Below are 57671 nucleotides of genomic sequence, written 5' to 3'. Positions count from 1 at the left end.
GCCGGTTCGTTCACTCGGACCACCCGTGCCCGGTCGTCAAGGACGAAAATCGCCTCGTCGGTCTCTGTCAGTGCCGCCCGCTCACCCAGTCTCCGGGTCGCGGGGACGCGAGTCACGACATCATAGCGAAAGATCCCCAGCGTGAGGCTGGCGGCGACCACGAGAAACGTACTCCCGATCAGCACGTCGTTCAACAGCGGCGTCGTAGGACGGGTCGTCTGAACGGTAAAGATGAATCCGGCGATCGGTATTACGACGAGGAGACTCTGTACCGTCGACAGTCGGTCGTGTCGATACGTCGCGACGACAACTCCCCCGATCAGTGCGAACACGAGGGTCAGGAGTACCAGTGTGGCCACCGACTGTGCCGTTTCGAGCGTCTGGAGCGCCTCAGTACCCACCAGCGAGGTCGTGATCCACCCCTCCTGTATCAGTCGTCCCAAAAGGTTCACACCGACGAGGATAGCCACGGCCAGCGTCACCGCGAGTACTCGTCTAGGTGTGATGTACCGCCCGATCCCGATGTATCGTGCTGCAAACGTCATCCATGGAACCGCCAGAAGTAGGACTGCGGACCCCAGTGGCAGGTTCTCGAGTGGCGTCACTGCGTGTAGCCCGGCGTATCCGACCCCGAGGAGCGACACCACCCCGGCGAGGACGACGAACGGCCTAGCGAGCCCGGTGCGGGCATCCCCCTGCCGGAGTCGTCGGTACGCCGTCACCCCCACTGCCCCGGCGACACCGCCACTCACCGCTGGAATACCGACCCTGAACAGCCCCAGCGGATCGAGTTGAATCACCGTACTGTGTTGGGTGGCTTCAGTATCAAAGCGGTTGTGGACCGACCGTCTCCGGACGAAGCTCAGCAACGCACAGATTATTCGACGACGCAATCTTTCTGGTCGACGGCGCGCTGTGGTTACACGCGCCCTGTCATCGTCACAGGCTTCGACTCCAGCACGTTACACATGGGAATCGCAATGCCGTTGAACGTATGTTTAGTGAGGTAAAATAGGGTGACAGAAGATTTGCCACAACATTTATTTTGTGAATTCAGATCTGAATCACCCGGAGAAATGTGCCTGCGCATTGAACACCGGGAGTTCTACTAATTCAGGGAGACATTCGGATCGTCGTGCGAGATACAGCGCGCGAATCTCGCAATATTTACCTCTCGGTTCCTGCGGTGGAATCGCGTAGCACAGAACACGTTCCACTGGGATCATACTAAGTCATTATTTTGTATCTTTAGCAGGTACGCATCAACTATGGTCCCCTACATCAGCAACGTTCTGTTTAACGAGCCACAAGGTCGCCCCAATTCACTCATCCAGTTTGGCGCGTCGCTCGCCTTCTTGTGTATATTCGTGTATGGTTGGAGTGTCGGCGAGGCTGGAGGAGTCCCGTGGATGCTATTTTTTATCGTCGGAGCTGCGCTGTCCGGAACTGCTGAATCTCTTCCAAAAACTCGACGACGGGCGGCTGGTCTATTGCGTCTCACAGCCATTCTCGTATTTGTCTGTCTTCTCGCCATTATCTTCCTCGCTCCGGAGTACATCATTGGGTAATGGAAGGTCGACTTTTGAATTCACAGTAGTGAGGCTGATTGTTAGATTACTGCCGATACGCTAAGCCACGTGGGGTTATCCTACTGAATTCACCCTCTGTATCTCGCAAGACGTTCTTGACAGCATTAGGAGAGGTATAGTCCGAATCTGGTCTGTAAGTACCCTTTACTGAGCGATTCTGAAGGATTCTACACAAACTAGGACCCAGTACAATATACTACCTTCTGAAAGTTCAAATAAAGCCGCGGTCGGCTAAGGCTCCAGCATCAATACGCCTGTCACCGATTATGGCTGCCGTCTGAGTCTTGCGGCATCGACTCTCTGTTCCGATAAAAACGAACGACTACGGTAGTGCCTGTGGTACCAGTAGACTGGAACTCAAGTTCAGCGCCCAGTTGGCTTACGGCCCAATTGACGAACCAGAGTCCGACACCCAGTCCGTGCTCAAGTTGTGTTTCGCTCGATTCGGTCAACAAGTCTCGCTCTCGGTCCGGGATCCCAGGACCATTGTCTGCGATGCGGAGCTGTGGGATATCATCAGCTGTCGTTTCGACCTCGATATCGACTCGTGCGGGGTCGTCTGAGTGAACAATAGCGTTCTCGACGAGTTCTGTCATAAGCCGTCGCACAACAGTTCGATAGGAGGTCAATTGTAGCCGCTCCGGAGCAGTGACTGAGATGCTGCTATCCGGGTAATCATCACGGGCCGTTGCGGCGACTTCGTGGGCGACCGCAGCAATATCGACCGTTGACGGGGCGCTAACGCTATCGGTCATAACTGCTTCAGCCTCTCGTGCTTTCCGGCTGACCGAGGCAAGCTCGCTGGCACTATTTTGAATCGCTGTCCGGTGCGTGTCGTCTTCTACGTGATCCGCATGCGCTAAGATCACGTCGAGTTTGTTCCGGGCGTTGTGTCGAAGCACGCGATTGAGTACTGAGAGCCGCTGTTCACGGGTTCGCTGATCGGTCACGTCCCGGAAGACAATTGTCCGCGCCACGGGTTCCCCGTCGCTGTCACTCGTGTCGCGTTCGACGTCGGAGACCGTGTACTGAAACTGACGTCGGCCCTTTGTCGTTTGGAGCGAGACAACCTCAGTTGTACCAGCTGATAGATTTGTCACATCGAATCCGTCTACGGCCGCGCTGACTGGTGTCCCGATCACGTCTCGTGTCGCCCACCCAAACAAGCCTTCAGCTGTCACGTTGGCATCGAGGATATTTGCTTCCCAGTCGACAACGACAACCGCCTCCTGGAGCGATTCGACGACGCGTGACCGCGCGACATAATCTGCTTTCGGGAACCCCGTCAATACCGGATAGCGTTGAATCGCAACGGTAAGTAACACTCCCGAAACTAACAACCCGCCAGTGACTCCGTCGATGATCAAACTCCCGTCAAGCCAGCCCCCGATAATGTATGGTGCTGAGATTGCTCCTAGCTGGATCCCAACCTGTGTTCTTGAAACACGGCCGTGGTTCCAGCCGTACCTGAGGAAGAGAAACGCCGCGTAGGCGTAAATTATGAACAATAATAACAGTTCAGTACCGACGAGTGACGCGAGTGAGCGACGGATCTCCTCCCGCGTTGGGTCACCCTCGAACGTGGCTGCTGCCCCAATCAGCGGGAGCGCAAGGAGAACAAACAAGCCCCCTCGGAGGGAAGTAAAGCCTGTCTCTCGGCCGATATACCCAAGGACATAGACCAGCCATATCGCGGGGAGAAACACGACCGGGACAACCTGCGCGATAGCAGCCAAATTCGATCCGACCCCCCATGCGTTCGGAAATTCAGAGATCAGCGAGAGCAGTGCCCATAGTAACAGACTGCCGCTCATGAGCGCAAAGGGGACCGCATTTGGGGGGGACCGATCCTTCGCAGTTTGCCACGTTACCCACGCCAGGAGGCCTACGGCAACGAGATCAACGGCAAGTGAGGGTCCTAATGAGAGCAGCATTGGTGGAGGGGATTCGCTTTCGGATTTTTAGATGGAACAGCGTTGAACCGCTGGGCAGTTACTGATGTCATTGCGCTCACTCACGCTGGTTGTTCAAGCGATTCATCCATAATTTCATCATACCCGTTACTGGCCCGGAAACACAGATATGTCGAGTGGTATAGCCGGCTGTGAACTACCCTACCCAACTCGCTCACGGCGCTGCCGTTCGCTTCGTTGAGCGTAGGGCTTTCGCGTGGACTCCCGTTCTGGCCATCGCTGGCAGGCTCGTAATCCCCGTTCACGTTCAATCTCCCGCGATTCAAGCGCACGTTTACGGGTGCGCCTCCGCCCGACGACGTTTGCCCCGAGCGGAGATGCTTCAGGCCGATGTTCTTTGCCGCGTTGTAGTCGGCGTGGGGTGAGTATCCGCACTTGAGACACTCAAACACGTCCGGTTCGTTCGAGGCGGGGCGGTTATCCTCGTGAGTGAACCCGCACTTGGAACACCGCTGGCTCGTGTACGCGGGACTCACCTGTTCGACCGAGATACCGACCATTTCGGCTTTGTACTCCACATACGCGCACAGCCGGCGGGAGGCCCATACGTGGAATGTCTTGGCATTCGGCATTCGGTCACGAATCCCAGTCAGGTTCTCGAACGCGATCACGTCACAGTCGTGTTCGACGGCTTCCGCGACGAGTTCTTTCGAGACGGTGTGTAAGAAGTGGTCATAGCGCCCCGTCTCGGTACGTCCAACCGACTGGATGGGTTCGTGGGCGGCCCGGGTTCCACATCGTTGGAACGACCCGCGCCGCTTTTCAAACTCGCGGTGCCAGTGGTTCAGCTCTGCCCCGTTCCAGAACGTGCCCGTGGAGGTGACGGCGACGTTTTCGATGCCGAGGTCAACGCCGAGGACTGTGTTGTGCCCGTCGTTACCGTCATCGGCAGTCTCGAACTCCGCGTCCGCCTTTGTGCGGGCGTGAAGGTGGAACTCGTCGTCGCGGTAGTGTAGTTCTGCGCCCGTCACGTCGTAGTCGTCGTTGAACAGAAACTCTGAATGAGGCGTCTCGCGATCCCCGTCGGGGAGAACATATCTGGCGGTGATACGTCCCGCAACGGTCGAGAGCGTCGCGTGGTCGTCGTTGAACGTCGCACATCGCTTGTCGTAGACGAGCGTCGGGGCGGAGAAGTGCGGCTTTCCCGCGTAGTCACCCTGTTTCCAGCGTGCGACAACGCTCTGGACGGCGGCGGCGGCCTTGTTGCGAGCGTTCTGGACGAGATTCGCTTGGAGCCTCGTTTTGGCCCGCACGTCGTCGTAGGTTTCACGCTGGAGTTGGGCTTTGCTCGTCGTCTTGTACTCACCTTGCCAGGCGTGGTCAACGACGTAGTTGGCGGCCCACAGGAACTCGGAGATGGTTTCGTGGAGGAGGGCGGCGTCGCTGTCGGCCACGTCGAGTTTGACGGGGACCGTACGACGTACCTCCATCCGTAATTCAGATGTTACGCTAAGTCTTTATGACAATACTGTTTTTGGAGGAGAGTTAGCCACGTGTAGAACGTGGTAATGACGGAATCATGTCGGTTCCCTTCCCGACCTACTCACTCTCTTCGGTCGCTCCTTGAGGTCGGGGGCTCCATCTTGAATTACGCTGACTGCTGTTGCTGCTGTTGAAACACTCCGTTCAGGCTTATTGGTTCCAATAAAAACAATCAGGTGAAATGCAGTTTACTCTCCGTGGGGTGGCTGTCACGGTTACGCCGCTGATCCTTCTCGCGCTCATTCTCGGACTCGGCATCGCTGGGTATGGAGGATATGACTACGTCCAGCAGTCGGACGCTGTTGACGATGCTGTCGCTGTCGAAACAACTGTTGTTGGCACCGATATCAGCAGATCTGATGGGCGTCGCTTCTACTACCGCATCTCAGTTGAGCACACCTACGAATATCAGGGGCGTGAATATACGAGCAAACAGGTGTTCCCAGGCTCAACGCGGCCGATATACACCGTCCGGAGTGACGCTCAACGTAGTATTGAGCCATATGAGCCGAATGAGACAGCGACAGCCTACGTTACCCCCGACAACCCTAGTGGAGCGTTTCTCAAGCGACAAACGGTATTTGCTCCATTCAGATTCATTGGTTTTGGGAGTCTTCTGGCGCTCTTGACAGCACTTCATGCGATTGGGGCGCGTAATCCTGGCCAAAATGTAGGGATCAGTCAAACAACTGGGCGCGAGCCAACTCGATATGACACGGTGTTCGGGTTTAATCGAGACACACTGTCTCGAGTTACTCAGCTTTGAACGTTGTCGTGTTGACACTATTTGGCCCGAAATCGGAGGGAAAGACGTTCTACGAGGAGTTTACGGTATCGGCCGAACTGGAGAGTGATTCACAGAGGATAATGAAGGCAGCGTTCACGGCGTTTGAACCTCTAGTGGAGAGTGGAGCGTCTGCGGCTGAACTCCCTTTTCCATGCTCACACCGTCTCAGCCGCCATTTTCGGTCGATTAAGTGTTAGATACTCAACGTTCAAAGCTGAGGAGTTAGTAAGCGTCTCATGTTGTTTACACCAGCTGTGTTTTTCGTTTCTCTCGTGACTATAGTGGTACTTCTGTTGAACTCAGAGGGGTCATCAATACAGGTCAGTGTGGCTGATCCAGTCGGATTCGCGTTCCTTGCGGCGCTTCTATCTGGTTTAGGATTTGTCTTTGGGCTTACACTATATGGCATTTGGTCATTTACCGAATACAGACGACTGCGTGAACGTATTCCAGACCCACGGCCACCGAGTCCGTTCCGACATCCGTCTCGCCTCGTTACAATCATGTACTCCCGAGACGAACTCAACGCCTATGGCCGTCGAGTGAAACTGACCGGCTTCGTGTTCACACTCATCGTGTTCCTCATCGGTGTCGTCGGGTTCGTGCTCGTGACGGCGTCGTAATAAAAAAAAGAATTAGCTCGATCGGTACAACGAGAGGAGAGAGGATATAAATAGGAATGTACCGACGGCGATTAATGCGGCCCCTATTCGTATTGACTCTGTAATGTTTGTCGCTCCGACAACCGTCATCGCGATCCCGACCACACTCAGCAGAACCTTCCATACCGCGTTTGGGACCAACTCCAGCAATAGTTCAAAAATGAACTCTAAGATATCATCTATCATGTCTATTAATCACCACGACGGTGCCTAGTCCGTCAGTTGGCAATAGTGCTAGGTGGTAGATCCAGTTGCTTGTTTTTAATTCTGTGTTCACCATTTCAACCTCTCGGCTCTGTTGAAATTCTTAGCAGTTGGTACAAACGGGCTGTTAAATACAGGGCGCGAGTCTGTCACCCATCTACAGACTGGGTGGTATGACGGTTGTACAACCACCATGGAATATGGAGTACCATTGCTAAGAGAACTGCCACGCCAAGCTCCAAGAGAACTCCATCAGTAACTTGGGACGCAAGAAAGACTGTAGTGCCAGCTATGACGGCAGTTATGATCCGACTCGGATTCCAATTGAGGAGGGCAGACTGAAGCGCGGACATTACTTCCTCAGTCGAAAGCTACGAACATATGTGTTCTGGAAGTTTGGGTTCGGTATGATAACTATTCCAATGGTCGTAATTCAGAGTGTGAAACGGTGACTTGGATTTTTATTAATATGGAAGAATTCATTGACTGATGCGATCAGCGTTGAGTTCATCAGTTTCGATACAAGGAGCCAGTAGTACCAATATTGAATTGTTCGTTACACTAGGACTCATTATTTTGATTTTTGCCGGATTGTGGAAAGTATTTGAGAAAGCTGGGAAACCGGGCTGGGCTGCGATTATTCCGATATACAACCTCTACGTCTTAGTCAAGGTGAGCGGAAACGCATGGTATTGGTTTGCTCTGTTCTTCGTCCCAGTGATCAATTTCTTCGCCACGCTGAAAGTTAGTATCGATGTCGCTGGCAAATTCAATAAGGGGATTCTGTTCGGCCTCGGACTCACGTTTATTTCATTCGTCTTCTACCCGCTTCTCGGATTCGGTGGCTACCAGTATAACGATGCCACTAGCTCAACGGAGAGCATGGCCTAACACTCAAAATCTCATTTAGGCCCAACTGCGCCGTGTTTCTCCCGATGAAACGCTGCTACGGGCTTGATACTATTCCCAGTATTAGATACAGGTAGCCGCCGGCCGGAGGCGGTCTTGAACAAATATCCGGTCGCTGGGCCTCTCCCATCGCTCACCTCCCCCCCAACGGATGGAAGGCTCACCTACTCCCCCCGCGACGCTTCATTGATCACCCTCCGCTGGAAGGACGGCCCTCCACCCCGTCCACCAGTACTATCATTCGTCAAGTAGATGTATCTAGTACCGACACACCACCAATAGAGGTTAGTGTCCCAAATTGGTGGAACCGCAGCCTAACACTGGAAGGCCAACAGCATTAGTTATTGCTGATCTGGTAGATTATAAGTCCGACGAGCGGAATCACAGTGAACAGAAATACGAAGACACCCGCTGCTGCGCCGCCTTCAAACTGAGCAGCTATCACCAACGCAATCAGTGAGACGACTCCGAACAGAGTCATCGACACAAGCGACATACGGGGTGCTGTACTGTCTAACCGCAGCAGTTCGATACTAACTTCCACCATGGTGTCTGGCTCGTCTGTATTCGCATTCCAATTGACACCAGCGTCACTGTCAGCGGTACTCACGTCGACAAGAGAGTCCGTGATTGGGGTCGTATCTTCGAGTCGTGGTAGCTTGGTCGGTCTGTCACCGCGGTCAACAAGTACCGTCGAGGTGTCTAACCACCTGTCGACGGCGTCACGTTCGATTCGGACCTCATGATCAGCTAGCGATTCGTACCGCCAAAGAGGGGTTTGAAACAGGGTATCAGTCGCAACAATGGTGTCCGAATCTAGCCGGTATTCAACACCAGCGTACCGGATCCAGTAGTCAAGATGGATGAGACTAAGCGGGACGCCGGTCCCGAGAAGCATGATGCCACCCGCTATTTGGGTAGCACCATCAAATACAGCAAGTGATGCGGCGAGAAAGGCGAGTGGTGTCAGCAACCATAGTCCAGGGTGTGTCCGGAAATGTGAGGCCGTAGGCAGTAGCCGTCCCGACAGCGACGGCCGCAAAACTGTGGAATTTCCTGATAGCGTTGTCTCAATTGTCTCACGCTCCGGGGGACTGTATGCGTCTCCACGACCGACAAGTGACCACAATCCCGCACCGAGACGGCCATCGTAGTAGTATTCTGCGAGATCGGTGAGGAGCCTAATTGAGACTACCACTGCGACGAGTGGTCCCGTCGCAACCCGTTCAACCGCACGAGAGGTCTCTCCACCCCCGCCGTTAGAGACAACCAGAGCTGCGGTGAGCAGCGCGATGATGCTCGCGAGGAGTACTGTTGCGCCTTCCGTGACGACACTCTGAAGAGCGGTTGCGACGTTGTGATCTTGGTAATCACCATCTCGAAAGTACGTAGTGGCTGTTCGCCATCCTGCTGCGATGAAAATTCCAAACGCACCAGCGATAAGCCACGACGAGATGTTGGCATCCGGATTCACATTTGCTACGGGGCCGACAACTAATGCCCCGACGAATAGCCACAGTCCGATGAGGATCGGTACCACGAACAAAAGTGTCGGAATCGTCAGTAGTCGGACGTTAGCACCGATCAGCGGGACTGAAATAGAGGTCTTTTTTGTGGCAATCGCCCCCAACAGGATTGGATCCCCATTCCGTTCCATTGGCCGCCCGGCAAACGTCGCTCGAACAACCGCCCAAAAACAGACAACACCGAACTCAAGCCAATATAAGGTCAGCAGTTCTAAAACCGATAGGTTGAACACAACAATCCCGACAACCGGAACCAGATTCGCCACAAGGAGGGCCGATAGTTCGGGATCCGGGAGGCGACTATCCCCCGTATTGTGAGTTGTGGCTGCTGAGCTCATCTACGGATGTGGTGACAAAGCGACCCGCTGCGCGTACCCTGGGCGTGGAACACAGACCCCTCAGGATCAATCACAGTTCTGTCTCGTGACTTTTGAACAGATGCTGTGGAGGGCATTCATGTACCTAACCGGTAGCGGATATAATAGTAGTAAGCCATTGTTGCTCGAGTCAGTGTTGATCACTGAGTACGGATTTATATCGACTGAGAGTACTCCCAATTGAAGTGAGGATGACAAAGGCCCCAACCACGACGAGCAGCCCTCCGAGGATCGGCTCAGATGAATAATAAAGCAGCCAGCCTATCGCAATGTTGGTACTGGCCAGTCCGATCGGATAGAGTGTCTGTTGTAAGTACATGGCTCTCAACGCTATTGTTACTGAGTTGCCACAGGTAGCACTGAAATATCTGTACCGAGGGGGCGACAAGCAGCGTGATTTCCGGAACTAGCTCCTAAATGACCTCTCAATCGTCGAATTGAGTGTTCTGTTCCCGACAACAGCCTGTCGAGGGCTCTTTCGCGCCAGTGCTCACAGATGCTGAGTTCGGGTTGCTCGTAGAACCCGTGCCTCACTGGGATTGAATACTGAAATACGCGCACCATCGTCTTCTGTAGTATCTGTGCGCTGGTTCTCCCTGTAACCAAGAGCTGATAATACAGACCCGACGAGAAGTACCGGTCTAAGCATACAGAGTGACGTGTTCCCTCTGCTGATATCATGGGATCCCCCTGATCACTATGTTACTCCCGTTGATTCGGGTGGTTGAGGATCTAAGCTTTGTGGACTGTCGATCTCTGGCTCTGCCACGAAGCCGTTACTCGTGCCCAAAGGGGATATTAGAATACGAATACATTTTTCAAAATAGAACGACAAAATTCTTGGCCATAATTAGTTTTACCAATGTCGCGTTAAAGACAGGTCGAAATTGGCCGGGGGGCTTCGCTGTCTCCTATATCTCACACCGAGCTTAATCCGACCGGCTAGTGACCGCCTAGCGCGACGGTCCGTGGCGCAATACCTCTACTTTCCGGGTACAAACTCTCCTTTGTGCCCGGAAAGTCCGCCTCTGTGAACGCAAGATTCTCGGCGCTGCTTTACCGGTTGCTACGCTAGGCGGGTGTGTGGACATGACGCCACAACTACGCGAAATCGTACGCACGGAACTGTTACGAAGTATCGTCTGGTTCGGAGCCGGACTCGTCGGCTGGCCGCTAGTGACGATGGAAGTCAGTTGGCTCAACCCGACACCCCTGACGGTCTTCGGACTTCCCGTGATCACCTGGGCCGTGTTGACGGCAAGTGCTATCGGAGTCCGGAGCGTGACCGAATCGGATCTTTGTGTCCAGACGACAGGCGGAATATCCGTGAGCCTCGCCCTCGGGATCATGCTCGGGGGTGTCGCCGCGGTGTATCTCGTCACAAGAGGTGGTTACTCCGCTCAGTGGATCACGCTCAGTTACGTCGCGGTCGCGGCCGTGACTTCCCTCTGGTACTGGTACGTTCACCCGACGGACAGGGGCTCGACAGCGACTACCTGACGCTTCGGGCCAGTCTCAGGGTCTCCGAAGCAGTTTCAATTGCTGAAACAGCACCGCACCGCCCTGTGGCCCCAACAGAGCAAAACATACAATTTGACTCGATAAGATGTTGTGCGTGACTGACTGATAACACATGGCCCTCCCACCTTGGATAACAGAAAAGCTGCCTCAGGACAAGCGGGTAAACACCAAACTCACCCGCCGCCACGTCGTCGAAACGATGTATCGAGCAGATCGGCCGTTCTTTTCGCTCCAGCAAATCCAACAGCAGATCAAGCCAGACGTCTCTAAGGTGACGCTCCGGAACCGGTTAACAGAACTCGAGGAAAACGGAGTCGTCACGACGGAGTCGTTCGCTGATTCACTAACCTTGTATTATCTCAACCACCCTGAGTCGGAGTGGCCGCTATCGCCGGAAGGAAAACAAGCGCTGACAGCCGACAAGACTACTTCGACGCATCCCCTCCACGAATTCCTTAACCACCCACGCGTCCGTTCAATCTTCCGCGAAGAGCTCTTTCGGAGCATTGGCTGGGTGGCACTCGGGATAGTCGGGTGGCCAATACTGCTCAGTGAGTCTCCACAGTTACCGGTCAATATATGGACCGTGTTCGGGCTCCCAGTCTTGACCTGGGCGACACTTACTGTGGCGATGGTCAGCGTCCGGCTGCTGACAGGGAGCGACATTCAAGTTCAGTCACAGGAGGGATTACATGTCGTCTCACTATGTGGGATTCTATTAGCCGGATTCTGGGTAGCGTTCGCGATTTTTATTTTGAACTGGCCGCCACTGCCGACAGTCGGTGTGTATCTGCTTGCGACAGTTTCCTACTTGATCATTTATAAACGGGTTGTCCTACCGGAAACTAATCTTCCGGTCACCACGTGATCTCTCGCCGACGCTGCTCGCGCTGGCGACGTACAGTAACTGACTGCCTTCAATATTGGCGACAGACCGTTTGAGACCCAATGTGAACTCTCTTATTCTCCGGTCACAGGCTCACTATCATCTCTGGTGGGCGCCACCGTGGCGCGGATTTCACGGACAAGGCTGAGGACAGATTCCCACTGCTCTCGAGACCCGGGGATTGCGTACTCTTCATTACCCATGTACTCCGCGAGCGTCGTCTGGACGTTCTTCGGGTTATCAACCCGCCGAAACTCTAGGTCGCGTCCTCCGGCGACCTCAACGGACACTTTTCCATAACCGAAAAACGAGCCTGTGACGGACTGAGAAAACGAAGTGTTCTGGATTTTATCGACATGGACACGACGAACGGTTCGTCCGAGGACGCCCCGCTTTGCCCATACTGCTCGGGTTGTCAAGAGATACTGCGTCCGTCGTACCCTGAGTAGCCCCCAACTGAGAACCGCAACGCCGATGGGCACCCCCGCTAACAACCAGAGGTCGACGCTAACAGCGCCGACAAGGGCAAACACAGAGATGGCGGTTCCGACGATTATGTCTGGAAGAGCCGCTGAGAGACGCGGGCGACCCTTCCAGACAACGCGTTCATCGTCGTGTTGATACCACCAGCTGTCACTCATCTGTGTTACTTGTGTCAGTATGGATTGCCTCGTCAGTAGACGGGGCAGTCGAATCGGCCTGGGACCCGCTCTGGTCGTCGGCGACCGCCTGCCGAATGACGCGCAGTTCCGCAAGAATCGAATCAAGAACATCCTCTTTCGTCGAGTCAGACTCGGTCTGCTGTCGGCTGTCAATTTCCCTAGCGATCAGTTCCTGAACTGCTGCTGGGGCAGGGATACTTCGAAACTGAAGTTCGATCCCGGACCCGCCCGCTGTACTAACGTCAACGGAGCCGTATCCAAAGTACGAGCCGAGCGCCGACTGTGAGTACGAGATGTTTTGGACTTTGTCGAACCCAATCTGTTGGACGTCACGTGAGAGTACCCCACGTTTGCTGTAGAGGCCACGATTGGTGACCACGTAGTTCGTATTGGTGTACTGAAGATAGGACGCAGCAACGATCGGGATGCCAATAAGGACGAGTGACAGCGGAATTCCGATGATAAACGCAGGAAGGACGCTGTACTTGTGCGGGGTACTCGACCACTGGATAGACTCGCCGTCTTCAAGCGTGAGCCAGTCGAGATCCAGGTCTGAGGAATCCGTTGAACCGTCTCCCGATATGTCTTGGAGGGCCGTATCAGACATACATTATCCCAGATCACCGACCCTCAAAATAGTGGGGAAATCCACGGTTCGGAACGCAGTGTCGCAAGAGGTAGCTGAACGGGTATCGAGGAGACGGAACACGACGCCAAATGCCTGGCCCCATCGCTGGCGCCGATCGGTCAAAAACCGTCCCAGAAGCCAGTGGAGAGCGCGAGAAGTGATGGGCGATCCCACCAGACTATGCCACGGCGATGGGATATGCTCATCAGTCGGATACTTATCTGAATACCGCCTCCGACCGGCGGCACCCTCAACGGTGTACCCTTTCGAATGGTGAACTACCCTACCCTACTCACTCACGGCTGACGCCGTTCGCTCCTTGAGGGTAGGGCTTCCTGTTTCCATGACGCGCTTTGCAGACACAACGGTGTCCACAGGGAGCGCAGTCTCCACAGGCGTTGATTCGGAGTGAACCACTCCTACGTCTTCGAGGCCGCGAGAAAGGACGTTCCACGCCGCATTCGCATCTCTGTCCGCCTCAAACCCACACGCCGGACAGGAGTGTTCACGGACCCACACCGGTTTGTCCGTCTTGACACCACAGGACGCACACTCTTTCGTCGTATCTTTCGGGTCAACCGAGACGAAGTGCGTTCCTTCACGCTCGCACTTGTATTCGAGCATCCGTAGAAACGTCCCCCACGCCGCACCTGCTCGGTTCCGTGAATTACCGGGGAGTTCGACCAGCCCCTTCGCATCCAAGTCCTCAACAGCCACCAAGTCGTACTCGGTGGCGTAGTAGTTCGACAACTTGTGAAGGAAGTCTCGTCGCTTTCGCTTGAGATCGGCGTGTCGCTCGGCTACGATCTGCCGTTGTTTCTCCCAATTCGCAGAGCCGTGTTCCTTCTGCGAAAGGTCACGCTGTCCGCGTTCGAGTCGTTCGCGCTCATTGCTGAAGTTGGGGCTTTCAATAGCGTACCCATCGGTGTCGTGGGCGTACTTGAGAATCCCCACGTCGATACCAACGACCTTCTCGGGCGTCTCTGGTTTTTCAGGTGTGCTTTCCCCCACATCGATACCGAACGTGGCGTACCACTCGCCCGTGGGTTCTCGTTTGACCGTGACCTGTTTGATGGTCGCATTCTCGGGGATGTCGCGGTGGAGATGGATCGGAATCTCACCGATCTTGCTCAACCACAGGACAGACCGACCACTCGTATTCTTGAGTTTGGAGCCGGACTGGTTGTAGGTGAGCGACTGATACTCCCGAGGAGATTTCCACTTGAGCATCCCCACGGCGCGTCCGTTCTCCTTCTGCGCTTTGAGCATGGAGAGGTTGTCGTAGACGCGCTTGACGACCATCTGGAGAACTTTCGAGTGAACGTCCCCGAGGTCGTCCCACCACTCTTTGAGGGCGGGGAGCTGTCCTTGTATCTTGTATCGGGTGGGGATGTCGTCTGCCTCGTTGAGCAGGTAGAGGACGTGGTTGTAGAGTTGCCTACAAGTATCAACGTGGTACAGAAGCGTCTCGGCAACGGCTTCCGGCGGGTCGAGTCGATACTTGTAGTTGTATTGCATGGCCTATTCGTCTGGGTCAGGGTTGGAGACGCGGACGACTTTCACGTCGGCCCCGCGCCAGCGTTTGGGCACAATGACGTGGGCGCTATTTCCTGACGGTTTTGCGGTTCCGTCGAGGACTTCTTCGCCTTCAATTTCAAATCTATCCATCGCTAATGTATAGACTTTGGATAAACATAAGAGTAGCGGTGGGCCTGTGGGCCGAGTGTCGGGGATGTATGAGAACTGTGCGGCGTTGACGAGACGCCCAGCGTCTCGTTCGCACACCAGAAATCTCCGATTTCTGGGGACGCTGTATCCCCTCCCTACTGCGCTACTCGGTCGCTTCGCTCCCTGCGTTGCTCCTTGAGGAAGGGGAATTAGCGCCTAAATCCAGGTAATTGGAGCTTCAGTAGGGGGGCCAGCGGTAGGTTCGCTCATCGCTGGCGATCATAGCATCCCGATACTGCTCATGGCGATCGGTGGGGCTGGAATGCTTGCCACTGCCGGCTACGAATTGCTCCGAACCGACCCAGAGGAGTTTAGTGCCTCTGCCATCGTCCTTCTCGTGTTGGCTGGTTCCGCCTGTCTGTCCTTTCTCGGAACAATACTCTCTGCGATAGGCAGTTTCTGAGTGGTCTGCACTAACCGCGGCTGGTCAGAAAATATCACTTTGTAAGGATTTTAACAGAGTCTCCTCACCGTGTTTCTCCGCCCGAGACACGGACTAGGAAGTATACGGGAGACGACCGATATGCCGGTATGACAGACGACGCCTCAACGGGTGGGCCTAGCTCCGAGGTTGACCGAGCCACGTCACACTCCGATACTTACTCGGATCGGGCGTACACGTGGCTTTCACGGAACGGGATCTACGTCTGGGCCGGGATTTCCGTAGTGGCAATAGCGCTCGCAGCACTTGCCGTCCCGATTTTGGCCTTCGGGTCATTAGCAGCGATCGGCGGAGAAGGGTCGATCCTCGCTGGCGGAACCGCCATCGTTCTCTTCTGTACTGTCTTGCTACTCGGTTTGGCAGTCGTACTACTCAGCTACGCATACTTAGAGGTAGATCGTCGGGGGATCCCGTTCGTCGGAGACCGCAGTACGCGGACGCTAGCATATGATAGCATCCGAACGATAGAGACGGTTGCGGCGGGAACGTTCATTGGCGGACTCCTCACAATGGTCGGACTAGCGGTTTCAGTGGGTAACGTTCCGACAATACTCTCAGTTACCGTGCTAGCTGCCGCAATCGGGCTTCCAGTAACAGTGTTAGTACACGCAGCCGGGCGCTTTGTGTTGTTTGTAGTTGACGCGAGCTAGGAACCCGTTATCAAATGAACCTTCGCGAAACTCCTTTGCCTCGGTTAACCGGTCTCGTTCATCTGCCCGAGATCCGAGAACGACTCTCCGACTCGAAGCGCGATTGGTTCACTTTCATCGCTCGAGCCAATTGAAATAGCGACAATTTCTTCTTCAGTACTAGTAATCGAAAATCGCTGATTCAGCTCTGAAGTACCTGCGATCACGGTATCGGCGAGCTCCAAGTCAACTTGGTACTCGCCGGTGGTGGTCCATACGTCGGCGTAGGCGACGATATTACTATTACCGTCTGACTCGGTCGAGGGAACGTCGAACGAAGTATCGAGGACCGTCTCGCCCTCGGGATCTACGACTTCGATCGACCCGCTGACCTCCTGATTCAGCTGGTTGAGGAGGTTGACCTCTTCGAAGATTCGGTTGCCGATCGCATTAAGGACTGTCGAGCAGCCGGCGGTGGACGCTACAGCGGCACTGGCACCGACTGCGAGGGCTCGACGTCGCGTGACGGAGTCGAATGACGAACGCGTGTGTTGATTCATCGTTGAAGGGCGTATCATCGTTGGCATTGTTGTAAATTAAAGCTGTCCGGAGTGTTTCTAGCGGTGAATCGGTCGATGAAGTGCTTTTGGGACACCGCTGTGATTGCGTCCGAAAACAGGATCTCACGGTTCTGCTGCGTGTAGATACCGGTGACCGTCAACGCAGTACGTTTGGCAAAGAAAGGTGAACGACAGTTCCGCCATCGGCGGGGCGCTCGAACTCGATACCGCCACCGAGTTGCCGAACACCCCAGTTGACAAGCCAGAGGCCAATTCCGTGATTGTGCTGGAACGGCGACTCACCGTCGGCTCGGAACGGAGTAAGTACACGGTCGGGGATGCCGGGTCCGTCGTCACGCACCGTGATTTGCGTCTCGTCATTGGCCGTAGACGGCGTCGTCTCAATTTCGACTTCCGGGGAGTCCCCACCGTGTTCGACGGCGTTCTCGACGAGCTCGCTCAAAACTAGCCGAAAAACAGCTGTATCAGCCGGTGCGGGAGCCTCCGCGGAAGACAGTTGAATCGCCGCTTCGTCGTGAGACTCACGGAGGTCGGCGACGATAGACTCCAGTACCGTTCCGACCCTGCGATCTTCGGGGTTGTCGTTGTCCTGAAGCATCTGACTGGCAGCACGCGCCTTACCGCTCAGTTCCAAGAGGCTGTTCGCAATGTCGTGAACGCTTTCGGCGTATTCTCGGACGACCTCGTCTTCCGCCGTCTCCTCAATTGTAGCCGTGTATCCCAAGACCGCGTCCATGTCGTTCCGGACGTTGTGTCTCAGTACACGGTTCAATACTTGAACCCGCTCTTCGCGGTCGCGCCGTCCGGTGACGTCCCGAGCGATAGTGACCACACGCTGCTCGCCGCCAATCTCTGTCAAGGTCGCGTTGACCTCAAGCCATACGACATCGCCGCTGGCGGTCCGCAACGCCCACTCGATGTCCCTCACCGGGTCACCGGATTTGGCCACGTCGCGGACAACCTCCCCGATTGTGTCCGCGTCGAAACCGAGTGCCGTCGCCGTCACCTCTTCTGGGTCCATATCGATGATCGTGTCGTGGTCATATCCCAGGAGCTCACACATGGTGTCGTTGACGTCAACCAGCTCCGCAGTCTGCGGGTCGTAGACTCCGATTACGTCCGTCACACCGTTGAAGATCTGTTCGAACTCTCGTTCGCGGCGCTTCCGCTCCGTGATATCACGCTGGATCGACAGAACTCGCTGTTCACCACCGATCTCGGCCGTCGCCAACGTGACCTCGATCCATGACTGCTCTTCGTCCGGCGGGGCGAGTTTCCACTCGATGGTCTTCGGTTCACCCGAACGGGCCACAGTCTGAATCAGTTCTTTACCGCGTTCCGCTGTGTACCCGTCCTCAGTTTCGCTGAGACCCTCGATACCGAGGTCGCGAATACGCTCGAGATCGTCGCACCCCACGAGCTCGTGATACGAGTCGTTCACACTGTCGAAGGAGAGCGTCTCTGGGTCGAAGATGGCGATAGCGTCGTTGACTCCGTTGAATATCTGCTCGTACTCCCGCTCGCGGCGTTTCTGTTCTGTAATATCACGCATCAGCGAGAGGACACGTCGCTGACCACCTACGGTCGCGACTGTGAGGTTCGCTTCGACGAGACGGTTGTCGCCCTCAGCGGTCTCAATTCGCCACTCGACTGTTTCATCTTCCTCGGTTTCGCCGACGTCGGTGATAAGCCGTCTCGCGCGCTCATCGGTGTACCCCTCCTCGGGAACACTGAGGTCATTGATTCCTTGTTGAAGAATCGTGTCGTAGTCGTATCCGAACAGTTCGACGTAACTGTCGTTCACGTCGACCATTTCACCCGTGTCAGGGTCGTGAACTGCGATCGCAGTGGTCACGCCGTTAAATATCTGCTCATACTCGCGCTCGCGGCGTCGCGTATCGGTAACGTCCCGAATGACTCCGACGATCCGATCGACGGCACCGCCTGGACCGCGGCTCGGATAGCCGCGTACCTCAACCCAACGTGTCTCACCGCCAACGCGGAGTCTGTGACTGAATGTGTACGGACCCGACTCCTCCTCGCGGATGTGTTCGCTCATAGCGATAAGATCCGAGCGGTACGCCTCGCGGTCCTCCGGATGAACGGCGTCGAGAACGGCCATCGGGTCGTCATACAGGCGTTCGACCGGTTGGTCGAACAAATCCGCGTAGGCCTCGTTGATAAAGAGAACCTCCGAGAGGTCCGCACGTGCCAGATAGACGACCTCATCGATATGAGTCGATATCTCGCGGAACTGACGACGCTGGCGTCGACGGTCGGTCACGTCCGTGGCGGTCGCCAACACCAGTTCCTGATCGTCTATCGTGACTGTCGTCAGCGTCGCTTCGACCCAGACGTGTTCGCCGTCAGCCGTCTCAAGCGGCCATTCGATTGGACCGACCGTTCCGCTCTCCGTCGCGGAGGTGATAACCTCCATGGCAGCGGCCTGATCGTACCCGTCGATACTCGCAGTGTAATCGCCGACCTGCATAGAAATGAGTTCCGCTCGATCATACTTCAGCAACTCACAGAGCCGCTGATTCGCATGAATCAACTCTCCCGTCTCGGGGTCATGAAGTGTGAGTGGCTCAGAGACGTTGTCGTAGATGGTCCGATAGTCGGGAGTCGGCTGTACCTCTGTCGCGGTAACCGCTCGCTTGAGCACGGTCGTCGGAGATTGTGCGAGCAGTTCCCACGGGAGATACTCCGTTACACCGGCCTCAAGCGCCTCAGCGATTGATGCCTCTGTAGGGGCGACGTACACCACCGGTGGGGCGGAGTCACGGGTGGCGTTCTGGACCACCCAGTTGCTGACCCCGGTCAGTGACGCGGCTGTGTCAGCGTCTGTCCGGTCGGCGCTGCCCGACTCAGGTGTTACCGCGGCAACCACACAATCGAACTCCTCAACTGAGCCGGGAGCGTCACGTCCGGCAGGCACTATTGAAACAGCCACGTCAAGCGAATCCTGCGCGTCTTGGAGGGTCGTTTCGACCGACGCTGGCCCCACCACGCCAATTGTCGGGTGTCGTTGCGTGAAGCCCTCGGCCATTTTCTCTGTGAGTTGAAGTTTATAGAACAATAACGCTATGGTCGTGCTACCGGTTGGTTGGGCCGGTAGACGGCTAATTTATTGAACCCCTTGGCCGCTGATAGTTTGTCGAGGCTGTGCTACATACAGAGCGCGTATCTACCCCGAGACGCCCTTTCGATAGCCTTTCCGAAGAAGTTGCCCCGTACCTACGACAGTAAGTACTACTGCGCCGGTTACAACCGCTGAGTGGACGATTTTATACGATGGAAACGGCGTGTATCGGCCGAGAATGAGCAGCGTTGTCGCTATTATCCACAGAATATACAATCCGATACTAGTTTGATGAAGCGTCTTGCGGATCATTGGTCTTTGGAAAGCAGTACACCTCTTTTTACAAGTGTCGTGGACAGTTGTCGCCAAGATAGAAGTAAGACAATCGCCCAGAACACGGTCCAGATGTTCACAAAGAGCGGTGAGCCGAGTAGCCCCTCACTAGCCAAGAACCCAGATGCGAGCAGTGGGTTTGCGATTCGCAGTACGACAATTAAGAATAGAACAAACGGAAGGAGAAGCATCCCGGTAAAAATGATCCACCGCCGTTGCTGTGAGAGCACACTAGCGGCTCGGTATAGTGGGGGACCGATAAGCAGCAGAACGATGCTGAGGCCGATAGCGAGGCGCACAGTTGGATCAACAGTCGGGAAGGCTCCACGCAGGATGACCATTTCGTCACCCCCGGACTGCGCCACAGTATACAGCCGACCGAAGGGCATTGTCGCGAAAAGAAGGCAAAATCCTGCGGACCGTTTGGCCGGTGACTCTGCCGGATTCAGTAACCGATACCCGATCCACATCAACCCGTAGCTCCAGAGGAGTCCTGCGAGCGGTGCTAAAACAATCTCGGGCGTTTTCGAACAAGCGAGCTGCCAACTGTTGAAATTTCGTGGGCCCCACGCACCACAGATGAGACGACCGACCCCCGTGTGCGCGATCTCGTGGATCTCGTTGTGTACGAAGAGCAACGCCACGAACGCGACTGCCCAGCGGCTATCTCCGTTGAAAACTAGTGGTTGCTCAGAGTTCATCGACGGTAGCCGACCCACGGCACTGTTCCTCCGTTAGAAACGGTCTGTCCATACCGAGCTCATATGATCTTCGGGTGACAGCGGCACAGTAGTTAGCTCGATTGGAATCACAGCGACCCGCGTAACTTATCAAGTAAAACACTTTTTTGCGGAGAGGCGATCGCTGATGATGTTCCAGCGCCATGTGTTTCTATACGATGGTTGGGTTAATAATGGCTAATAGGGTGTTTCAGGAGCAGAAACGTACGATTCGGTAGGTGAATCTGACCTGATAAGAAGCGGGGTGAGCGAACTGTAAACCTGAAGTTCCTACCGGTCGGGATTCCTCCGCGTTCACGCGGAGGAGGATGTCAATAACAACGCCAGGAGCAAACCAGGCGAACAACGCAAATCAGTTGATCACGATGGTTGGTCGACTCCGAAACCACCGACACTGCTTGCTGCCCAGCCACCAATCCGACCGAAAATCAGACCGAACACCGGCGAGAGACACAGAAGCATCACGACGGCGATAAGGAAGAACACTGTCGTGTTGAGTGACCATGCTACGCTCGTGGCTTCTGTAAGCATAAATCCAGATACCGCAACTATACCGCCTAGAAAGCCAGCACGGAGCCCAACAGCGTCCGGTTCTACCGACCGCTTAGCTGCGATCGCGCCAGCGATCATTGGCCCAACTATTATCGCCCCGCCACCGGCGGTCGCTTCAGAGTTCGGAAGCCAATTTATTACAGCAGTTGCGGGTAGTGAAGCTATGGTTCCGAGAATCACAACGTGCCAGACCTGAGGAATTCGACGGCCCCGGGTGTTCGAGGGCATACGCTGTATTCTACAACTGTACGTATAATCCACTTCGTGAGTTGCTGACTCTGAAACGGCGACAGAACAACACCGATATTAGTGACCGGGATATAAGCTTGTAAACTGCGGTTCAACCGGACGACACGTATATACTGGCTGACGGGAAAACATCGATAGAACGAGGAGGCCCCTACGTGAATGGAGTTGGAACATCGTCTCGCAGAAGCACCGATAGGAGTTATCACCGTCCGAGACGGGATGGTGCGCGCGTGGAATGATCAGGCGGCCGATATCCTCACAACCGACACGCCTGACGGTGAGCCGATTGCTGAGGTGTTTCCCCAGTCGGTCGAAGGGTCGCTCACAAAGGCGTTTGAACGGACATCGGTATCTGATGTAGCATTCGAAGAGTACTATCCAGAAGTCGACCGCTGGCTGTCAGTGTCAGTTGTTCCTGATGACGATGCGGCAACTGTCTACATTACCGACATCACTGAAAAACGCACCAACAAGCAAACGATCGAACGGCTTCGTTCGGAGTCTGAGCGGGCCGAGATGGTCGATACTCTGATCGCCGACGTGCTTGAGGGGTTGGTCGGAGCTACGTCTCAAGACGCGATCATGGAGACAATCCGGGACCAACTGGGGACATCGGACCAGTATCGGTTCGTATGGACTGGTGAGTGCGCTGTCGACAGTGACGAGCTGGTCATCACCGGTGTTGGGGGTGAGCAAGGAGAGCTGTTCCCGGCTCTCCGTGAGGCGGTGAAGCAGGGACAGGCTACCCCCGAACGGCGAGCAGTCGAACAACAGCGCCCCGAGTTGGTAGAGTCGTTAAGCGAGAATCCGTCAGTCCCGGACGCGGTTCGTGCCGCTGGGTTCGCGGACGGAGTCCAATCGGTGTTCGCGCTGCCGTTGGTCTACGGCTCCAGCGTGTACGGCGTCGTCGGTGTCTACGCGGGAACCGAAACCGCATTCAGCGATCACGTACAGGCCAGCTTTGAGACGCTCGGCGAACTGGCCGGGTACGCGATCAACGCGACACAGAATCGGAAGCTGTTGTTTTCCGACACCCTCACCGAAGTTACGTTCGGACTCACGGAGAACTCCCCGCTGGTACGTGTGAGCGACACCTGCGACGCGGAACTCGCGCTTGAGGGGACCGTAATGCCGAGTGATACTGGTCTCACGTGTTTCTTATCAGTCACGGGTGCCGATCCGGACACCGTCGTTGAGACCGTCGAAGCGGTTCCGAGTGCTCAGGCCGGTCGTGTGGTCCGTCAGTCGGACACTGAGCGCGGCCGGATTCAGGTGACGCTGGGTGAGGAAGTCCCGCTCGTTGCGGCAATCAACCGTGGTGCGACGATACAGACGGCGGTGTTTAACGGCGATGACAGCCAGCTGATCGTCGAACTGTCTCCCGACGCGAACGTGCGTCGGCTGGCAAACGTGCTCGGTGATGACGGACCGACACCCGTTCTCGCACGACAGGACAAAACCCGCTCACCGACGACCACGCGAGAATTTCGAAACGAACTCAATGAACGGCTTACTGACCGACAGGCGACCGTCTTGCGAACGGCCTATCTCGCGGACTACTTCACGTCCCCGCGTGGAAGTACGGCCGAGGAGGTTGCGACGTCGCTCGGCATTACCGGATCGACGCTGCTCCACCATCTCCGGGCGAGCCAGCGCAAGCTGTTGGACGCATTCTACAACGAACACGAGGATAGTAGCGGATAGCGGTCGCAATTCGCCGTGTCACGCCCGATCGACATGCGCCCGATTGCTCTCACACGAAGGCGAGTCTGGATAGTTAGATATCCTCGCTGCGGAGACTCTGAATACTGAGCATATTCCACCAAGTGTGTTCCGTTACATCGTCATCACATGGCAGTGCGACACAAGTCGCGCGGCGAGCAGACTGAGGAACCGACCGACGAGCTATCGACGGAAGAGCTACTCAACCTCTTCGGCGACGAATACACCCGGCGAGTGTTCGAGGCGGTTTCCGAACAGCCTCGCGGCGGGCGCGCCGTCGCGCAGGCCGCTGATGTTTCTCGGCCGACGGCTTACCGGCGTCTCAACGAGCTTCAGGACGCCGGATTGGTCACGAGCGAGTGTTACGTCGCATCCGACGGCCATCACCGAGAGCAGTTCAGCGCCTCCGCACAGCACCTCTCCGTGTCGCTCGACGGTGGCGACATCGAGGCGTCGATCAGTCTGAGCTGCTAGGACCGAAGGAAACGCTTGGTCTGCCCAGATGAGTACACGCTTGCGGCCAGTCAGTCGTATCGGGTCTGAGGTCTCGATCAGCGGGGCGGCGGTGCGCGTAGTTGTGACAGCGGTAACGTTCATCGCTACACTTGCTGCTGTGGGGCTGGTACTCGCGCAATTCTCAACGCCGGACGTGTTGACCAACCTCCCAAATCAACTTCCCACGCTCTGTGGGGTAGCAGCGGTGATACTCGTCTTATACTATCTGTTCGGAACCAGTCCCGCCGCGTACGGACTCTCTCTGGGTCGACGGTGGCTCGGTGACTTCGCCGGCGGTGCCGTAATCGGCGTGCTGTTTCAGGCCGTTTCGACGGCCGCGATTCTCGCTACCGGGAGCGGGAGGATCGTTGGTTCGTGGTCAATGGGAGTCTTCAACGACCCCGTGACCGTCGGACTCGCGATCGGAGCGACGGCCGCTGCGTTCGTTATCGTCGGGTTGTGGGAGGACTTTCTCTTCCGAGGCGTACTGATCCGTGAGCTCGTTGTCGGGTTTACGTCTCGCAGGGTCTCAAGGCCGGCTGCCACGGGGAGCGCGGTCGTCGTATCGGCTCTCGTGTTCGGAGCGCTTCACTTGAACGCTGGCGCGGCGGGACTCTCAGCGTCGGTCGCCGTGACACAGGCGGTGGTTGGGGGGCTGTATTTCGGCCTCGCGTACGTCCTCACCGACAGCCTCGCGCTCCCAGTCGGCATCCACTTCTCGACCAATCTCTGGACGACGGTCGTGTTCGGGCAACCGGAAAGCGGATATCCAGCGGCGTTTCGGCTCACCCGACCGTTCGATCTCAGCGCCGACCTCATCGTCGTCTTACTTCTCCCGACGGCCGTACTCGTCACGGCGGTTGTTTTGTGGGTTCGCGCAACGCGGGGGGAGATTTCAGAAGCGTCACTCCAGAGAGTCGGAGAACAGTGACATCAATTTCGAACAGACGATTTGTATGACGAACGAACAAGCCGCACTTCGGTCATATCTCCGTTCAGTTCGTACAGCACTCCTCGCTGTGGCAACCGCAGTTCTCACAGCAGGGCTTGTCATCGCCGGTGAAGACGGACTAGGATTTCCGATGTTTGTTCTCACGCTCTGTATCTGTGCGTATGCTTTTGTTTCGCCGCTACTTGGTAGAGTATAAGCGGATAGCACGCCGTGTGCTAACCGGATAAGGTTTCGACAAAATAATTTCATCAAACGTATGAATTGATCGTACCATGCTCGCCACGGTCGGGGGTGTAAATGTTACTTTGGGAATAGTGCTGCTACTCATCGCAGCTCACACCAGCCGACAGTATTCGGGGGTGGGCACACGGAGTTTTGTTGCTTGTATAGTTGGGCTGGGAGTGTGGACAGCCGCTGGCGGCGTCAACGATATTATAGAGACGGCAAGGCGAATACACCCGCCTTTAGGCGGGTGATGAAGCCGACATGGTGGGAAGCTATCCACTAGCCGAACGTCTGTACAGAGTTTCACAGACGGAGATTTAATTGACAGGCCGCTCTATGCGAAGGTAGGAATCGGTCGGAACGGAGCGGATTCCGGACCGTCCTTCAGAGGCGGCCTGTCCGCCCGCGTAACGAGACAGTATCTGAAAGGGTAGTCGGTGAACGCTACATCCTCGAAGGGTGTGTCTGTGCCGACCGCTCAAAGCACGCGACACGATATCCCCAACTCCGCTGACGCCTGCTGGCGCCCCCGTGGCAAAAACAACATTGGGACGCCATACATGGTCGAGGATAGGGGTAACGGCGGCTTGGCACCGCCAGCAGTCCACCACATCGACGCTGTGGGACTACCCGTGCCCGAAAGGTGTGGTAGTCCGGTGATCGGACTGGAAACCTGAAACTCCCACCGCTCGGGATTCCTCCGCGTTTACGCGGAGGAGGATGTCAATAGTGTCTACGAATTGGGGGCGTCCAACGGAGACGGCATGTCGTCGGCGGTGGAGTCAACGCCGTCGATCATCGCGTTCGGACTCCAAGGGCCCAGGATCGCAGAGTGGGTGCTTCAAACGGTAGTTCCAGTGTTGTATGCTCTGTTTATTCTCGCGTATACGACTCAAACGGACCGCCGCGAGCGGCTATTGTTGTTCGTGCTTGTTCCATTCGGACTACTGTACACTGGTGGAACCATGTCCTCTACACTAGTCTCACTAATACTTGATAACCTCCCAGCTGGGTTCAGCGAGATGCTACTTCCTCTCCTACAGTTCGCTATATCAATCTCCTTCTTTGTAACTGGATCAATCGTGCTGCTCAGCCTTGGACAGTTGTGGCGAACGCTACACCGATATCAGCACGTCTCAACGCGATTGACACTAGGTCTAGCGGTGATTGTGCCGCCGGTATGGTTCGCAGAGAGGTTCTTCATCGCCTTGGCTGAGACTCCGCTAGCGAGAGCAGCCATTCCCGTCCCGTTTGTGATCCTGTCGACGTGTACAGCGTGGCTGGCAGTCACCCGATTCGGGCTGTTTGAGGAGATACCAGCGGCCTTGGCCGTCGCTCGACAAGACATCGTCGCCGAAATGCCAGACGCGGCCATCACAGTCACGGATGGACATTCTATCCTTGACTGGAATGCTGCTACAGCAGATCTGTTTGAGCGGGAGTTTAATACAGTAGTCGGTCAGGACCTTGCCACCATACTGCCGGATACATTCGACATCAAGCGGTTACTCGCGGGGGGACAGACAACGTGTCGGCTGCCAGGCAGCGATCGCGTGCTAGAAGCCTCATCAAGCCGGATTACCGACAGCGACGACCGCACACTTGGGCACACCCTGATCTTCCGCGATATAACAGACAGCCGACAAAATGCACGTCGTGCGGAGGTTCTGAGTCGCGTGCTTCGGCACAACATACGAAACAGGGCTGACGTGGCAACCGCGCACCTTCGACAGTTGACCGACAGTCCCACTCCCGACACGGCGGACAAGATAGCGACGACGGTCGAGGAGGAACTGTCGGCGTTGCGTGATCTTGGAGGTACTGCCCGCGAGATAGAGTCAGTGTTACAGGCCGACAAGCGTACGGGTAATCGATCCGTCGAGGAACTCATCCGTCACGCCATCGAGGAGGTCCAGCACGCAGAGGTCGTCAACGATGGCCACGAGTGTGCTGGTGGCGTCTCGTCCGTCCCCGTCGTGATAGACACACCACCGGCAGAGACACGCGCTAACGGGGAGATTCTGATACCAGTCATTCGTGAGCTGGTGTCGAACGCAGTCGAACACGGGGGGTCCGCTCCGGAGCCGCATGTCAGCGTACGGGTGAAGGAGACCAGCGATACCGAGAGAGTAGATCAATGGTGGATCGATGTCGCTGACAGCGGCGCCGGGATCAGCAACCACGAGGTAGAAGTGTTCGAAGACGCTGAAGAACAGCCACTACAGCACGGCAAAGGCCTCGGGCTCTGGCTCGTCTGGTGGGGCGTCGACCGGCTCGGCGGAGAGGTCTCGTTCGATATCGACAGGGGGACGACCGTCACCGTCGAACTGCCGGGATCGCTGCTCAGCTACGAGTAATATTCTCTGACTAGTTGCGGTCAGTACAGGCCACTCAGAAACTGCCCATCGCAGAGAGTATTGTTCCGAGAAAGGACAGACAGGCGGAACCAGCCAACACGAGAAGGACGATAGCAGAGGCAGTAAACTCCTCTGGGTCAGTTCGAAGCAAATCGTAGCCGGCAGTGGCAAGCATTCCAGCTCCACCGATCGCCATGAGCAGTATCGGGATACTACGATCGCCAGCGATGAGCGAACCTACCGCTGGCCCCCCTATTGAAGCTCCAATTACGACGAATGAGCCAGTGTAGATGTACAGATCTTCCATAGGTGGTATAATGACACGTGACTAATTGTAGTTTGGATACGATGTCCGTCTTGTTACCTTTACGGTTCTCATCGACCGGCTGTTTTAGATAAACATCTATCTGAAGAATAGGGTCTCAACAAAGCCGGTGAAGTCGTTACGGCTCGTCACGAATGGGAGCTGAGCAGTTCACCGGCACGCTCGGGATCCGGAACGAATGCGATCGATGACCTCGGTTCCTGGGCGGAGTCGCCGTCCTTAGAGTTGTAAGTCCGATCGAAAAACACCGTTCCAGCGTCCAGCCAGAGCGGACTTCCGAACAGCCCACGCTCGACCGAGACGTCCCGGACACCGTCGTATGACGCCGACCACTGTGGTCGTCCGAGGTATCGGTCGTACGCCACCACTTTGGACTCGTAAAATTCGTATTCGACGCCGCCGAGCGCCAACAGCAAATGTACCGCACTTATTGTCGAGAGGCTTCCAACGAGACCGAAGAAAATCGCAGCCAGGCTCGCGGACACGACGATAGCACCGTCCAACAGGGCATAAAGGGCGAGAACGATCAACCCCGCTATACCCACCCGTATCGTGAGCTGTCTCCAGTGGCCGAAGCGGTTATCGACGACACCACCAGTCGTCATCGCGTTCACCACTCCTGCGGCGAGGATAGAGGAGCGAACCGGCGCCATCGTCTCGCGAGGTTCTCCATCCGGGATCGACGACTGAGACGGAACGGGTACGTTCTTTTCCGGTTCGGAGTCCAACCACCCTTGAGATATCGTTTCATCGTTGCGGTCGGACGTCGAGTCCGACTGCCAGCCCTCGGGGCGAGCACGCGCCGCGTACCAACCGTAGGCGAGCCGAGACACGATTAGCACGGACGCGGAAACCGTCATCCCAGCACGTGTTATCTCCAATCCCTCGCCGGAGAGGGTCGTAAGCGTCCACCGAGAGACGAGCCATAACAGCCCACCGTAGACAGCGAATATCAGTACTCGCTTCCGGGGGACGACCGCCGAGGCAGAGATGATCTCGTGGCCCTCTGAGGCCACATATGCCCGCAGCACCAGCCACGATTTCGTCGCTGCCGCGACGAGACCCCCACCTAATAAGAGCAGTGTAGCCGGCGAGCGCCACAGCTCTCTGGGGATGTCGACGGCGGCGACGTACGCCGTTGTGCTCGCTGAAAAAACAAGTATGAACACGGCTCCCCAGACCACCGGAATGTTTCGAAGGTGAATTCCCGGAAGGCGGTCAGTAACGGCGATTGATCCACGCTTGTGGGATAGAAGCCGGAACGGACGTTGAAAAAGAGTCGACTGACGATCCGGTTCGGGCTGCGAGAGCAGCTGTTGTACCGTTGTCCGGAGGGTCAGAAGGAGGAGATCAATCCAGTACAAGACGGTGACGGCTAGCAGCGAGAGGTGTCCGTACAGGAGGACGAGCACTGCGGCGACGGCCTCGACGCAAGCTGACCCGAAGAGTATTCTGCGATCCCCGATCAGACGCATGGATGGCATGACCCGAAACGTTCGAAATCGCGTACAGACCCGCGTTGGCGGGTGACGTGTGAGTCGGGCGTAACGCGCGATATCGGTCGAACGAGCAAGCGAGTGGCGGCATCGTTACTCGAATGCGCACCGACAGACGTGTCGTCGGTGGAGGGTGTCCTGATACCAACGACGGGGTCACAAAACGGTACAGCGATACTGGACAGCAAGTCGGGGGTGAAGGGCGCTACCGGTAACGCGTCTCGCACGGACAATCATAACTCGACGAGTCAAAATAAGTGTGGGGGCATGTCTCGCGACCCGAAACATCGAATTGTCCAATATGACGAGACCCTGCGAATTTTCCTTACACGTGAATTTAATCCCACTGTGGGTGAACCCCACGACTTTAGCCGTGAGAAGAGGTCAGAGCAGCATCTGATCACTCCTCTTTTCGACTAATAAGCTGTGGAATAAGCACACCAACGACAATCACAACAGCGATAGTTATCCATGTGGGCAAGTCGGTGAAGCTACTCATTGACACGAGAAGGATAACTGTAGCTACCCCAAGCAGAATCATCACCTCATTTTCGTGCGAGATCATACCAGTTGAGTAGCGATTGGCTGAGAAATACAATCATTCTACCGGGTATGATTCTAATTCAGAAACACGCCAGTATCAATATATAATCGCATACTGATGGTCTGGTATGTCGCAATCAGCGAATGTATTCCGCAGTCCGGTCGTCCGTTGGGGGATGCCCGCTATGACGGCCGCTATTATTGTAGCTATCGCGTTCCTCGTTATTGAAGATCAGACACTTAGATTAGCGATGTTGGGGGTTGCCGTCGCTGACTTCCTTGTCACGCCACAGATACTGAAACGCGCTGCTCAGAGCGCATAGCTGGCTCCCAACAGAAAGAGGGTCACTTGATTATAAGAGCTAACATAAAAAAGAGTGTTTCTGGCCTAGAAGCAAGAAATAATGTTAAACAGGTAGCCGGGCCAAAGTGATGATAGGTGTTGTATCGGGTGGTGGTCCAACCAGTTACCATGCGTACTCGCACGGAGAAACGGGCGCGGTAACAATGCCAAATAGAGATGTGAGCAACCGATGAGTGATGGTCGTCACACGGCGATTCCGTTACGTGAGTTTCCAGACCCTGCGCTCGCATACATCGTCGACGGTGACGATGCTCGCGTGACCGCCGCAAATGACGCCTTCGAGCGGCAGTTCGAACAGGAGCTGGTGGGCGGACGCGTGTCGACGATATTCGACCGGTTCAACAGCTGCGATACGACCGGTGACCGGGAGCCAGTCTCGCATCTCGTCCGCGGCGATCGGATCGGCATCCGGCTGGACGGATACGGCAACCGAGGCCCGTTCTTCGCTCGCGTAATCCCGTCGGATGACGACACCGGGTACCTGGTGTTTTCAGACCTCCGCGAGTGTCCCGACGAAGGCTATTCACCGGGTGTTGATCAAGTGAGCAGCGTTATCAGCCACGACCTTCGGAACCCGCTCGACGTCGCGAAGGCCCACCTCCGGGCAGCAGAGGAGACCGGCGATCCCGAACACTTCGAGTCGGTCGCAGACGCACACGATCGGATGGAACAGATTATCCGTGATGTCCTAACGCTGACGCGCGACGAGGCTGTCGTTCAACCCACAGAGGAGGTCGCAATCGAGACCGCTGCGAGAGACGCGTGGGAGTCGATCGATACCGAACAGGTCGAACTGACGGTTTCGGAGTCGCTGCCGACGGTTACCGCGGACTCCGATCGGCTCCAACGGTTGTTTGAAAACGTGTTCCGAAATAGCGTTGAACACGGTGTCTCAACCGATGAAACGGGTAGCGAACAAACCACAGAGTCACCAGCAAACGGCCATCCGGGCGCCCAAGGCGAGCAGACAGGCGAGAGCGCGACTGTAGTTGTTCACCCACTGGAAGGGGGGTTTTATGTCGCAGACGACGGCCCGGGAATCCCGCCCGCGAAGCGTGACGTCGTCTTCACTCCCGGATATTCAACGCGGAGTGGTGGGACCGGCCTTGGCCTGGCGATCGTCGACCGAATCGTCGAAGCACACGGCTGGAATCTGACGCTCACAGCAGCGGATGACGGCGGTGCGCGGTTTGAAATTACCTTTTAATTGACGGGGGAGCCACCGGAGGCCTCCTTGACTGGTGTAGTTGGGAGACGAGTCGGGTCAGCGATCAGCCCGGGTCGCGGCTCTTGCCGGAGATCAGTACCCTTCGCGCTCGATACCGGTGAACTGATCTAACAACTCGTCTGCGTCGGGAAGTAGCCGACAGATGCGGTCCCGCAAACTGTCGGCCTGCTCGTCAAGCGACGAAAACTGATCGTGGTCCTCGAGACGGTCCTGTGGCAACTCAGCGGCGATAACCGCTCGCTTCGATTCGACTCCGAAGTACTGACCGAGGAGTTCGTATGCGAGGACCTGACACTGCTGGTCGACGGCGGCTCTGATATCTTCACGGTCGACTGGTTTACAGAGGTAGTCGTCGAACGGAAGTTCGAGAAGTTCTAATCCCGGGTCGATGGCGGTCACCATGATAACCCGAGTGTGAATGTCGTGCTCTCGTAGCTCACGGAGGATGTCGTCACCAGATCGATCCGGCATGTGCCGGTCAAGGAGAATTACATCCGGCGGGTCAGACTCGTCGACCGCAGACAACGCCTCGGGACCGCTGTAAGTGACTGTGACATCAGCCACTGCGTCCAGCCGGAGGGCGTACGCGTCGGCGACCTCCTTCTCATCGTCAACGAGCAGCACCCGCGGCCTGTCAACATACATGTCGGCCGTCACGTGGTGTTAGTACTCACTACAGCATTTAATAACCCGGCTTCTAAGACAGTTTCTAGTGGGTGTACACGCCGGGCGACGGTCTGCTTGGTTTCTCCCCATCCCGAAGAGATGACCTTCTACTGGCTACGTGTCACCGACCGGGGGGCGGGGCGGAGGCGAGGTGGGATCCCCTCATCACCCGTGGGAGCGCTCAGGCGCGGATTGTGATATCACCGTCGTCCGTTCTCGCGGTCAGTCGGCTGGTACCTCGTTCGACGGTAGCGTGTAGCTGTGTCTCTGTTCGTCGGTGAACGCGGAACTGTGGGGCTTGCTTCGGCACAGAGAACTCACCAGTGCTAGTGTGAGCAGAGAGGGTCGCGCTGAGCTCCTCACTGAACCGGAGCAACAGATCGCCGGCAGACGACTCAACGAGAGCGTCGTCGGCCACAGCCGGGACATCGGCGGTGATATCTCCGGTCTGTGTCTCCAACGCTGCCACGCGCATTGGGTCACGCACCTGAATCGTTCCCTCCAAAGTCGTTGCGGAGAGGCCGCCTTCGGTCCCATCGACAGTGATGTCTCCTTTCGTTGACCGAGCGGCGACCTCACCGCGCGCGCGATTGACGGACACGTCACCCTCGGGAGCCTCCAGTGTCGCCCCGTCGGTGACTCTGACGCTCGTCACGTCCCCATGATTGGTGTGAAGCCGATGAACCGCGACGCTGGGTGGCACTCGGAGCTCTAGGGCGACGCGGCCACCGCCTAGACCGAGTAACTGCGGTTCGTCAGTTGTGATCTCCAACCGATTCTCGACGATCTGTACACTGGTGTCGAGCTCGTTGAGGGAGACGCCGCCGGTGGCGTGTTTCTGCGAAACGATTTTGATATCGTCACGAGGCTCACCGATGAAGGCGATATCGCCCGTAGCCTCAGTCACGCTGAGGGCCGCGACTCTGGACGGATCGACCGTCCGAGTATCACGGGTCTGTTCTCGTTCCATTTGGCGGACGGATCCGCACCCGGCAAGAACGCTGCCCACACCGACACCAACCGCACCCAGCAGTCCTCGGCGTGTCGAAATGATGTCCGCGAGTCTACGTTCGGTCATGGTGGTAACCGATCGGAGCAGGGAGGGGATCACGGCGCAGGGGAGCGGTTGGCGATCCAACGCACAGCGGGTTCTCTTCGGCACGGGAACGCGAGGACCAGTCGGAAGGCCACATACAATAGCCGACATTCATCACTACAATCAAATATAGAATCGTATCCGTTTCTGGGCCTGAAACGGTCCCGAAATGTCATACAAGATCTGTCGGTTTAAGATGACTTTCCGAGCGTCTACGGCCATCATGCGAAATATCAACGTCGTCAAGCGTTGGCGCTGGCGACTCGTTTTGTGCGGTAGCAGGTTGAACAAACGGAACAAAGGCACTTGTCGTAATCACCACCGCTAAGAACACGGCACTAGTCGCTTGCTGTTAGGGGTCTATTTTGAGAATACCTAATTACTATACAAACCAAGATTTTTCTTCTTAAACGACACTCATAACGAGTGTGACAGGAATCACCGGTTGTGATCTGCGATTAAGAGAAGTGAGTCTAGTGTAGCAGGTTTCAGCTGTCGTGAGTGATGTACTCAGCCTCCCAGTCGGCTCTCGCCTGGATTTCTCTTTCGCCGCGGCGGGTGAGTGAATACTCATTGGTGCGCTTGTCCCGCTGGCTTTTCTCAACAAGCCCTTTCTCAACAAGGGTGTCAAGATTGGGGTAGAGCCGGCCGTGGTGGATCTCTTCTTCGTAGTAGTCCCCGAGCTCATCTTGAATTGCCAGCCCATGTGGGTCATCAAGCCCGGCGGTTATGTACAACAAGTCACGCTGAAAGCCCGTAAGATCGTACATACCTTGATATCTGTGTTCTACATTTAAAAAATTATTATTCCATATAAATCTATCAGTCAAACTATAGCTGCTGGGCCGTTTCCTTGCCGATTGACTTCCTCCCACGGCTGAAGCCGTGGGATTCCTCCGGTGGGGATGTTGGCTATGCCGAACCCACGGAAGCAAGTTTCCCGTCGTCTGGGCTCCGGTTTGTGCGCTCCTCGTTGCGACTTGCCCTCTCGGGAGAGTGTGATACTCCCGACCAGTTGTGGTCGTCCCACCTGAGACGCACGGGCCGAACTATCGACCCAGCTTCAATTTCGTCAGCCTGTTGTTCGAGGAAGGTGCGAGACGCGCACAGGTCTGCGTGGGCTTCGTGACTACACGGACACCGGAATACGTCACCGCCCCGGTCGGTGTCGTCCTGTTCACCATACGCCGGGCAGGTCCGGATTGTATCGGCTTCTGACCGCATCTCGACGGTGATACCGTATTCCCCGGCTGTGTGTGACAGGCGTTCGATTGAGATTGATGGCGCAAAGGCCGAGCTCGATTCCTAAGGACTCCTAGAGGGCGTCAGCACGGAGCAATCCCTAGAGAACGCACCGGTCCTGTGACGGAACCTAGCCGCGCGCAGTCCAAATACTGATTAGCATGACGATTCCACATATACGGAAGAATGCCCGAGAAGCAGACGGATCCCGACTGGAATATCTCCGAGCGGGACACGCTTATTCTACGGGAGCTTGCGCGCGACCCACAACTCACCTCCCGTAGCCTCCGAGACCTCCTCGAAGAAAAGCACGGCATTGACGTCTCCCATGTGACCGTTAGCGAGTCAATCCGGCGAATGCGGAAAGACGGCGTGTTCCGCGAAGCACTTGTTCCAAACGAGGAGAATCTCTTCTTTTCGTTGTTCGAGTTCCAATTTAACCCAGAAGGGTTCGAAGAGAATTGGCGAGAAGCACTCGAACACGTCCGATCAAGCCGCCATACCTTCATGTACTTCCTCTCGGATGGCGATTACCAGTGGAAGACGATCATGATGTTCGAAGATCGCGAACAGGAGTCAAAGTGGATCCACGATTTCTACAAGGAGTACGGAGAACTCATAAATAATCTTCGTAATTCCGTCGTGACGAACGTCCTCAAGTTCGGGACCGACCCGGAGTTGTTCGAGGTGTTCCAAGAAGACAACGGGGAGGAATGACGACCAACGCTCGTTGTCAAGTCAGTCGAATTCACCGAACCGAGTGACAGGCGCTAACTCCTCAGTGGGTGGATCCTCAAAGGCATCACGCGCGATCGACCGCCGGTGGACCTCATCGGCCCCATCAACGATCCGGAACTGCCGGACGTTCTCGTGGAACCGGGCAATCGGCAGGTCGTAGGCGATCCCGTTACCGCCACAGAATTGGAGGGCGTCGTCAATCGCCTCCTGGGCCACGTTCGCTGCGAAGGTCTTAGCCATCGCCACCTCGATGCGCGCTTCGTGACCATCAGCGATCCGTCTGGCGGCGTGGCGCACCATCGTCCGGGCGGCGTGAAGCTCGGTGCGGCGATCAGCGATTCGGAACCGTGGCCCCTGTTTCTCCGAGAGCGGTTCACCGAACCCTTCCCGTTCAGAGAGATAGGCGGTCGCAATGTCGAGCGCACGGTCGGCCATCCCGCCGTATCGCATACAGTGAGTAAGTCGAGCCGGACCAAGCCGCTGTTGTACGAGCTTGAATCCCTCATTCTCTTCGCCGAGCGTATTCTCAACCGGCACTCGAACGTTGTCAAACCGGATTTCGGCGTGTGTTGTTCCGACTAAGTCTTCGCCAAGGTGCGGGATATTCCGAACGATTTCAACGCCGTCAGTGTCAGCGGGCACCAAGATAACCGAACAGCCGGCGTATGGATGTGCCTCCTGGTCAGTACGGGCGAAGGTCAACAACAGGTTGGCCTCAAGACCACCAGTTGTCCACCACTTGTGCCCGTTGATGACCCACTCATCGCCGTCCTTCTCCGCAGTTGTTCCCAGCATCTTCGGATCCGATCCCCCGCCCTGCATCGGCTCGGTCATCGCGAACCCGGAGTCAATCTCGCCAGCCGCAAGCGGACGGAGCCAGCGCTCCTTCTGGTCGTCAGTGGCCGCGATCTCGAGGGTATGCATGTTCCCTTCATCCGGTGCCGCACACCGAAGCGCGGTTGGGCCGAGTAGGCTTCGCCCCGCCTCCTCGAACACAGGGAGCATCTCACGGAATCCGAGACCAAGTCCGCCGTACGCTTCGTCGACTTGCGGAGCGTAAATCTCTCTGTCGCGTGCGGCGTCACGCAACGCTTCGATTTCAGCTGGTGGGACCGGTCCCCTACCAAGCCACTCGCGCTCGACAGGAAGCACCGTTTCCTCAATAAATTCCCTGACGGCGTCGGCGACCTCGGGTCCACGTCCGATATCGTTGTACTCCATACCAGATATTGATTAGCAATGTAAATAGTGGTTCCGGCTATTACCCCAAAAAGCTATAATAATCGAAGCTGATCTCCAAGTCAGCGAGAAATTAATTTACAATGTTAGTCGAATATCCCGTTACCAATAAATCCGTTCGCTTGGAGAACAGGCCAACGCAGTCATCGCTCGCCACGCATCGAATGGGGGTAGAACGGTCGTGACTGATACTAGCTATCTTGACCGGCTGGTTGACGATGACGCGCTCAGTGAGTACCTTACCGAGGAGTTCGGGGAGGTGGATACGTTCGACGTTGAGCGACACGCAGAGGGGCACTCAAATGAAACGCTGTTCGTCACGTGGGGCGACCACGAACTGGTGATCCGACGACCGCCGCCCGGTAAGACGGCTGACACCGCCCATGACGTACTCCGCGAACACCATGTCGTCGACGCACTTTCCGGCACCGGCGTTCCGGTACCCCGGACGTTGCGCGCTTGCGACGACCCCTCAGTGCTCGGAAGCGACTTTTATCTCATGGAGCGTGCCGACGGCAGCGTATTGCGAGACGCCGAAGCAAGTCGGTTTGCCAATCCCGACGCACGCAAGCAGATCGGAACCGAACTTATCGACACGCTTGCGGCTATCCACGCCGTTGATTACGAGGCAGTTGGACTTGCCGAATTCGGTCGCCCAGAGGGATACACAACTCGACAAGTCGAGCGGTGGACGGAGCAACTTGAGTGGGCCTTTGGGACAACGGAGTCTGTCAGAGAAGTTCCTGACCTCGTGGCTGTCGGTGAGTGGCTCGCCGACAATGTCCCAGATGACCATCCAGAGACGCTCGTCCACGGAGATTTCAAACTCGACAATGTGATGTATGGGCCAGGGACACCGCCAGAGGTCGTTGCTGTGTTCGACTGGGAACTGTCGACGCTCGGTGACCCACTTGCCGATTTCGGATGGCTGCTGTTGTTCTGGTACGATGAGGGTGACCCAGACCCGGCGATGCCAGATTTAATGTCGACGTTCACAGCTCGCGAAGGGTACCCGACTCGCTCGGAGGTAATCAATCACTATGAGACAGCAACGGGACGTGAGTTCGTTCACGAGCGGTTCTACCGCGCACTCGCAGCGTACAAGATGGCTGGGCTCGGCGAGATGTTTCTCGCGAGGCACCTAAATGACGATAGCGACGACCCACTGTATCCAAAGATGGAAACACAGGTTCCCGAGCTCGCGTCGCGGACACTCGCGTACATCAACGGAGAGACGGAGCGGCTGTAGTCCCCATTGACCATTGTCACCCAGCCGTCTCACCGTGCGGTCCAGCCACCGTCCGCAGCGAGTGTTTCGCCGGTAATGAAACTCGCTGCGTCGCTTGCGAGGAAGACGACGGGGCCGGCAATCTCCATGGGGTCGGCAAACCGGTCAAGCGGTGTCCGGTTGAGGATCGACTTTCGAAGCCGTTCGTTCTCCTGTAGCGTTTCAGTGAGGTCGGTTGCGACGTAGCCGGGGGCAACCGCGTTGACCCGCACATCTGGTGCCCAGTCCATCGCTACGCTCTTTGTCAATCCTACGAGGCCGTGTTTCGACGCGACATATGGATGCTGTTTCGGCAGGCCAACCTCTCCCGCAACGCTCGCGACATTGACGACACTGCCACCTGCTTCCCGGAGATGGGGGCCGGCAGCTCGGAGCGTTCGAAACGATCCTCGCAGGTTCACGTCGAGAACACTATCGACCGCAGCGGACTCAATTTCAGTCGGGTCACCAAGCGCGTCTCCAGGGTTGAACCCGGCGTTGTTGACGAGGATATCGAGCGAATCAAACGCTTCCACCGTCTCTTCAAACAGCGTTTCGACGTCATCACCATCGGTCACATCGGCGGTGATGCCGCGGGCTTCGACACCTAGATCGCGGGCTTGGTCGGCAACAGCCTCAACCTCAGTAGCTGTCCGCGCCGAGGGGACGACCGTGGCTCCCGCAGCAGCCATCCCGAGAGTTATGCTGCGTCCGATGCCGCGCCCGCCACCAGTGACAACAGCAACCTGGTCCGAAAGGTCTGGAAGGACATCCACTGGTGCCATGTCAGCTCCGGCCGCGGTCGTATCATCAGTGGTCATTGGCCACCCCCATCGCCAGGCGCATACGGGAGTTCCGGCTCCTCGATGGTTTCTCGAAGCGTCTTCTTATCGAATTTCCCGGTCGCAGTTTTCGGAATCTCCTCACGGATCTGGACGTCGTCTGGAAGCCACCAGCGTGGGAACTCCTCTTGGAGGAACGTCCGGACAGACTCTACGTCAATCTCACAGCCCGCTTTCGGAACGACAAACGCCAACGGCCGCTCCTGCCAGCGTTCATGTGGCGCCGCAATGACGACCGCCTCGGCAATGTCACTGTGTGCCATCAAGGCGTTCTCCAGTTCGATGCTGGAGATCCATTCACCGCCGGACTTGATGACATCCTTTGCCCGGTCAACAACTTCGATGTAGCCGTCTTCGTCGACGGTGGCGATGTCCCCAGTGCGGAGCCATCGGCTCCCGCCGTCATCTGCTTCGACGAAGTCCGTCTCGTTGGCCTCCGGTCGGTTGTAGTACTCCCCAACAACAGTTGGACCGCGAACAAGCAGCTCACCGAACGCCTCGCCGTCCCATGCGACTGACTCGCCGTCATCCCCGACAACTTGCATCTTGAGGCCGGGTGAGAGTAACCCCTGCTTCGCTCGTTTGTCGAGAGCCGCTTCGCGGCCGTCGGTGGCAGTCCCGGATGTCGGCCGGGAAACTGAGCCGATACTCATCGTTTCGGTCATCCCCCACGCGTGTTCGATCGTCACCTCATATTCGTCTTCGTAGCGTCGCATCACCTCCCGTGGGGCAGCACTGCCGCCAACGATGATACGCTCAAGCGAGGATAGGTCACCGCCGTGCTCATCTAGGTGATCAAGGACATCGATCCAGACTGTCGGGACCCCCGCAGTGAGCGTCACCTCCTCAGACTCAATCAGATTGACGAGGTCAGCGGGATCTGGAGACGGCCCTGGGTAGACCTGCTTTGCGCCGGCCATCGTCACAGCATATGGGAACTCCCAAGAGTTCACGTGGAACATGGGGACGACCGGCATCACAACGTCGTCCTCAGCGACGTTGAGCGCAGCGGGCGTCATCACCATCATAGCATGGGCGTAGAGCATCTTGTGGGTGTACTCAACACCCTTCGGCTTCCCTGTCGTCCCAGAGGTGTAACACATCCCGGCTGGATCGTCTTCCGAGAGCGGTGGCCACGACGCTATGGGATCTGTGTCCGCGATCAAGTCTTCGAAGGCCGACAGCGGCAAGTCTGCCTCGGTCTTCGGCACCGTGTCATCCATGACGACGACCTCGCGTACCCCCTCGATACGGTCCCACAGGCGATCGAGGATCGCCACGGCATCACGGTCAACAATCAGTACGTCGTCGGCGGCATCGTTGACGATGTACTCGACGTTGTCGTCCTGTAACAGGAGATTTACCGTATGGAGCTGCGCGCCAGAGAGCGGAACCGCATAATACGCCTCGAGATGTCGGTGGGTATTCCATCCAAGCGTCCCGACTCGATCGCCGGACGTGACACCGAGATCGGCCAGCGCGGCCGCAAGCCGCCGGACACGATCGCCAAAGTCGGCGTAGGTGTAGCGATCGATCCCATCGTGGGTGCGTGAGACGACCTCAGTCTCGGGGAAGAGCCGAGTGGCCCGCCAGAAGAACGGACGGAGTGTAAGCTCCTCAGGCATCGGCAGTCCCCACAGAGAGGTACGTCTCAAGCAGGTCCTCTCGGTCCCGAATCTCATCGACCGTCCCATCGAAAACAATCTCTCCAGTATCCATGATATATCCCCGTTCGGCAAGTTCGAACGCGAAGTCGACGTTCTGCTCAGTCAATAGGACGGTCACGTTCTGTTCAACAACAGTCTGGACGATTTCTTTAAGATCGTCAACGATCACCGGCGCGAGCCCCTCCGTCGGTTCATCAAGCAGCAATACATCTGGTGACTGGACAAGCGCGCGAGCGACCGAGACCATCTGCTGTTCGCCGCCACTGAGGTTCCGTCCGTTGCTATCACGGAGATTGTCAAGCGCAGGGAACAACTCATACATCTCTTCAACCGGCCGCGGATCGCTTGCTAGGTTATGTGCCAAGCGAAGGTTCTCTTGGACGGTCAAAGTGGGGAACACCCGGCGATCTTCCGGCACGAGCGAGATTCCCAGTCCATTAATCGCATCAGATGAGAGTCCCGTAATCTCCTCGCCACGATACGTAACAGAGCCGGACCGTGGGGGAGACGCACCAATGATCGAGCGCATGGTGGTCGTTTTCCCTGCGCCGTTGCGTCCGAGTAGTGTCACTACCTCGCCTTCGTCGATCTCTAGCGAAACCCCGTGAAGGACGTGGCTGTTCCCGTAGTACGTGTCGATTTTGTCGACTGTGAGTATCGTCATACGCTATCACTTCCGAGGTATGCTTCGGTTACCCGTTCATCCGCCAGCACATCTTGTGGTGTCCCGTCTGCGAGGATCGCTCCCTCGGCAAGCACGACAATTCGATCAGAGATGTCAGTGACGACATCCATGTTATGTTCAGTTACCACGAATGTTGCGTCGAGGTCCGCATCGAGTTCCCGGATCAACGAGACAATCTCCGTGACTTCAGTCGGATTCATGCCTGCGGTGGGCTCGTCCATCAGGAAGACGTTCGGCTCGATAGCGAGCGCCAAGGCGATCTCGACGGTCCGTTTTTCGCCGTGACTCAACGTGTCGCAGGGTGTATCTGCGATGTCTGTGAGCCCAGTGAGCTCCAGTATCTCCTCGATGTCGGCCTCAACGGACTCATCACCAGTTGCCCGCGAGCGGAAGTCAAGTCGGGTCCCTTCGTGGCTGATCCGAGCCACACGGACATTTTCGCGGACAGTGAGCCCTTCAAAAATATTCGTTATCTGGTACGACCGCGAGAGTCCTGCCTGCGCAACTTCGTGCGGCTCCGCATCGGTAACGTCAGTAAGTTCGTTTTGATCGCCGCTTCGAAGCCAGATAGATCCGCCCGTTGGCTGGAGCACACCAGTAAGGAGATTATAGAATGTCGTCTTTCCAGCTCCATTTGGTCCGATGATACTGGTAATTTTGTCGTCGTCGATCTCGATAGAGACGTTATCGACGGCGGTCAGTTCTCCGAACTGTTTGCGGAGATCGTCTGTCTTGAGGACGGTTGTCACGTGTCATCACCTCTGTCAGTCGCCATGTTATCGTTGCCCGGTTCGTCCTCGTGATCTGACGCAGCCGAGGCCTGTTCACCGGGGTCAACGGTATTCTCTCGTCCACCAGGGTCACTGTCGTCGTTATTGCCGAGCACTCGATCGCGGAGCAGCAAGAGGCCACCAACAGCACCCTGCTTGGAGAACAGCACAACTGCGATGAGCAACGCGCCGAAGAACAGCTCCCAGTAGGCCTCCAGAGCCGGGAAGCGACTAATCGCCCACCGGATGTACAGGAAGATAAATGCGCCCACGAACGGGCCGTAAAAGTAGGTCGCACCGCCGATGACGGTAGCGATAACGGCGATTGCGCTCGTCGACCAGTGGGTCAGTCCTGGAGAGGCAACGCTGGCGAGCCCCGCGCGAAGGACACCTGCAATTCCGACGACTGCTGCCGAAATTATGAACGTCATCCAGCGGTGGTGGCTCGCATCGATCCCGAGCGCGGCCGCCCGGTCAGGACTCTCTCGGATCGCCTTACAGATGGTCCCAAACGGTGAGTTGACGATGCGCCATACTCCGTACGTTGCCGCGACCACGGTAATGGTCGAGATTACGTAGTAGATCCGCCTGCCACCAATCCGAAGGCTTGTACCGCCGAGGTCTACAGTCCCGAGGAGAACAATGACCCCGTCAGTACCGTTTGTCAGTCCCGCCGGATCTTGGATGATGAGCGAGTAGCCCAACATCCCAAACGCAAGGGTGATCAGAGCAAAGTAGATCTCCTGTAACCTGACACTGAGCCATCCGACAGGCACAGCGACGATGATAACGAGTACGAGGCCGACAACGCCACCAATCATGAACGTGACGAGCGGCGAAATTCCGGTACCGACAATATCAGCGATCATCGGTCCTAGGTCTCGCAATACAATTGCGATCCCGTACGCGCCACCCGCGTAGAACAGGCCGTGGCCAAACGACAGCAGACCGGTGTACCCGTACAACAGGTTGAACCCGAGCGCGAACAGCGAAACTACGAGGAAGTCGGTGAACAGGTAGACTTGGAACGGCGGCGCAAAGGTGATCAAGATTAATGCGAGGGCTCCAAGGACGCCAAACCGCTCACGGGTCCAGCCCTCGGCGACAGCGGATCTAAACCGGCTAACCCGACTGCTGGTGTCGGTCGCGCTCATTCGCCGATCCCCCCGAAGAGTCCCTCAGGACGGATCAGCAACACGATCACCATCGCAAGGAATGGAATCGCGATGCTGCCGGCACTGATAAACTGCGGGCCGAGACTCTGCATCATGCCGATGAGCATCGCACCGACGAACGCGCCGCTCATTGAGCCGAGGCCGCCGATGACCACGACGATAAACGCGTCAATGATCACCTGATCACCGAGGGCTGGGCTGGTCGACTGGAGCGGTGCGGAGAGCGCTCCACCAAGGCCAGCCAGCACGCTACCGAGGAAGAAGACCCCAGTGTAGAGCCGCGGCACGTCGACACCGAGCATGGCTGCCATCTCACGATCTGAGGAGGTCCCTCGGACCAGCGATCCAAAGTACGTCCGCGTGATGAACAGCCACAGTCCGATGAGCACCGCGACAGCCAAGCCAATGACGACCAGCCGGTACGCGTTGAACGTACTCCCGCCGAACGTCACAGAGAAGTTGAACACGTCTGGCGGATCGATCGAGTACGATCCCGACCCCCAGATGAACCGGACTGTCTCGTGAATGACGAGTACGAAACCAAACGTGACTATCAGCTGGTCAAGGTCAGAGTCGACACGGTCATACAGCCGCCGGATCGCAGAGAATTCGATCACGGCACCAACGATACCAACGGCTAAAGCGCCCACCACAGCGGCGATCCAGAAGTTGTCAATGACGTTCGAGACCACCGCTAGGGTGACGTACGCACCGAGCATGTAGAACCCGCCGTGTGCGAAGTTGAGCACACCGAGTACGCCGAAGATGAGACTCAGCCCAACCGCAATTAAAAAGAGGCGACTCCCGAGGCTGAGCCCGATGACAACGTCAGAGATACCGATCAGTGGAACGAGTGATGTGAGACTCATAAAAACGGCAAGAGGGTTAGATACCCGTCGGCAGGTCAGAGTCGCCGAGTGCTTCCGACAGCACGTCGGGACCCGCCTCGTATCGGTTCACCGGGTCGAGGACGTTACTTTCCCACTCATCGTCATATGTGACGGTGCCCCAGACTGACGCGACCGTCGCTTGGTTTGTCTCGCTGAACTGGTACTCACCGACTGGGCCCGAGTGCTCCATGCCGGTGAATTCGTCGACGAGCGCGCTGGCCTCTGTGCTACCGGCTGATTCGATCGCGTCTTTGTACAGATAGAGCGCGCGGTATGCTCCCTCGGCATTGTACGTTGGGAGCGTGCCGTACTCCTCGTAGTACGCCTCACGGAACGAGTTGTTCGTCTCTGAGTCAGGGACGAACGGATCATACCGGGTGGATGCGTACTCTCCCTCCGGGAGGGGGCTGCCGTCGCTGGGGTAGTCCGTCCCCATCCCGACACTGAACAGCGTGTGGTCGATCTGGTCGAACCAGCCGGCGTCCTCAGCCTGCCCGATGAACGTTGTGAGGTCAGCCCCCCACAGTGGGGTGAGTACCGCGTCAGGGTCGGCGTCGAGGATGGAGCTAATAAATGGCGTGTAGTCACTCGTCGCCAGCGCCGGGAACTGCTCGGCCGTGAACTCAGCCTCGACACCGAGTCCGTCACAATAGGCCTGGAAGTAATCCCACGTCTCGTACCCGAAGGCGTAGTCTGGCCCAATAGTGGCCCATTCGGTGGCATCGAGTTCCTCGGCAACACGCGCTGCGCCGTACACGTCTTGTGCGAGACTGTTGGAATCGCGGAACACGTACTCGTTCCCAACGGAGTCTTCATGTTCACCCTGCGGCGAGGTGACGAACGGGGTTGCCGCGTGCGTGATCATGAACGGGACCTGAAGTTGGGAGATTTGTGGCGCAACTGCCTGCGCAACGCCACTCGAGTCGAGCCCAAACAGTCCGTCGACGTTGTCCTCTTGGACAAGACTACGGATCTGCTGGATTGCCGTGTCTCCGCTTGCTTCGGTGTCACGGACAATCACATCGACCTCCCGCCCGTCGATACCGCCGTTGTCATTGATCCGCGACTGCGCAAACTCAATTCCCCGTTCTGCCTCTTCGCCGTACAACGAGGCGAACCCTGAGAGGATGTATGCGGCACCGAGCGTTACGGGCCCACTGTCGCCACCACCGCCTGAACAGCCGGCGAGTGCGACCGCCGTCCCCGCACCGGTCGCCTGTAGGAACCGTCGCCGCCCAATCGGCGATTGACTTGCTGAACTCGTCGGTGTCTCCCCAGTCTGCTTTTCCTTGTTTTCGTCATCCCCAATTTCGGTTTCCATTGTTAACAATCGTCCGTGAGTGTCGCTCACTACATAAATGTGTAGGTCCATGACACACCATCCCTTTATCTCGGTTCTGTGTTCCGCTAAACACCCCAGTACAGAATTAGATCGTCAGTTCTGAGTGCCGGGCCGGTTACCTGAGCAGCTATCAAACGTGACCAATGTTAATGTACCTGTGTTGCGTTCCCAGATCGCATGGATGTAGTGAATCCAGCAACGGGGGCTCGTGTTGAGACATACGACGATCACGATGAAGACGACGTTGAAGCGGCCTTAGACCGGTCAGAACAAGCATTCAAAGACTGGCAGACCCGCCCGCTTCGGGAGCGAGAGCAACTTCTGGCGAACGCGGCAGAGGTGCTCAGAGAGAACAAACAGGAGTACGCCGAGACGATGACGCGGGAGATGGGTAAGCCGATCTCACAGGCGGTTGGCGAGGTTGAAAAGTGCGCGTGGGTCTGTGAGCATTACGCGGAACACGCAAGTGCGTATCTCGAAGCCGACCACCATCCGAGTCCTCCGGGGTCGGAAGTGAAAACCGAACACGAACCGCTCGGAACTGTCTTAGCGGTGATGCCGTGGAATTTCCCACTCTGGCAGGTGTTCCGCTTTGCCGCACCGTACCTCACCGCTGGAAACGTGGGGATTCTCAAGCACGCGTCGAATGTACCTGGGTGCGCGCTCGCAATCGAGGAAGTGTTCCAGAAGGCCGGGTATCCTGATGACGTCTTCCAGTCGCTGCTGATTCCATCGGATCTCGTAGATAATCTCCTGACGGACAGTCGGGTTCGGGCCGCAACGCTGACAGGAAGTGGTCCAGCTGGACGTGCGGTAGCCGCGAACGCCGGTGACCAACTCAAAAAGACCGTCCTCGAACTTGGAGGGAGCGACCCATTCGTTGTCCTCGACGATGCGGACCTATCGGCTGCGGCTGAGACAGGCGCTTGGGCGCGGAATCTAAACGGTGGTCAATCGTGTATTGCCGCGAAACGGTTCATCGTCCACACGGACGTATACGATGAATTCCTTGGCTCACTGACCGACGAAATGGATTCGCTCGTTGTGGGAGATCCCGCAAACGAGGAGACCGATATCGGGCCACAGGCCCGAGAAGATCTTATGGAAACTCTTCATGAACAGGTCACCGCAAGCGTCGAGGCTGGAGCGACGCTCGTGACTGGCGGTGAGCCTCTCGACAGAGAAGGAGCCTTCTACCCGCCGACCATCTTGACTGATCCCCCGGAAGGGTGTCCCGTCGACACGGAGGAGACATTCGGCCCAGTAGCTACGGTTTACGAGGTTGACGACGAGGAGTCGGCGATCACCAAGGCTAATGACACACCGTTTGGACTCGGAGCCAGCGTTTGGACGCAGGACCGCGACCGCGGTGAACGTGTGGCAAGCCGTATCGACGCGGGCTGCGTGTACGTGAATCAGTTGGTGAAGTCCGACCCACGGGTTCCGTTTGGCGGTGTCAAGGACTCAGGCTATGGCCGGGAACTCTCCGAGGCTGGGATCAAGGAGTTTGTCAATCGCAAAACCGTTTGGATCGAATAACATCGGACAAGTTGGGTAGCGGCTTTTAGGGGTGCCTTCGTCAGGTGGACAGCATGCCGAAGTCAATAGCGCCCACATTACCGAGCCATTTCCCTAACTGCCGAGGGCTTGAGCGGTCGCGTTCTCTGTACCAACGGAGGTGTTCGTGGGTGTCCGTATTTCGAGCGATTCGTCGTCGTACACTCTCATGGTCTCAATTACAGTACCGTTCTCGGCAACTCGTTGGACGATAACCGTCGGCGTCTCCGTAGGCGTCACTGGGTCTGTTTCGGTAGGATTCTCGACCGGTGTCTCGCCAGCGAGGAACTGCGAGATCGCGTCAGTCTCTTCGAACGAATCGACGTTCCCGGACCGTGCGTCTACAAACGCGACGTACGCGATCCCGCTGTTATCTTCGGGGACGACGCGCACTTGCCAATACTCTCGATCGTCGATGACTGTGAGAATGGGTTCGGCTGGCGAAAAGCGGTCCCAGTCTGTCTGTGGCGCTGATTGCCGCACGAGATCTGCTGCTCGCTGTGGGCCGAACAGCGAGTCAGTTGGGATGTAGCGTTCGAAGGTTCCGGTTTGGCCGTCGATTGTCCACAACTCTTGGAGACCCTGTGCGTCGCCGTACGGTTCGACAGCAACAACGTACTGCGGCCCCGACTCAGAGAGAATGAAGAACGGCTGGTCGTTTCCGTCTCCGGGAAGCGGCGCGATCTCGATTTCATCTTCGTGGCTCGTATAGGTGTTGAGGATTCCATTTCGGTACTTCGTTGCCGCGACCGATTGAAGCGCCAGTTTCTCTGGATACAGTTGCTGAGTGTCAAGGATTGGGCTAGCCGCAGCCTCAGAGGGAGAGAGCATGTCGATCGAACCGCTTGGATCAATGACGGCGACGCCTCCCCAATGTGGTGTCGAGTGTGGTAACGGCGTCAAGTGGAATGTGGGCTCAGTGTATGGGACGGTGATGTATTGAGTCTCATTGTGGATGACCATCTTCGGATCACCGTAGTCCACGAGATACGCCTGCGATTTGAGGAGCTTCCAGCGGTAGTTCCGATAAAAGATCGTTCCGACGCCAGTTTCGAGCTCGCCGTCTACGGACCGTACATTCGCCTGCTGAGTTGTCATATCGACAAGGACAGTTCCGGCTTGACGCTTTGTGATCGTGTTAAATAGGCCATCCGGAGCGAGCGGAGCAGCCCAGTAGGGAGTCCCATTCACCACGCTGATATCGGTCTCCCCGACGCGGTACTGCGGCCGGTTGAGTGTGTTCGATGCGTACCGTTCGGCGACCGCTCGCGTGACAATTCGGGGATTGTCGGCGTCAACATCGTCGAGTTGCTCAACAGTAGCCGTCTGGCTCATTGTTTGGTCGCTTAATGTGACGCCAGCGACTGCGTTAGCGACGGGCATCAGCGCGAACGCAGCGATCACGACGACGACTACACCGACACGAAGTGGGGTAATCGTGTGGTCGCTGCTGGAGAGCGTGTTGATGACGGTCTCAACGCGGTCGCCCGCACGTACGGTAACCCACGCCGCGATACTACCAGCAATGATGCCAAGCAGCAGTAGCGGCGTCGTATACACCGTGTAGATGAGGCCATGGAGCCACGGCCGGAAGAACCAGCCGACGGCAACAGCAAGAATCCCAACAATGCCAAGCGGAATCCACGGTGGCGCCGACTGGTCTTGATCCGAGTCATCTGATGGCCAGTCGGCCAGATCGGTATCGAAGGGTTGTTCGTCTGAATCATCGGATGGAGGGCGTTCTGACATTCGTATGGGGCGTGAAATTATGATCTTGAACCTTGTATGTATGAGTTGCGAACCAACCCGCAAATTAGGTAGTAACTTCGCCGAATTACGAATTGACACAAATTCTACCAATAAGTAAGATCTTATCCTCGCTTGGGAGGGAGGCGATCCACTCAAAATCGGCTCGTGAGATGATCCTTTGATCGTGTACCGCACTTGCCAACCACTGGGACCCCAGCGAAGTGTTCGGAAGGTCTCCCGAAGTCACCAATCACGCACCACTATGTTCCACGCAATGTCCGCCACTTCGCGGCGACGAACCCTGCCACGATGAACCCGAACCCGGCGACGGTCGCCGGCGTCACTTCCTGCCCAAGCACGAGCCAGCCGGCCAGCGCTGCGAACACGGGGATGACGTACTCAATGAAGCTCATCTCGATGGGTCCGAGGTCGTCGAGTAACGTGAAATAAAGCAAGAAGCCGCCGACGCCAGCAACGGCAGAAAGGTACGCAAGTGCGGCGAGTGCGGACGGGGTCCACGTGGCGGCCGCGAACGATTGACCGGGGACTGCGATCACAGCGGCGTGGAGCACGACGGCGCCAATAGCCATCATCCACGCCTGCGTCGAGAGGAACGGCATCGACGGCGACCTGCTGTGCGTGACGACCGCGGCGACGGCGAACGCAAGTGCGGACGCAAGCACGAGCGACACTCCGAAGACGCTGTCCGCGAGATTCGCGGGGTCGGGATCAGCGATGACGACGACGCCAACGAATCCAAGCACGACGCCGAGTCCGGTGGCAGCGGTAAACTCTTCCTCAGTAGAGACGAGCCGCGTGAGCGCAGGTGTCACCACGGGGACGAGACCCAACAGAACGGCCGCGACACCGCCCGTGACGTACCGCTGGCCCGCGAAGAGGAATGCGTGGTGCGCACCGATTGTGAGCGCGCCACCGACGAACACGTAGACGTAGTCGTCCCGAGTATGGGGACGGATATCCGCATCGGAGGCAACCACAGCGACGAACAACAGTGCGGCAGCGATGTCGAAACGCACGGCCGCAAACGGCACCGCAGGGAGATCAGCCAGGCCGACGTCCGTCGCCATGAACGCGGTGCCCCAGACGGCACACAGAAGCAAGAATCGGCCGGCCGTCCCGTAGCGACTCATTCACGAGGAGGTCGCCGCCAACAGCGAAATATCCGTCGGACCGCGCCAACTCTCGAGTGACCCGATGCGCCTAGCGACGGCGTCGACTGCGAAGTAGATGTAGACAAACAGACCTCAACGCTGGGTTAGCGCCCATCAGGGCTTCTAGGGTGATATAAATACCACCAGTCTAGGTGATCAGCAAGCCCGTTCAGATGACCCCGCCGTTGACATCCTCCTCCGCGTAAACGCGGAGGAATCCTGAGCGTTGGAGATTTCAGGTTTACAGTTCCACCGAACTCCGACACGGTGAGAATCCGTGTGGGGTTCACGGACTGTGACGGGTGGGACTGCTGGGAGTGCCAAGCCCCCGGTACTCCTATCCTCTATCGTGTTCGGACTCCCGGAGTTGTTTTTGCCTCGGGGAGTCCGGCAGACTTCGCTGGACTTGGAGTTACTTTCTGTGGTGCGTACAGCAGTCGGGCACTGCGTCGGTTCATTATAAGAACCGACCGTTCACCCAACTGGTTCCGATTACTGTCTCATTGCTTGGGGCGGACAGGCCGCCATCGTAGGACTAACGGGAGTCGCTCTGTTCCCAGTCTGATTCCTATCTATACGTGGGATTGCCTGTCGCTTTAAGATGCGGATTGCCAAATCTCAGTGTGGCTATTGTAGTGTAGATTGACTCCGAGTTGTCGGATTCATCCTGCGGCTGAAGCCGCAGGTATTCTCCTTGATCTATATAACGAGCAGTCCAATGATGAGCAGCAGCGCCGCGACCACGCTGCCGCCCGCCAGTAACGGGTTCTCCATCGCCTTCTCGTGAAGTGGCATCTCGGCGTATTCCTCGCGGAACGTCTCGAGATTCTGTTCGCCGTAGAAGTACTTCGGCTTCAACGCGAACCGTTCGGTCACCGCACAGCCCGTACAGACCGGCTCACCTTCCACCCGTTCGGTCTTGATGTGGCTGCGGCAGGCGATCGCCCCGCAGTTCGGACAGTAGGTGTAGGTCTCGTCGATACCGCTCGTCTCGCAGTGGACGCACCGATGAATCCCGTCCTCCAAGGTGACCCGTGAAGGGCCAGCAGCATAGTATTCGTACGGATACGAATACTCTTGTAGCTCGGTCGTCTGCCGAACCTCAGGGAGATACACCGGCTCGATCGATTGCACAGAGATATCCGAGAGATTCGGCTTACACGTCTTGTTGTAGGTGACGTTGTTGTCGCCGGTATAGGTCACCGTCGTCGTGTGATAGTCCTGAAGCCGGTCAACAGCCCACTCCTTGTACTCTGTTTGGGTCTGCCCAAATCGGCGCTCCTCGACGTCGTCGAATACCTCGGTTAACTGTCCAATATCGAGGGGGACCGCCGCGTGGAAGTTCTCGATGACTAGCGTCGCGACGTCGTCGTCGGCCACCTTCGGATGTCCACGGTCAGCGTGGACGACGAGCTGTGTGCGATCGTTGATCCGGTGGATGACGCCTACCGATGTCTCGAAGACAGCGTTCGTGTCCGCGGTGACCGCAACCACCGGGCGGAACGTCACCGTCGAATGTGGCTCCGGAAGGTCGGCGGCCTCGATGTTCTCGATGTCACGGAACCTCTCCTTGACGGGGGTGTCGACATCTGTTGCCGGATCGTGGGGACGTAGCGTCTCGTCACAGAGAATCTCAATGCGACCGTTATAGAGATCAAGCCCGATCTCGTCGGCGATCTCCCGGAGAGCCTCGCCGTCGAGCAACTCGATTGGGTGGGGGTCGTCGTTCTGTTGGAGTCGGTTTGTGTACTCCTGAGCAGGGTCCGTGAACCGGCCAGTCGTGACGACCATTCCGCGTTTGGGGCCGTCAAAGTCGAACGTCGCGATCGCCGAGTGGAGCTTCTGGACGACTGGCCGCCCGACCGTCCCCGTGTGCTTACACTCGACGACGATTGCTCTCCGTGTTCCGTCGATGACTTCCTCCATCAGGACATCTCGGCCCTCGTCAGCTGTCTTCTCAGCTTGGCGGACGTTCTCGTAGCCGAGGTTGCGGAAGACATCTTCTATCAGGTCCTCGAACTCGAACCCCGAGAGGTCGTCCAGTATAGCCATCCGACTGTGATTAGACAGTATCTTGTTATAACGCCTCTGTACGCGCACAGTCAGCAGAATCTCACCGTGATCCAAGCCGCACTCGCCTACGACGAGGCCAGCCACCAGCTCGCGGTATGAACAGGGACGACGGTGCCGGCGAGTTCGATCCGATCTGTCTCCCGGCGCTTCAGTGTATTCGTGACTGCTGGCTCGAACCCGAATCGCTCGTCGGCGACGACTACGAGATTATCACGTTCTAAACGGTTCGGCGCGCTCACCCGACACAACGCTGACTCGGAGACGGCGTCAACTCCGCGAACAGCACCCCTATTTTTGCGTACGTCATGTCCTCAATGACCGCCGGTTCTCCTGACTCGCCTCCCCTCTTGCCGGTCGGAACGGACTTATCCGGACATCAGGCTATCTCAGGGTATGATCAAACTCACGCGGGCAGCGTACGATGACATCATGTATCGGGCGTACAAAGGCGGCGAGGCAGAGATCTGTGGCGTGCTCGCTGGCGAACACGGCACTGACGGTGACAAGAGCGTCGTCACAGGGACGTACGCTGCTGAGAACGTCGCGGAAACACCAGAGATCCGCTACCTGATCGACCCCGAAGAGCAGCTTGAGCTGATTGAGACCGTTGAGGAGGCGGGTCTTGACGTGGTCGGGTTCTACCACTCGCACCCGACCGGACCGGCGCACCCGAGCGAGACGGACGCCGCACAGGCCACGTGGCCGGACCACTCGTATGTCATTTGCGCACTTGACGGCTACCCCTTCGTCGGCTCGTGGCGGTGGCGCGACAACGAAGAGGCGTTCGAACAGGAGACCGTCTCGATCCGAAGCGAGCGCTGAACGAACCCCGCAGACGGCGAGTATTCTCACAGCACTCGGCACGCGGTCTCTCAACGGGAAACGGCGAGACCGGCGCTACGAACCATCCGCGTCTCGGAAACTCCCCGGTTCGCGTCGCCCCAAACCGGGTCGGAGGGAAGCCTCTTACTCGATCGCTTCGATCTCCGGTTCGGCGTCGCCACCAGCGTCAATCGCGCAGGATGCCTGTACCCCACGTCGTGGACGGACTCGATGGCCGAGTCATCGCCACAGACCGGGCAGTCGTCCTGCTTGGGGATCTCGACCTTGTCGAACTCCATGTCGAGGGCGTCGGAGAACAGCATCGACCCGTCGAGGGTCTCGCCTTTGCCGATAAGGTGTGTCAACTACCCCACCCTACTTCGCTCACTCTGAGGGGTTCGCTCGTGGAGAGTGGGGCTTGTCCATGAACTCGGCCTCGAACCCATCCAGGTAGGCGGTGAATCCGCCACTCGGCGTCACTGTTCCAGACTTTAGGGCATGCTGACTATTGCCCGTCCAGCGAGACGACTGTTGGCCCCGACGGACATACCGCATCCAGGTGTTCTTCGCCGCGTTGTAGTCCGCGTTCGCTTCCGACTCGCACTTCACGCACCGGAAATCGGTGCGGGTCGCGCGATTCTCCTCAGCTGTGAAGCCACACTCGGCGCACCGCTGTGACGTGTACGGTGACCCGACTTGCTTCACTGAGATACCTTTCGCTTCGGATTTATACGCCACTTTCTCGTACAGCGCTCGGAACGCCCGCTTGTGACCCCACAACGCACCTGTGCGATCGCGGATGTGGGTTAGGTTCTCGAAGGCTATCACGTCGGACTCATATCGGAGGGCTTCGTCCACGATAGCGTTCGACGCTCGGTGAAGTACGTCACGCACGTAGCGAAATTCCCGGCCACTCGACTGTTCGAGCGCCCGATGGGCGCTTCGCGTCCAGGTCTGTTGGAGTCCGGCGCGTACTTTCTCGAACTCGCGGAAGTCGTGAGTCAACTCCCGCCCGGTGAAAAAGAAGGCGGTGCTGGTGACAGCGAGGTTTTGGATACCGAGGTCAACCCCGAGGACCGTCCCGTCCTCGGCGGTGTTCCGCTCCGTACTGTTCTTCTCCCGACGGAAACCGATAGTGATTTTCGAGCATAATGTGAGGGTTCTCCGGCTTCACATCTTTCGCATCGGCGATTCCTTCGATGATTTTCTCAACTACCGTCTTGTCCGTACCGTCACTTGTCTCTCACGTGTCAGAGACCCGTCTAATTCGCAGTTTTCAGTGACCGGCTGTTTCGGACAAAACGTATCTGAAGAATAGAACTTCAACAGAGCTTCACCGCCAGAACCGCGGCTACTCGTCCGGTTCGTCGACCAGCAGCGTGTTCAGTACCAGCGTGGAGATACCGCGCCGGAGGCGTTCGGTGACGGCCTGATCGGAGATGCCGAACGAGTCCGCGAGCTCCTGGGTGGAGATCTGCCGCGGGAGCGAGTAGTAGCCGGCCTCGACGGCGGCCGCGAGGGTCTCGCGCTGCGGAGGCGTCATCCCGTACCACGGACCGGCGTCCGGCTTCGTGGGGTTGTAGATGCGCTCGATCGAGACGTCGATGTCCTCGTCGAGGTAGAACTCTTGAAACGACGAGAGCGCCTCGTGGCTCGGGAACCTGAGTTCGAGCCCCCACGTGTCGGCGGTTCCGGTCGCACCCAGCAGGACCGCGTCCAAGTCGAGGATCCGGCGGAGCAGCGAGGCTTCCGAGGGGTCCCAGTTCAGCGCGTACAGCGTCTCGTCCTCGTGGGTGTCGACGAGCTGGATGTCGTTGACCGAGGGGTGTTCACGGACGGAGCGCTCGAACGTCTCGCGGACTTCGTTCTGGATCCGAACGAACGGCGTGGGTTTCCCGCCCAGCGGCACCATCGTTTCCAGCGTGAGCTGCGTCGGCTCTTCGATCCGGAGGATCCGTCCCAATTCGAATTCGACAGATGGAATAGTCAACTCAACGATAACGCTCATCAGATACAGCACTGTTCTGTCGCAAACGCGTTAAAAACTCGGTAGAAACCTTCTACTGGAGCGCGATTCACCTTGGTGTACCATGTGTTTCGGTAGTATTATCCGTTTAGGAGACCTATCGATAATCGTAGAAACAGACGACTGCGGTCTCTGTTTGCGCGGCGGTGAGTTTCGCGACAGCATCGTATCGCAGTCGAGTGTACGTTTCATCATGACAACTGGCGACTCATCCGAAGACGACATATCGAGTACAGAGGAGTTCGAGGTCGCCCTCGGTCGGGTGCTCTGCGACGCCCTCGAGAACGGCGTCGATCCCCGCGGAACGTGGGAGTATCGGACCGAGGGCACGGGTTCCGACATGGAAGTCCTGGTGGTCGAACTGGCAGACTGACGCCCGCGGCCTCGCCGATTGGTTCTGGTATAAATACCTTGGTAAGCCAGTCCGAAGAGACTGGTAACCGGAGCGTAATCCCCTCGTGTGACAGACGATCCCGACCCCGCGACGAACGCCCTTGATCCTCCGACGAACGCCTCTGAGTCGGGAGACCCCGTGGCCCGTCGCCTCCTCGAAGGCGTCTCCACGCACGCAATCTTCATGTTGAACGCCGACGGGAACATCGTCGCGTGGCCGGCGCCGGCGACGGCGCTCTACGGACACGACGCGACGGCGGTCCTTGACCGACACGTCCGGATGCTGTTCGCCGACGACGAGGGCGAGGCGGACTCCGACTCACTTCCCGGGGACTTCTTCGCGGAGCCGAGAGAGGAATCGGTAGAGTTCGAACACTGGCACCGGCGCGCGGACGGCTCCGTCTTCTGGGGCACCCTGACGCTGTCGCCGCTGCGGAACGGCGAGTTCCGCGGGTACGCGGCGATCAGCCGGGACACGACGACTGCGAAGGAGTACGAGCGGATGTTAGAGCGGCAGAACGACCGCCTCAAGGAGTTCACCGATATTCTCGCGCACGACCTTCGGAACCCGCTGAACGTCATCGAGGGGAGCCTGACGCTGTACGAGGAGGCCGGTGACGAGGAACACCTCGAACGGATCGGCGAGACGACCGACCGGATGGCACGGCTCGTCGACGACCTGCTCCGCGTCGCGCGACAGGGAAACGTCGTCAGCGACCCGGAGCCGACTGACGTCGGCGAGGTCGTCGAGGCCGCCTGGCGGAGCCTCGGTGGGAAGTCGGGAGCGGCGCTCACCTACGAGCCCGTCCCGTCGGTGAGCAGCGACCCCGACCGGCTCCGCGAGCTGTTCGAGAACCTCTTCCAAAACGCGACGGACCACGGCGGCGACGACGCAGCGGTCCGGGTCGGGCCCCTCGACACGGGCCTCTTCGTCGAGGACGACGGCCCCGGGATCGCTGACGGCTGCGAGGAGGAGGTCTTCGACCACGGTTTCACCACGCGCGACGGCGGGCACGGCTACGGCCTCTCGGTCGTCCGGACCATCGTCAACGCGCACGGTTGGGACGTCGTCGCGACTGAGGCAGAGAGCGGCGGCGCGCGGTTCGAGATCACCGGGATCGACTTCCTCGGCTGACGGAGGAGCCGACGGACGCCAGCACGAGCCGCGGAACGAATGCGGCCTCCGCCCCTCGGCGGCAACGGGATCGAGGCCACCGACATATTTTCCATTTCCACCCTCGATTGGTATAAACTGGCTCTGTTGAAATACTTCAGAGCTGATAGAAGCTACGTGCGAGATACAGACGATCTAAATCACGAGTCAGCCGATAGAACGCGCTTGCGTATGTAACAGCCAGCCCGATGGAGTCGAGACGGAATTGACATCCTCCTCCGCGTAAACGCGGAGGAATCCCGAGCGGTGGGAGTTTCAGGTTTACAGTCCAGTCAGTGGACTACCAGCCCTTTCGGGCACGGGTAGCCCCACAGTGTCGGACTGGTGGACTGCTGGCCATGCCAACTGGCCGTTACCCCTATCCTCAACCGTGTACGGCGTCCCAGTGTTGTTTTTGCCACGGGGACGCCGGCAAGCGTCAACGGACTTGGGGGTATCGTCTGGTTTGCTTTGAGCAGTCGGCACAGACACACCCTTCGAGGATATGGCGTTCACCGACTGACCTTTCAGATACTGCCTCGTTACGCGGGCGGACGGGCCGCCTCCGAAGGACGGTTCGGAATCCGCTCCGTTCCGACCGATTCCTACCTTTGTATATAGCGGCCTGTCAGTTAAATCTCTGTCTGTGAAACTCGGTACAGACGTTCGGCTAGTGGATTGCTTCCCACTATGTCGGCTTCATCACCCGCCTGTAATGAGTATGAAAACTTTTGTTAGTTAAGCTTGATAGAAGAGTAATGGAGCGCTCACGTCGAAAAGAGATTGAGCATCACTTGACTGAGGAAGAAATCGATGAACTGCTACGTGAGGCCGAAGACGATCACCACCTCCGCCGTCTTGGATTTTTGAAGAATCTCTACCGGGGTGACTCAATTCCGGAGGCCGCCGACCGCGAAGGTCGGTCGGCCGCCACCGGTGGTCGCTGGGCGGATGCTTGGAACGAGGATGGCCTAGAAGGACTGATGCCGAGTTTCGGGGGCGGCCGGCCCCCGAAACTCGACGAGGATGAGCAAGACGAGCTGGTGGAGATGCTTCGTGACGGCCAACCGTGGAAATCACAGGAGATTCAGCATCTTCTTCAGGAGGAATTTGGCGTTTCCTACAGCCCAAATTACCTCGGTACTTTCCTTCGGAAACTCGGTCTCTCGTACGCGAAACCACGACCAAAGCGTCCACATCGGCCAGAGAATCCTGATGAAATCCTCGAAGAGCGCGTCGATGACGCGCTCGACGAGGACGACCAGCCACACAACAAACGTGAGGGAGAAGACGAAGAAGGGTGGATTGTTGAGGATGATATTTGTACTGATGGAGGTACCGTCCTCGGGTTTTTGATGCATCGAAGCCACAGCCGTACGATAATTCGCGGCGTGTTTGGTACGTTGACGACCCTCACATCGAACGGGAGTTAGTCAAGACACACGATTCTGCGGTCGGATTCTACGCGCTCAACGGTGAGAGTCTGGTAACGTTCACCGAAAACGAAGAGAAAGAGCAGATTTGCGGGGTATTAGAGAAGATCCGCGAGCAGAATCCCGGCAAGCGGATTCTGCTCGTCTTGGACAAGCACGGTTCGCATAGATGTGAATACACGCGTAGACGCGCGCATCAGCTCGGAATTGACCTGATTTTTATTCCATCAGGCTCACCGCACCTGAATCCAATCGAGCAAGTCTGGAAGTATCTCAAATGGACGATGGCACCAATTGTCGTTGAGAGCGAAGCGGAATTCAAAGACCTCGTTCAGGAAACTTTTGAGAAAATAACGAAACGCGTCAGCTTCGCAAAGAAGTGGTGTGAACAGTTCCTTGACTTTCGAATGTTATCTTAATCATTA

Annotated in this window: 47 protein-coding genes and 4 pseudogenes (1 of these 51 running past the window's edge); 19 read left to right on the top strand and 32 right to left on the bottom strand. The window is 57.1% G+C overall.

The features are described 5' to 3' along the window. Positions 1-800: the 5' portion of an ATP-binding protein gene (locus EXE52_RS08470; RefSeq protein ID WP_089309406.1), read on the bottom strand. The gene continues 832 nt to the left of window position 1, outside the view; 800 of the gene's 1632 nt are visible here — the first part of the coding sequence; the start codon lies at positions 798-800; the stop codon falls past the left edge of the window. 83 nt (positions 801-883) lie between these two features. Here EXE52_RS08470 and EXE52_RS08465 point away from each other — a divergent pair. Next, positions 884-1012, top strand: a pseudogene (locus EXE52_RS08465) (IS6 family transposase); the annotation flags it as partial. 834 nt (positions 1013-1846) lie between these two features. On the opposite strand, the gene EXE52_RS08455 reads toward EXE52_RS08465, so the two are convergent. Together EXE52_RS08455 and EXE52_RS08450 are read right to left on the bottom strand one after the other, a co-directional pair. Further along, positions 1847-3523 carry an ATP-binding protein gene (locus EXE52_RS08455; RefSeq protein ID WP_049933025.1) on the bottom strand — a complete coding sequence of 559 codons (1677 nt, stop codon included), beginning with the start codon at positions 3521-3523 and terminating at the stop codon, positions 1847-1849. Between the two features lie 80 nt (positions 3524-3603). Next, positions 3604-4992, bottom strand: a complete 1389-nt coding sequence (locus tag EXE52_RS08450; RefSeq protein ID WP_241988225.1) for an RNA-guided endonuclease TnpB family protein — start codon at positions 4990-4992, stop codon at positions 3604-3606. A 233-nt stretch (positions 4993-5225) separates the two neighbouring features. Between EXE52_RS08450 and EXE52_RS19150 the strand changes: the two genes are divergently transcribed. Together EXE52_RS19150 and EXE52_RS08435 are read left to right on the top strand one after the other, a co-directional pair. Next, the gene (locus EXE52_RS19150) at positions 5226-5810 is read left to right on the top strand and encodes a DUF3592 domain-containing protein (RefSeq protein WP_089309408.1); all 585 of its coding nucleotides are present in this window, start codon (positions 5226-5228) and stop codon (positions 5808-5810) included. 1376 nt (positions 5811-7186) lie between these two features. Then, on the top strand, positions 7187-7588 hold the full coding sequence (locus EXE52_RS08435; RefSeq protein WP_049933027.1) for a DUF5684 domain-containing protein: 402 nt from the start codon (positions 7187-7189) through the stop codon (positions 7586-7588). Positions 7589-7943: 355 nt separating this feature from the next. On the opposite strand, the gene EXE52_RS08430 is transcribed toward EXE52_RS08435, so the two are convergent. After that, positions 7944-9470, bottom strand: coding sequence for a DUF6498-containing protein (locus EXE52_RS08430; RefSeq protein WP_137703634.1), 1527 nt, complete (start codon positions 9468-9470; stop codon positions 7944-7946). 1122 nt (positions 9471-10592) lie between these two features. Between EXE52_RS08430 and EXE52_RS08425 the strand changes: the two genes are divergently transcribed. Both EXE52_RS08425 and EXE52_RS08420 read left to right on the top strand, forming a co-directional pair. Continuing rightward, the gene (locus tag EXE52_RS08425; RefSeq protein WP_199237905.1) at positions 10593-11009 is read left to right on the top strand and encodes a hypothetical protein; all 417 of its coding nucleotides are present in this window, start codon (positions 10593-10595) and stop codon (positions 11007-11009) included. Between the two features lie 133 nt (positions 11010-11142). Beyond that, positions 11143-11898, top strand: a complete 756-nt coding sequence (locus EXE52_RS08420) for a hypothetical protein (protein WP_089309343.1) — start codon at positions 11143-11145, stop codon at positions 11896-11898. 92 nt (positions 11899-11990) lie between these two features. Here the strand turns inward: EXE52_RS08420 and EXE52_RS08415 are convergent, their stop codons facing one another. The 4 genes from EXE52_RS08415 to EXE52_RS08400 all read right to left on the bottom strand — a co-directional run bounded on the left by EXE52_RS08415 (position 11991) and on the right by EXE52_RS08400 (position 14874). After that, complete coding sequence (locus tag EXE52_RS08415; protein ID WP_049933029.1) at positions 11991-12557, bottom strand: PH domain-containing protein; 567 nt, start codon at positions 12555-12557, stop codon at positions 11991-11993. Then, positions 12550-13185, bottom strand: coding sequence for a PH domain-containing protein (locus EXE52_RS08410; protein ID WP_049933030.1), 636 nt, complete (start codon positions 13183-13185; stop codon positions 12550-12552). The genes EXE52_RS08415 and EXE52_RS08410 overlap by 8 nt, the downstream gene beginning before the upstream one ends. Positions 13186-13494: 309 nt before the next feature. Continuing rightward, complete coding sequence (locus tag EXE52_RS08405; protein ID WP_089309344.1) at positions 13495-14724, bottom strand: RNA-guided endonuclease TnpB family protein; 1230 nt, start codon at positions 14722-14724, stop codon at positions 13495-13497. A gap of 3 nt (positions 14725-14727) precedes the next feature. Continuing rightward, positions 14728-14874 (bottom strand): DUF2080 family transposase-associated protein, encoded by a 147-nt coding sequence (locus EXE52_RS08400; protein WP_137703633.1) that lies wholly within the window; start codon positions 14872-14874, stop codon positions 14728-14730. A 591-nt stretch (positions 14875-15465) separates the two neighbouring features. Here EXE52_RS08400 and EXE52_RS08390 point away from each other — a divergent pair. Continuing rightward, positions 15466-16026: a hypothetical protein gene (locus EXE52_RS08390; protein WP_129452611.1), complete on the top strand. Its 561-nt coding sequence runs from the start codon at positions 15466-15468 to the stop codon at positions 16024-16026. Between the two features lie 44 nt (positions 16027-16070). Here the strand turns inward: EXE52_RS08390 and EXE52_RS08385 are convergent, their stop codons facing one another. From EXE52_RS08385 to EXE52_RS08370, 3 genes are all read right to left on the bottom strand, one after another. Then, positions 16071-16565, bottom strand: coding sequence for a hypothetical protein (locus EXE52_RS08385; protein WP_049933032.1), 495 nt, complete (start codon positions 16563-16565; stop codon positions 16071-16073). A 157-nt stretch (positions 16566-16722) separates the two neighbouring features. Continuing rightward, entirely contained in the window at positions 16723-19635 is a 2913-nt protein-coding gene (locus EXE52_RS08380; RefSeq protein WP_089309346.1) for a PAS domain S-box protein, read from the bottom strand. A gap of 1466 nt (positions 19636-21101) precedes the next feature. Continuing rightward, on the bottom strand, positions 21102-21521 hold the full coding sequence (locus EXE52_RS08370) for a DUF5518 domain-containing protein (protein ID WP_080508647.1): 420 nt from the start codon (positions 21519-21521) through the stop codon (positions 21102-21104). Positions 21522-21701: 180 nt separating this feature from the next. Between EXE52_RS08370 and EXE52_RS08365 the strand changes: the two genes are divergently transcribed. The 4 genes from EXE52_RS08365 to EXE52_RS08350 all read left to right on the top strand — a co-directional run bounded on the left by EXE52_RS08365 (position 21702) and on the right by EXE52_RS08350 (position 27293). Then, positions 21702-23246: a bacterio-opsin activator domain-containing protein gene (locus tag EXE52_RS08365; protein ID WP_089309348.1), complete on the top strand. Its 1545-nt coding sequence runs from the start codon at positions 21702-21704 to the stop codon at positions 23244-23246. Between the two features lie 147 nt (positions 23247-23393). Further along, complete coding sequence (locus EXE52_RS08360; protein WP_049933035.1) at positions 23394-23738, top strand: winged helix-turn-helix domain-containing protein; 345 nt, start codon at positions 23394-23396, stop codon at positions 23736-23738. Positions 23739-23766: 28 nt separating this feature from the next. Continuing rightward, positions 23767-24690 (top strand): CPBP family intramembrane glutamic endopeptidase, encoded by a 924-nt coding sequence (locus tag EXE52_RS08355; protein ID WP_080508648.1) that lies wholly within the window; start codon positions 23767-23769, stop codon positions 24688-24690. Between the two features lie 1211 nt (positions 24691-25901). Then, entirely contained in the window at positions 25902-27293 is a 1392-nt protein-coding gene (locus tag EXE52_RS08350) for a sensor histidine kinase (RefSeq protein ID WP_158413994.1), read from the top strand. A gap of 34 nt (positions 27294-27327) precedes the next feature. Here EXE52_RS08350 and EXE52_RS08345 read toward each other — a convergent pair whose 3' ends face one another. The 3 genes from EXE52_RS08345 to EXE52_RS18280 form a co-directional block, all read right to left on the bottom strand. Further along, positions 27328-27600, bottom strand: coding sequence for a hypothetical protein (locus EXE52_RS08345; RefSeq protein ID WP_089309258.1), 273 nt, complete (start codon positions 27598-27600; stop codon positions 27328-27330). A 146-nt stretch (positions 27601-27746) separates the two neighbouring features. Then, positions 27747-29093 carry a hypothetical protein gene (locus EXE52_RS08340; RefSeq protein ID WP_089309259.1) on the bottom strand — a complete coding sequence of 449 codons (1347 nt, stop codon included), beginning with the start codon at positions 29091-29093 and terminating at the stop codon, positions 27747-27749. A gap of 421 nt (positions 29094-29514) precedes the next feature. Further along, positions 29515-29679 carry a hypothetical protein gene (locus EXE52_RS18280; protein ID WP_155120059.1) on the bottom strand — a complete coding sequence of 55 codons (165 nt, stop codon included), beginning with the start codon at positions 29677-29679 and terminating at the stop codon, positions 29515-29517. A 511-nt stretch (positions 29680-30190) separates the two neighbouring features. Here EXE52_RS18280 and EXE52_RS08330 point away from each other — a divergent pair. After that, on the top strand, positions 30191-31228 hold the full coding sequence (locus tag EXE52_RS08330; RefSeq protein ID WP_089309260.1) for a HAMP domain-containing sensor histidine kinase: 1038 nt from the start codon (positions 30191-30193) through the stop codon (positions 31226-31228). Positions 31229-31321: 93 nt separating this feature from the next. Here EXE52_RS08330 and EXE52_RS08325 read toward each other — a convergent pair whose 3' ends face one another. The 4 genes and pseudogenes from EXE52_RS08325 to EXE52_RS08310 all read right to left on the bottom strand — a co-directional run. Continuing rightward, a complete protein-coding gene (locus tag EXE52_RS08325; RefSeq protein WP_089309274.1) occupies positions 31322-31894 on the bottom strand; it encodes a response regulator in 573 nt (190 codons plus the stop codon). 202 nt (positions 31895-32096) lie between these two features. Next, positions 32097-32885, bottom strand: a complete 789-nt coding sequence (locus EXE52_RS08320) for a DUF4097 family beta strand repeat-containing protein (protein WP_241988224.1) — start codon at positions 32883-32885, stop codon at positions 32097-32099. 614 nt (positions 32886-33499) lie between these two features. Continuing rightward, positions 33500-33781 (bottom strand): helix-turn-helix transcriptional regulator, encoded by a 282-nt coding sequence (locus tag EXE52_RS08315; protein WP_049933141.1) that lies wholly within the window; start codon positions 33779-33781, stop codon positions 33500-33502. A gap of 142 nt (positions 33782-33923) precedes the next feature. Next, a pseudogene (locus EXE52_RS08310) lies at positions 33924-34283 on the bottom strand (zinc ribbon domain-containing protein); the annotation flags it as partial. 156 nt (positions 34284-34439) lie between these two features. Here EXE52_RS08310 and EXE52_RS08305 point away from each other — a divergent pair. After that, complete coding sequence (locus EXE52_RS08305) at positions 34440-34970, top strand: winged helix-turn-helix domain-containing protein (RefSeq protein WP_049933140.1); 531 nt, start codon at positions 34440-34442, stop codon at positions 34968-34970. Between the two features lie 21 nt (positions 34971-34991). On the opposite strand, the gene EXE52_RS08300 is transcribed toward EXE52_RS08305, so the two are convergent. Continuing rightward, positions 34992-36212 (bottom strand): acyl-CoA dehydrogenase family protein, encoded by a 1221-nt coding sequence (locus EXE52_RS08300; RefSeq protein ID WP_089309263.1) that lies wholly within the window; start codon positions 36210-36212, stop codon positions 34992-34994. Between the two features lie 199 nt (positions 36213-36411). Between EXE52_RS08300 and EXE52_RS08295 the strand changes: the two genes are divergently transcribed. Continuing rightward, on the top strand, positions 36412-37479 hold the full coding sequence (locus EXE52_RS08295) for a phosphotransferase family protein (RefSeq protein ID WP_137703632.1): 1068 nt from the start codon (positions 36412-36414) through the stop codon (positions 37477-37479). A gap of 29 nt (positions 37480-37508) precedes the next feature. Here the strand turns inward: EXE52_RS08295 and EXE52_RS08290 are convergent, their stop codons facing one another. From EXE52_RS08290 to EXE52_RS08260, 7 genes are read right to left on the bottom strand one after another with little or no spacing between them, the layout of a single operon-like run. Continuing rightward, positions 37509-38318: an SDR family NAD(P)-dependent oxidoreductase gene (locus EXE52_RS08290; protein ID WP_089309265.1), complete on the bottom strand. Its 810-nt coding sequence runs from the start codon at positions 38316-38318 to the stop codon at positions 37509-37511. After that, positions 38315-39964 (bottom strand): long-chain fatty acid--CoA ligase, encoded by a 1650-nt coding sequence (locus tag EXE52_RS08285; RefSeq protein ID WP_089309266.1) that lies wholly within the window; start codon positions 39962-39964, stop codon positions 38315-38317. Before EXE52_RS08285 ends, EXE52_RS08290 begins: the two co-directional genes overlap by 4 nt. Then, positions 39957-40670: an ABC transporter ATP-binding protein gene (locus EXE52_RS08280; RefSeq protein ID WP_049933134.1), complete on the bottom strand. Its 714-nt coding sequence runs from the start codon at positions 40668-40670 to the stop codon at positions 39957-39959. The genes EXE52_RS08285 and EXE52_RS08280 overlap by 8 nt, the downstream gene beginning before the upstream one ends. Further along, the gene (locus EXE52_RS08275; RefSeq protein WP_049933132.1) at positions 40667-41440 is read right to left on the bottom strand and encodes an ABC transporter ATP-binding protein; all 774 of its coding nucleotides are present in this window, start codon (positions 41438-41440) and stop codon (positions 40667-40669) included. Before EXE52_RS08275 ends, EXE52_RS08280 begins: the two co-directional genes overlap by 4 nt. Then, the gene (locus EXE52_RS08270) at positions 41437-42615 is read right to left on the bottom strand and encodes a branched-chain amino acid ABC transporter permease (RefSeq protein ID WP_137703631.1); all 1179 of its coding nucleotides are present in this window, start codon (positions 42613-42615) and stop codon (positions 41437-41439) included. Before EXE52_RS08270 ends, EXE52_RS08275 begins: the two co-directional genes overlap by 4 nt. Beyond that, positions 42612-43505, bottom strand: a complete 894-nt coding sequence (locus tag EXE52_RS08265; protein WP_049933129.1) for a branched-chain amino acid ABC transporter permease — start codon at positions 43503-43505, stop codon at positions 42612-42614. The genes EXE52_RS08270 and EXE52_RS08265 overlap by 4 nt, the downstream gene beginning before the upstream one ends. Positions 43506-43521: 16 nt before the next feature. Further along, entirely contained in the window at positions 43522-44847 is a 1326-nt protein-coding gene (locus EXE52_RS08260) for an ABC transporter substrate-binding protein (RefSeq protein WP_049933127.1), read from the bottom strand. A gap of 198 nt (positions 44848-45045) precedes the next feature. Here EXE52_RS08260 and EXE52_RS08255 point away from each other — a divergent pair, with 198 nt between their 5' ends. After that, a complete protein-coding gene (locus EXE52_RS08255) occupies positions 45046-46407 on the top strand; it encodes an NAD-dependent succinate-semialdehyde dehydrogenase (protein ID WP_089309267.1) in 1362 nt (453 codons plus the stop codon). Between the two features lie 93 nt (positions 46408-46500). On the opposite strand, the gene EXE52_RS08250 is transcribed toward EXE52_RS08255, so the two are convergent. The 3 genes from EXE52_RS08250 to EXE52_RS08240 all read right to left on the bottom strand — a co-directional run bounded on the left by EXE52_RS08250 (position 46501) and on the right by EXE52_RS08240 (position 51398). Next, complete coding sequence (locus EXE52_RS08250) at positions 46501-48174, bottom strand: hypothetical protein (RefSeq protein ID WP_089309268.1); 1674 nt, start codon at positions 48172-48174, stop codon at positions 46501-46503. A 260-nt stretch (positions 48175-48434) separates the two neighbouring features. Then, a complete protein-coding gene (locus tag EXE52_RS08245) occupies positions 48435-49325 on the bottom strand; it encodes a DMT family transporter (RefSeq protein WP_089309269.1) in 891 nt (296 codons plus the stop codon). Between the two features lie 720 nt (positions 49326-50045). Beyond that, positions 50046-51398 (bottom strand): restriction endonuclease, encoded by a 1353-nt coding sequence (locus EXE52_RS08240; protein WP_137703703.1) that lies wholly within the window; start codon positions 51396-51398, stop codon positions 50046-50048. A 116-nt stretch (positions 51399-51514) separates the two neighbouring features. Between EXE52_RS08240 and EXE52_RS19015 the strand changes: the two genes are divergently transcribed. Both EXE52_RS19015 and EXE52_RS08235 read left to right on the top strand, forming a co-directional pair. Then, a complete protein-coding gene (locus tag EXE52_RS19015) occupies positions 51515-51640 on the top strand; it encodes a hypothetical protein (RefSeq protein WP_255509803.1) in 126 nt (41 codons plus the stop codon). Positions 51641-51812: 172 nt separating this feature from the next. Beyond that, positions 51813-52241, top strand: coding sequence for a desampylase (locus EXE52_RS08235; RefSeq protein ID WP_089309271.1), 429 nt, complete (start codon positions 51813-51815; stop codon positions 52239-52241). 50 nt (positions 52242-52291) lie between these two features. Here EXE52_RS08235 and EXE52_RS08230 read toward each other — a convergent pair whose 3' ends face one another. The 3 genes and pseudogenes from EXE52_RS08230 to EXE52_RS08220 form a co-directional block, all read right to left on the bottom strand. Next, positions 52292-52564 carry a hypothetical protein gene (locus tag EXE52_RS08230; protein ID WP_241988221.1) on the bottom strand — a complete coding sequence of 91 codons (273 nt, stop codon included), beginning with the start codon at positions 52562-52564 and terminating at the stop codon, positions 52292-52294. 61 nt (positions 52565-52625) lie between these two features. Next, positions 52626-53375, bottom strand: a pseudogene (locus EXE52_RS08225) (RNA-guided endonuclease InsQ/TnpB family protein); the annotation flags it as partial. 217 nt (positions 53376-53592) lie between these two features. Further along, positions 53593-54249 carry a helix-turn-helix domain-containing protein gene (locus tag EXE52_RS08220; RefSeq protein WP_085682788.1) on the bottom strand — a complete coding sequence of 219 codons (657 nt, stop codon included), beginning with the start codon at positions 54247-54249 and terminating at the stop codon, positions 53593-53595. 211 nt (positions 54250-54460) lie between these two features. On the opposite strand from EXE52_RS08220, the gene EXE52_RS08215 reads away from it, so the two are divergent. The 3 genes and pseudogenes from EXE52_RS08215 to EXE52_RS08205 all read left to right on the top strand — a co-directional run bounded on the left by EXE52_RS08215 (position 54461) and on the right by EXE52_RS08205 (position 57665). Beyond that, the gene (locus tag EXE52_RS08215; protein WP_049933472.1) at positions 54461-54640 is read left to right on the top strand and encodes a hypothetical protein; all 180 of its coding nucleotides are present in this window, start codon (positions 54461-54463) and stop codon (positions 54638-54640) included. A gap of 87 nt (positions 54641-54727) precedes the next feature. Next, complete coding sequence (locus EXE52_RS08210) at positions 54728-55795, top strand: nitrogen regulation protein NR(II) (protein ID WP_089309273.1); 1068 nt, start codon at positions 54728-54730, stop codon at positions 55793-55795. 776 nt (positions 55796-56571) lie between these two features. Then, positions 56572-57665: pseudogene (locus EXE52_RS08205) on the top strand (IS630 family transposase). Positions 57666-57671: the final 6 nt, after the last annotated feature.

Origin of the sequence: Halorubrum sp. CGM4_25_10-8A (assembly GCF_005435025.1) — an archaeon.
Taxonomy (GTDB): Archaea; Halobacteriota; Halobacteria; order Halobacteriales; family Haloferacaceae; genus Halorubrum; species Halorubrum ezzemoulense.
Note: the sequence above shows the minus strand (reverse complement) of the source record. Positions and strands in the feature narration are given on the sequence as shown.

Bases quoted from the DNA above. Each gene is read 5' to 3' on its own strand.
- EXE52_RS08455 (WP_049933025.1), bottom strand. From the start codon at position 3,523: ATGCTGCTCTCATTAGGACCCTCACTTGCCGTTGATCTCGTTGCCGTA.
- EXE52_RS08450 (WP_241988225.1), bottom strand. From the start codon at position 4,992: ATGGAGGTACGTCGTACGGTCCCCGTCAAACTCGACGTGGCCGACAGC.
- EXE52_RS19150 (WP_089309408.1), top strand. From the start codon at position 5,226: ATGCAGTTTACTCTCCGTGGGGTGGCTGTCACGGTTACGCCGCTGATC.
- EXE52_RS08435 (WP_049933027.1), top strand. From the start codon at position 7,187: ATGCGATCAGCGTTGAGTTCATCAGTTTCGATACAAGGAGCCAGTAGT.
- EXE52_RS08430 (WP_137703634.1), bottom strand. From the start codon at position 9,470: ATGAGCTCAGCAGCCACAACTCACAATACGGGGGATAGTCGCCTCCCG.
- EXE52_RS08420 (WP_089309343.1), top strand. From the start codon at position 11,143: ATGGCCCTCCCACCTTGGATAACAGAAAAGCTGCCTCAGGACAAGCGG.
- EXE52_RS08415 (WP_049933029.1), bottom strand. From the start codon at position 12,557: ATGAGTGACAGCTGGTGGTATCAACACGACGATGAACGCGTTGTCTGG.
- EXE52_RS08410 (WP_049933030.1), bottom strand. From the start codon at position 13,185: ATGTCTGATACGGCCCTCCAAGACATATCGGGAGACGGTTCAACGGAT.
- EXE52_RS08405 (WP_089309344.1), bottom strand. From the start codon at position 14,724: ATGCAATACAACTACAAGTATCGACTCGACCCGCCGGAAGCCGTTGCC.
- EXE52_RS08400 (WP_137703633.1), bottom strand. From the start codon at position 14,874: ATGGATAGATTTGAAATTGAAGGCGAAGAAGTCCTCGACGGAACCGCA.
- EXE52_RS08390 (WP_129452611.1), top strand. From the start codon at position 15,466: ATGACAGACGACGCCTCAACGGGTGGGCCTAGCTCCGAGGTTGACCGA.
- EXE52_RS08385 (WP_049933032.1), bottom strand. From the start codon at position 16,565: ATGAATCAACACACGCGTTCGTCATTCGACTCCGTCACGCGACGTCGA.
- EXE52_RS08380 (WP_089309346.1), bottom strand. From the start codon at position 19,635: ATGGCCGAGGGCTTCACGCAACGACACCCGACAATTGGCGTGGTGGGG.
- EXE52_RS08370 (WP_080508647.1), bottom strand. From the start codon at position 21,521: ATGCCCTCGAACACCCGGGGCCGTCGAATTCCTCAGGTCTGGCACGTT.
- EXE52_RS08365 (WP_089309348.1), top strand. From the start codon at position 21,702: ATGGAGTTGGAACATCGTCTCGCAGAAGCACCGATAGGAGTTATCACC.
- EXE52_RS08360 (WP_049933035.1), top strand. From the start codon at position 23,394: ATGGCAGTGCGACACAAGTCGCGCGGCGAGCAGACTGAGGAACCGACC.
- EXE52_RS08355 (WP_080508648.1), top strand. From the start codon at position 23,767: ATGAGTACACGCTTGCGGCCAGTCAGTCGTATCGGGTCTGAGGTCTCG.
- EXE52_RS08350 (WP_158413994.1), top strand. From the start codon at position 25,902: ATGTCCTCTACACTAGTCTCACTAATACTTGATAACCTCCCAGCTGGG.
- EXE52_RS08345 (WP_089309258.1), bottom strand. From the start codon at position 27,600: ATGGAAGATCTGTACATCTACACTGGCTCATTCGTCGTAATTGGAGCT.
- EXE52_RS08340 (WP_089309259.1), bottom strand. From the start codon at position 29,093: ATGCGTCTGATCGGGGATCGCAGAATACTCTTCGGGTCAGCTTGCGTC.
- EXE52_RS18280 (WP_155120059.1), bottom strand. From the start codon at position 29,679: ATGATCTCGCACGAAAATGAGGTGATGATTCTGCTTGGGGTAGCTACA.
- EXE52_RS08330 (WP_089309260.1), top strand. From the start codon at position 30,191: ATGAGTGATGGTCGTCACACGGCGATTCCGTTACGTGAGTTTCCAGAC.
- EXE52_RS08325 (WP_089309274.1), bottom strand. From the start codon at position 31,894: ATGTATGTTGACAGGCCGCGGGTGCTGCTCGTTGACGATGAGAAGGAG.
- EXE52_RS08320 (WP_241988224.1), bottom strand. From the start codon at position 32,885: ATGGAACGAGAACAGACCCGTGATACTCGGACGGTCGATCCGTCCAGA.
- EXE52_RS08315 (WP_049933141.1), bottom strand. From the start codon at position 33,781: ATGTACGATCTTACGGGCTTTCAGCGTGACTTGTTGTACATAACCGCC.
- EXE52_RS08305 (WP_049933140.1), top strand. From the start codon at position 34,440: ATGCCCGAGAAGCAGACGGATCCCGACTGGAATATCTCCGAGCGGGAC.
- EXE52_RS08300 (WP_089309263.1), bottom strand. From the start codon at position 36,212: ATGGAGTACAACGATATCGGACGTGGACCCGAGGTCGCCGACGCCGTC.
- EXE52_RS08290 (WP_089309265.1), bottom strand. From the start codon at position 38,318: ATGACCACTGATGATACGACCGCGGCCGGAGCTGACATGGCACCAGTG.
- EXE52_RS08285 (WP_089309266.1), bottom strand. From the start codon at position 39,964: ATGCCTGAGGAGCTTACACTCCGTCCGTTCTTCTGGCGGGCCACTCGG.
- EXE52_RS08280 (WP_049933134.1), bottom strand. From the start codon at position 40,670: ATGACGATACTCACAGTCGACAAAATCGACACGTACTACGGGAACAGC.
- EXE52_RS08270 (WP_137703631.1), bottom strand. From the start codon at position 42,615: ATGAGCGCGACCGACACCAGCAGTCGGGTTAGCCGGTTTAGATCCGCT.
- EXE52_RS08265 (WP_049933129.1), bottom strand. From the start codon at position 43,505: ATGAGTCTCACATCACTCGTTCCACTGATCGGTATCTCTGACGTTGTC.
- EXE52_RS08260 (WP_049933127.1), bottom strand. From the start codon at position 44,847: ATGGAAACCGAAATTGGGGATGACGAAAACAAGGAAAAGCAGACTGGG.
- EXE52_RS08255 (WP_089309267.1), top strand. From the start codon at position 45,046: ATGGATGTAGTGAATCCAGCAACGGGGGCTCGTGTTGAGACATACGAC.
- EXE52_RS08250 (WP_089309268.1), bottom strand. From the start codon at position 48,174: ATGTCAGAACGCCCTCCATCCGATGATTCAGACGAACAACCCTTCGAT.
- EXE52_RS08245 (WP_089309269.1), bottom strand. From the start codon at position 49,325: ATGAGTCGCTACGGGACGGCCGGCCGATTCTTGCTTCTGTGTGCCGTC.
- EXE52_RS08240 (WP_137703703.1), bottom strand. From the start codon at position 51,398: ATGGCTATACTGGACGACCTCTCGGGGTTCGAGTTCGAGGACCTGATA.
- EXE52_RS19015 (WP_255509803.1), top strand. From the start codon at position 51,515: ATGAACAGGGACGACGGTGCCGGCGAGTTCGATCCGATCTGTCTCCCG.
- EXE52_RS08235 (WP_089309271.1), top strand. From the start codon at position 51,813: ATGATCAAACTCACGCGGGCAGCGTACGATGACATCATGTATCGGGCG.
- EXE52_RS08230 (WP_241988221.1), bottom strand. From the start codon at position 52,564: ATGCTGTTCTCCGACGCCCTCGACATGGAGTTCGACAAGGTCGAGATC.
- EXE52_RS08220 (WP_085682788.1), bottom strand. From the start codon at position 54,249: ATGAGCGTTATCGTTGAGTTGACTATTCCATCTGTCGAATTCGAATTG.
- EXE52_RS08215 (WP_049933472.1), top strand. From the start codon at position 54,461: ATGACAACTGGCGACTCATCCGAAGACGACATATCGAGTACAGAGGAG.